Source organism: Curtobacterium sp. MCBD17_008, from assembly GCF_003234475.1.
In the GTDB taxonomy this organism is placed as follows: Bacteria; Actinomycetota; Actinomycetes; order Actinomycetales; family Microbacteriaceae; genus Curtobacterium.
In genome coordinates this window covers 1-57,671 of the sequence record NZ_QKTK01000014.1, presented here as the reverse complement: position 1 = coordinate 57,671, position 57,671 = coordinate 1, and the positions used below count along the sequence as shown (strand labels likewise).

At 70.5% G+C, this 57,671-nt stretch carries 50 protein-coding genes and 1 tRNA gene (1 of these 51 running past the window's edge); 34 read left to right on the top strand and 17 right to left on the bottom strand.

Features of this window, described 5'->3' with window-relative positions; translation table 11 throughout:
- The 12 genes from DEI95_RS13035 to DEI95_RS12980 all read left to right on the top strand — a co-directional run.
- On the top strand, window positions 1-298 hold the 3' portion of the coding sequence (locus tag DEI95_RS13035) for a hypothetical protein (protein WP_111060511.1). Its footprint begins 2 nt before the window's first position; only the last 298 of its 300 coding nucleotides appear in the window; its start codon straddles the left edge of the window (only 1 of its three bases is visible, at window position 1); the stop codon is at window positions 296-298.
- Window positions 241-666 (top strand): hypothetical protein, encoded by a 426-nt coding sequence (locus tag DEI95_RS16735; protein ID WP_111060510.1) that lies wholly within the window; start codon window positions 241-243, stop codon window positions 664-666. The genes DEI95_RS13035 and DEI95_RS16735 overlap by 58 nt, the downstream gene beginning before the upstream one ends.
- A 16-nt stretch (window positions 667-682) precedes the next feature.
- Window positions 683-3,145: a phage tail tape measure protein gene (locus DEI95_RS13025; protein ID WP_111060509.1), complete on the top strand. Its 2,463-nt coding sequence runs from the start codon at window positions 683-685 to the stop codon at window positions 3,143-3,145.
- A 1-nt stretch (window position 3,146) separates the two neighbouring features.
- Window positions 3,147-3,914 carry a hypothetical protein gene (locus tag DEI95_RS13020; protein WP_111060508.1) on the top strand — a complete coding sequence of 256 codons (768 nt, stop codon included), beginning with the start codon at window positions 3,147-3,149 and terminating at the stop codon, window positions 3,912-3,914.
- A gap of 11 nt (window positions 3,915-3,925) precedes the next feature.
- Window positions 3,926-5,011 carry a hypothetical protein gene (locus DEI95_RS13015; RefSeq protein ID WP_111060507.1) on the top strand — a complete coding sequence of 362 codons (1,086 nt, stop codon included), beginning with the start codon at window positions 3,926-3,928 and terminating at the stop codon, window positions 5,009-5,011.
- 10 nt (window positions 5,012-5,021) lie between these two features.
- Complete coding sequence (locus tag DEI95_RS13010; RefSeq protein ID WP_111060506.1) at window positions 5,022-5,837, top strand: hypothetical protein; 816 nt, start codon at window positions 5,022-5,024, stop codon at window positions 5,835-5,837.
- A gap of 1 nt (window position 5,838) precedes the next feature.
- The gene (locus DEI95_RS13005; RefSeq protein WP_111060505.1) at window positions 5,839-6,294 is read left to right on the top strand and encodes a hypothetical protein; all 456 of its coding nucleotides are present in this window, start codon (window positions 5,839-5,841) and stop codon (window positions 6,292-6,294) included.
- Window positions 6,295-6,359: 65 nt separating this feature from the next.
- Window positions 6,360-7,169 (top strand): hypothetical protein, encoded by an 810-nt coding sequence (locus tag DEI95_RS13000; RefSeq protein WP_111060504.1) that lies wholly within the window; start codon window positions 6,360-6,362, stop codon window positions 7,167-7,169.
- A gap of 2 nt (window positions 7,170-7,171) precedes the next feature.
- Window positions 7,172-7,666 carry a hypothetical protein gene (locus tag DEI95_RS12995; protein WP_111060503.1) on the top strand — a complete coding sequence of 165 codons (495 nt, stop codon included), beginning with the start codon at window positions 7,172-7,174 and terminating at the stop codon, window positions 7,664-7,666.
- On the top strand, window positions 7,653-8,141 hold the full coding sequence (locus DEI95_RS12990; RefSeq protein ID WP_111060502.1) for a hypothetical protein: 489 nt from the start codon (window positions 7,653-7,655) through the stop codon (window positions 8,139-8,141). The genes DEI95_RS12995 and DEI95_RS12990 overlap by 14 nt, the downstream gene beginning before the upstream one ends.
- Before the next feature lie 11 nt (window positions 8,142-8,152).
- Entirely contained in the window at window positions 8,153-8,587 is a 435-nt protein-coding gene (locus tag DEI95_RS12985) for a hypothetical protein (protein WP_111060501.1), read from the top strand.
- 32 nt (window positions 8,588-8,619) lie between these two features.
- The gene (locus DEI95_RS12980) at window positions 8,620-10,449 is read left to right on the top strand and encodes a sialate O-acetylesterase (protein WP_111060500.1); all 1,830 of its coding nucleotides are present in this window, start codon (window positions 8,620-8,622) and stop codon (window positions 10,447-10,449) included.
- Here the strand turns inward: DEI95_RS12980 and DEI95_RS12975 are convergent.
- The gene (locus DEI95_RS12975) at window positions 10,446-10,700 is read right to left on the bottom strand and encodes a hypothetical protein (protein WP_111060499.1); all 255 of its coding nucleotides are present in this window, start codon (window positions 10,698-10,700) and stop codon (window positions 10,446-10,448) included. The genes DEI95_RS12980 and DEI95_RS12975 overlap by 4 nt on opposite strands.
- A gap of 91 nt (window positions 10,701-10,791) precedes the next feature.
- Window positions 10,792-10,971, bottom strand: a complete 180-nt coding sequence (locus tag DEI95_RS12970) for a hypothetical protein (protein ID WP_111060498.1) — start codon at window positions 10,969-10,971, stop codon at window positions 10,792-10,794.
- A gap of 58 nt (window positions 10,972-11,029) precedes the next feature.
- Here DEI95_RS12970 and DEI95_RS12965 point away from each other — a divergent pair, with 58 nt between their 5' ends.
- The gene (locus DEI95_RS12965) at window positions 11,030-12,463 is read left to right on the top strand and encodes an O-antigen ligase (RefSeq protein WP_181436328.1); all 1,434 of its coding nucleotides are present in this window, start codon (window positions 11,030-11,032) and stop codon (window positions 12,461-12,463) included.
- Here DEI95_RS12965 and DEI95_RS12960 read toward each other — a convergent pair.
- Complete coding sequence (locus DEI95_RS12960) at window positions 12,432-12,707, bottom strand: hypothetical protein (protein ID WP_111060496.1); 276 nt, start codon at window positions 12,705-12,707, stop codon at window positions 12,432-12,434. The genes DEI95_RS12965 and DEI95_RS12960 overlap by 32 nt on opposite strands.
- Window positions 12,708-12,786: 79 nt before the next feature.
- Between DEI95_RS12960 and DEI95_RS12955 the strand changes: the two genes are divergently transcribed.
- Window positions 12,787-13,026, top strand: a complete 240-nt coding sequence (locus DEI95_RS12955; RefSeq protein ID WP_220036657.1) for a DUF3263 domain-containing protein — start codon at window positions 12,787-12,789, stop codon at window positions 13,024-13,026.
- 82 nt (window positions 13,027-13,108) lie between these two features.
- Here the strand turns inward: DEI95_RS12955 and DEI95_RS12950 are convergent.
- Window positions 13,109-13,181, bottom strand: a tRNA-Lys gene (locus DEI95_RS12950).
- Window positions 13,182-13,224: 43 nt separating this feature from the next.
- Between DEI95_RS12950 and DEI95_RS12945 the strand changes: the two genes are divergently transcribed.
- The 3 genes from DEI95_RS12945 (at window position 13,225) to DEI95_RS12935 (ending at window position 16,210) form a co-directional block, all read left to right on the top strand.
- The gene (locus DEI95_RS12945; protein WP_110824142.1) at window positions 13,225-13,854 is read left to right on the top strand and encodes a DNA-directed RNA polymerase subunit beta; all 630 of its coding nucleotides are present in this window, start codon (window positions 13,225-13,227) and stop codon (window positions 13,852-13,854) included.
- Between the two features lie 902 nt (window positions 13,855-14,756).
- Window positions 14,757-15,356: an ECF RNA polymerase sigma factor SigK gene (sigK, locus tag DEI95_RS12940; RefSeq protein ID WP_110824141.1), complete on the top strand. Its 600-nt coding sequence runs from the start codon at window positions 14,757-14,759 to the stop codon at window positions 15,354-15,356.
- Window positions 15,353-16,210 (top strand): anti-sigma factor domain-containing protein, encoded by an 858-nt coding sequence (locus tag DEI95_RS12935; protein ID WP_111060494.1) that lies wholly within the window; start codon window positions 15,353-15,355, stop codon window positions 16,208-16,210. The genes sigK and DEI95_RS12935 overlap by 4 nt, the downstream gene beginning before the upstream one ends.
- A gap of 603 nt (window positions 16,211-16,813) precedes the next feature.
- On the opposite strand, the gene pstB is transcribed toward DEI95_RS12935, so the two are convergent.
- The 6 genes from pstB to DEI95_RS12905 form a co-directional block, all read right to left on the bottom strand.
- Entirely contained in the window at window positions 16,814-17,593 is a 780-nt protein-coding gene (gene pstB / locus DEI95_RS12930) for a phosphate ABC transporter ATP-binding protein PstB (protein WP_110824139.1), read from the bottom strand.
- 75 nt (window positions 17,594-17,668) lie between these two features.
- Window positions 17,669-18,748, bottom strand: coding sequence for a phosphate ABC transporter permease PstA (gene pstA, locus DEI95_RS12925; RefSeq protein WP_110824138.1), 1,080 nt, complete (start codon window positions 18,746-18,748; stop codon window positions 17,669-17,671).
- Between the two features lie 19 nt (window positions 18,749-18,767).
- Window positions 18,768-19,718: a phosphate ABC transporter permease subunit PstC gene (pstC, locus tag DEI95_RS12920; protein WP_110824137.1), complete on the bottom strand. Its 951-nt coding sequence runs from the start codon at window positions 19,716-19,718 to the stop codon at window positions 18,768-18,770.
- A 160-nt stretch (window positions 19,719-19,878) separates the two neighbouring features.
- Complete coding sequence (locus DEI95_RS12915; RefSeq protein ID WP_111060493.1) at window positions 19,879-20,994, bottom strand: phosphate ABC transporter substrate-binding protein PstS; 1,116 nt, start codon at window positions 20,992-20,994, stop codon at window positions 19,879-19,881.
- Between the two features lie 499 nt (window positions 20,995-21,493).
- Window positions 21,494-22,441 (bottom strand): NUDIX domain-containing protein, encoded by a 948-nt coding sequence (locus DEI95_RS12910; protein ID WP_111060492.1) that lies wholly within the window; start codon window positions 22,439-22,441, stop codon window positions 21,494-21,496.
- Entirely contained in the window at window positions 22,438-24,603 is a 2,166-nt protein-coding gene (locus tag DEI95_RS12905; protein WP_111060491.1) for an RNA degradosome polyphosphate kinase, read from the bottom strand. The genes DEI95_RS12910 and DEI95_RS12905 overlap by 4 nt, the downstream gene beginning before the upstream one ends.
- 209 nt (window positions 24,604-24,812) lie before the next feature.
- Here DEI95_RS12905 and DEI95_RS12900 point away from each other — a divergent pair, with 209 nt between their 5' ends.
- From DEI95_RS12900 to DEI95_RS12865, 7 genes are all read left to right on the top strand, one after another.
- Window positions 24,813-25,094, top strand: coding sequence for a pyrophosphorylase (locus DEI95_RS12900; RefSeq protein ID WP_110824133.1), 282 nt, complete (start codon window positions 24,813-24,815; stop codon window positions 25,092-25,094).
- A 106-nt stretch (window positions 25,095-25,200) separates the two neighbouring features.
- On the top strand, window positions 25,201-30,645 hold the full coding sequence (locus DEI95_RS12895; protein WP_111060490.1) for a DUF6531 domain-containing protein: 5,445 nt from the start codon (window positions 25,201-25,203) through the stop codon (window positions 30,643-30,645).
- Between the two features lie 31 nt (window positions 30,646-30,676).
- On the top strand, window positions 30,677-31,432 hold the full coding sequence (locus DEI95_RS12890; protein WP_146243663.1) for a hypothetical protein: 756 nt from the start codon (window positions 30,677-30,679) through the stop codon (window positions 31,430-31,432).
- A gap of 763 nt (window positions 31,433-32,195) precedes the next feature.
- On the top strand, window positions 32,196-32,426 hold the full coding sequence (locus DEI95_RS12880; protein WP_111060487.1) for a hypothetical protein: 231 nt from the start codon (window positions 32,196-32,198) through the stop codon (window positions 32,424-32,426).
- 286 nt (window positions 32,427-32,712) lie between these two features.
- On the top strand, window positions 32,713-35,400 hold the full coding sequence (locus DEI95_RS12875; protein ID WP_146243662.1) for a hypothetical protein: 2,688 nt from the start codon (window positions 32,713-32,715) through the stop codon (window positions 35,398-35,400).
- Complete coding sequence (locus DEI95_RS12870) at window positions 35,397-36,749, top strand: amino acid ABC transporter substrate-binding protein (RefSeq protein WP_111060485.1); 1,353 nt, start codon at window positions 35,397-35,399, stop codon at window positions 36,747-36,749. Before DEI95_RS12875 ends, DEI95_RS12870 begins: the two co-directional genes overlap by 4 nt.
- Before the next feature lie 115 nt (window positions 36,750-36,864).
- Entirely contained in the window at window positions 36,865-41,154 is a 4,290-nt protein-coding gene (locus tag DEI95_RS12865; protein ID WP_111060484.1) for an FtsK/SpoIIIE domain-containing protein, read from the top strand.
- A gap of 252 nt (window positions 41,155-41,406) precedes the next feature.
- Here the strand turns inward: DEI95_RS12865 and DEI95_RS12860 are convergent, their stop codons facing one another.
- Genes DEI95_RS12860 through DEI95_RS12850 form a run of 3 tightly spaced genes read right to left on the bottom strand, consistent with a single transcriptional unit; the run spans window position 41,407 to window position 45,124 of the window.
- Window positions 41,407-43,572 carry a serine/threonine-protein kinase gene (locus DEI95_RS12860; RefSeq protein ID WP_111060483.1) on the bottom strand — a complete coding sequence of 722 codons (2,166 nt, stop codon included), beginning with the start codon at window positions 43,570-43,572 and terminating at the stop codon, window positions 41,407-41,409.
- A gap of 47 nt (window positions 43,573-43,619) precedes the next feature.
- Window positions 43,620-44,444, bottom strand: coding sequence for a mycothiol synthase (gene mshD / locus DEI95_RS12855; RefSeq protein WP_111060482.1), 825 nt, complete (start codon window positions 44,442-44,444; stop codon window positions 43,620-43,622).
- Window positions 44,444-45,124: a response regulator transcription factor gene (locus DEI95_RS12850; protein WP_110824120.1), complete on the bottom strand. Its 681-nt coding sequence runs from the start codon at window positions 45,122-45,124 to the stop codon at window positions 44,444-44,446. The genes mshD and DEI95_RS12850 overlap by 1 nt, the downstream gene beginning before the upstream one ends.
- Window positions 45,125-45,222: 98 nt before the next feature.
- Here DEI95_RS12850 and DEI95_RS12845 point away from each other — a divergent pair, with 98 nt between their 5' ends.
- The 3 genes from DEI95_RS12845 (at window position 45,223) to DEI95_RS12835 (ending at window position 47,360) form a co-directional block, all read left to right on the top strand.
- A complete protein-coding gene (locus tag DEI95_RS12845) occupies window positions 45,223-45,528 on the top strand; it encodes a hypothetical protein (RefSeq protein WP_111060481.1) in 306 nt (101 codons plus the stop codon).
- Window positions 45,529-45,681: 153 nt separating this feature from the next.
- Window positions 45,682-46,284 carry an FABP family protein gene (locus tag DEI95_RS12840; protein ID WP_111060480.1) on the top strand — a complete coding sequence of 201 codons (603 nt, stop codon included), beginning with the start codon at window positions 45,682-45,684 and terminating at the stop codon, window positions 46,282-46,284.
- The gene (locus DEI95_RS12835; RefSeq protein WP_111060479.1) at window positions 46,284-47,360 is read left to right on the top strand and encodes a folate-binding protein YgfZ; all 1,077 of its coding nucleotides are present in this window, start codon (window positions 46,284-46,286) and stop codon (window positions 47,358-47,360) included. The genes DEI95_RS12840 and DEI95_RS12835 overlap by 1 nt, the downstream gene beginning before the upstream one ends.
- Before the next feature lie 147 nt (window positions 47,361-47,507).
- On the opposite strand, the gene DEI95_RS12830 is transcribed toward DEI95_RS12835, so the two are convergent.
- Window positions 47,508-48,296, bottom strand: a complete 789-nt coding sequence (locus DEI95_RS12830) for a class I SAM-dependent methyltransferase (protein WP_110891078.1) — start codon at window positions 48,294-48,296, stop codon at window positions 47,508-47,510.
- A 43-nt stretch (window positions 48,297-48,339) separates the two neighbouring features.
- Between DEI95_RS12830 and DEI95_RS12825 the strand changes: the two genes are divergently transcribed.
- Window positions 48,340-49,086, top strand: a complete 747-nt coding sequence (locus tag DEI95_RS12825; protein ID WP_110824115.1) for a phosphoglyceromutase — start codon at window positions 48,340-48,342, stop codon at window positions 49,084-49,086.
- A gap of 71 nt (window positions 49,087-49,157) precedes the next feature.
- Here the strand turns inward: DEI95_RS12825 and DEI95_RS12820 are convergent, their stop codons facing one another.
- On the bottom strand, window positions 49,158-49,700 hold the full coding sequence (locus DEI95_RS12820; RefSeq protein WP_111060478.1) for an AAA family ATPase: 543 nt from the start codon (window positions 49,698-49,700) through the stop codon (window positions 49,158-49,160).
- Between the two features lie 135 nt (window positions 49,701-49,835).
- Window positions 49,836-50,507, bottom strand: coding sequence for a phosphate signaling complex protein PhoU (gene phoU, locus DEI95_RS12815; protein WP_110824113.1), 672 nt, complete (start codon window positions 50,505-50,507; stop codon window positions 49,836-49,838).
- A 146-nt stretch (window positions 50,508-50,653) separates the two neighbouring features.
- Between phoU and DEI95_RS12810 the strand changes: the two genes are divergently transcribed.
- Both DEI95_RS12810 and DEI95_RS12805 read left to right on the top strand, forming a co-directional pair.
- Window positions 50,654-51,820: a cell wall metabolism sensor histidine kinase WalK gene (locus DEI95_RS12810; RefSeq protein WP_111060477.1), complete on the top strand. Its 1,167-nt coding sequence runs from the start codon at window positions 50,654-50,656 to the stop codon at window positions 51,818-51,820.
- A complete protein-coding gene (locus tag DEI95_RS12805; RefSeq protein WP_111060476.1) occupies window positions 51,817-52,497 on the top strand; it encodes a response regulator transcription factor in 681 nt (226 codons plus the stop codon). Before DEI95_RS12810 ends, DEI95_RS12805 begins: the two co-directional genes overlap by 4 nt.
- Window positions 52,498-52,571: 74 nt before the next feature.
- Here the strand turns inward: DEI95_RS12805 and DEI95_RS12800 are convergent, their stop codons facing one another.
- On the bottom strand, window positions 52,572-53,159 hold the full coding sequence (locus DEI95_RS12800; protein ID WP_110911819.1) for a hypothetical protein: 588 nt from the start codon (window positions 53,157-53,159) through the stop codon (window positions 52,572-52,574).
- Between the two features lie 185 nt (window positions 53,160-53,344).
- Between DEI95_RS12800 and DEI95_RS12795 the strand changes: the two genes are divergently transcribed.
- From DEI95_RS12795 to rlmB, 4 genes are all read left to right on the top strand, one after another.
- A complete protein-coding gene (locus DEI95_RS12795) occupies window positions 53,345-53,827 on the top strand; it encodes a CarD family transcriptional regulator (protein ID WP_017888066.1) in 483 nt (160 codons plus the stop codon).
- A 51-nt stretch (window positions 53,828-53,878) separates the two neighbouring features.
- Entirely contained in the window at window positions 53,879-55,054 is a 1,176-nt protein-coding gene (gene ispD, locus DEI95_RS12790) for a 2-C-methyl-D-erythritol 4-phosphate cytidylyltransferase (RefSeq protein ID WP_111060475.1), read from the top strand.
- Between the two features lie 61 nt (window positions 55,055-55,115).
- The gene (cysS, locus tag DEI95_RS12785) at window positions 55,116-56,525 is read left to right on the top strand and encodes a cysteine--tRNA ligase (RefSeq protein ID WP_110891073.1); all 1,410 of its coding nucleotides are present in this window, start codon (window positions 55,116-55,118) and stop codon (window positions 56,523-56,525) included.
- Between the two features lie 28 nt (window positions 56,526-56,553).
- The gene (rlmB, locus tag DEI95_RS12780; protein ID WP_110824107.1) at window positions 56,554-57,573 is read left to right on the top strand and encodes a 23S rRNA (guanosine(2251)-2'-O)-methyltransferase RlmB; all 1,020 of its coding nucleotides are present in this window, start codon (window positions 56,554-56,556) and stop codon (window positions 57,571-57,573) included.
- The last annotated feature ends 98 nt before the right edge of the window (window positions 57,574-57,671 follow it).

Genomic DNA, 57,671 nt, shown 5'->3' with positions numbered 1-57,671 from the left:
GGTCTACGAAGTCCCCACCTCGAAGGCGTCCATCGACCAGAACCAGTGGTCGTTCAAGATGCCCGGCGACCGGAAGACGTACAAGGTCCCGAAGCTGCAGTTCATCAAGCCGTCGCTGATGCGCGAGATGGACGCGATGAACAACCGCATCGACCGCGTCTACGCGCTGCTCGAGCACTACCACCCCGGCATCGTCGACCGGTTCGAGGGCCTCGACCAGGTCGAGGCGTTCTACACCGCGTGGGCCGAAGGGTCCGGGATCACGACGGGGGAATCCTCGGCCTCCTCCGAGTCCTAGACGGGCACGGGGAGGCCATCCGCGCGGACCTGTTCCTGATCGGCCGGTCCCTCGACGACGTCGGCACGGACCGGTTCTCGTGGCTCGACCTGCGCGCGTTCCTCCGCTGGTCGCCGATGACGTCCGCGTTCGCCCGCTCGTTCCACGGGGACGAAGCGGTCGCGTGGGCGGACCCGTCGACGCACCTCCTCGCGACCGTCGCGGACCTCCTCGCGGGCGCGAACTGGCAGCGCGCCGGCAGCAAGGGGTCGAAGCCGAAGCCGATCCAGCGGCCGGGCGACCGGCAGAAGATCGGCGGCCGCGCACCGACCGCGATGGACATCGACGCTCTCGACGAGTTCCTGGGCTGGTCGCCTCGGACGAACTGATGGAAGGCGGTGGCCCGTGCCCGGACCTACCGAACTGGCCACCGCCTACATCAGCCTCGTCCCGTCGATGCGGGGTGCGCAGGGCGAGATCGCCCGGTCCCTCATCCCCGACGCGGAAGCCGCCGGCGACCAGGCCGGTGAGCGCACCGGGAACCGGTTCGCGTCGAAGCTGAAGGGCGCCATCGCGGGCGCTGCGATTGGCGCCGCGATCGTCGGTTCCTTCGCGGGCCTGTACCAGGTCGGGTCCGTCTTCGACGACGTCGCTGACACCATCCGTGTGCAGACCGGTGCGTCCGGTGAAGCGCTCGGGGAACTGTCGAGCATCGCCGAGCAGGTCGGCAACACCATCCCGACGTCGTTCGAGGACGCCGGCTCCACCGTCGCATCGGTGAACCAGCGCCTCGGGCTCACCGGTGACGCCCTCGAGAAGGTGTCGTCGCAGTACATCCAGGCCGGGAACATCCTCGGCGAGGACCTCGACATCCAGTCGACGACGGCAGCGTTCTCCGCGTTCGGCATCGAGGGCGACGCCGTGTCCGGTGCCCTCGACCAGCTGTTCCAGGTGTCGCAGGCCACCGGTGTCGGCATGAACGATCTCGCCGCGTCGGTGCAGAAGAACGCACCTGCGGTGCAGAACCTCGGTTTCTCGTTCCAGGACACCGCCGCTCTCGCGGGCTCCCTCGACAAGGCCGGTCTGAACACCGGCCAGGTCATGGGTGCCCTGTCGAAGTCCCTCGTCACCCTGTCGAAGGACGGCGAGAAGCCGGCCGACGCGTTCCACCGCACTGTCGACGAGCTGAAGGGCTTCATCGACGCCGGCGACACGGCGTCCGCGATCAACCTCGCCGGGAAGGTCTTCGGCGCGAAGGGCGCGTCGCAGCTCGTCGGCGCCATCCAGGGCGGCACCCTCGCCCTCGACGACCTCACCGGCGCGGCCGGGCTGAGCTCGGACACGATCCTCGGCCTCGGTGCTGAGACGGCGGACTTCGCCGAGTCGTGGACGATCGTCAAGAACAACTCCCTGTCCGCGCTGAAGCCGCTCGGCGACGCCGTGTTCAACTCGGCTGGCGGCGGCATGCAGAAGGTCGCGGCGCTGTCGCAGACCCTCGGCCCGAAGGTGTCGGAGGGGCTGACCGCCGGGCTCGCTGCGGTCGGGCCGCTGTTCTCGACGCTCGGGTCCACCCTCGGGCCGCTGATCGGGACGGTCCTGCAGCTGTGGCAGTCGTTCTCGCCGCTGTCGCTCATCTTCAAGGTCATCGAGCCGCTGCTCCCGACGCTGCTGTCCGCGTTCACCGGGCTGGCGACGACGCTCGGCGGCGCGCTGATGACGGTCCTGCAGTCGCTCCTCACGGCACTGTCGCCCGTGGTCACGATCCTCACGTCGACCCTGACCTCGGTGCTCGCCACCCTGCTCCCGGTCATCGTGCAGCTCGCGACCACGTTCGGCGGTGTCCTCGCGTCGACGCTCACCACCCTCGCGCCGATCATCGGCACGATCGCGGCGACCCTCGGGTCGGTGCTGTCGAGTGTCCTCGTGGCGCTCATGCCGCTCGTGACGCTGCTCGCGCAGCTGCTCGGCCAGGTCCTGAACGCGGTGCTGCCGCTGATCACCCCGATCCTCGGCCTCGTCGCGGCGCTCCTGCCGCTGCTGGTGCCGATCATCTCGCTGGTCGGTGCGCTGCTCACACCGCTGATCAACCTGCTGGTGGCGCTGCTCACGCCGATCCTCGCGCTCATCGCTCCGCTCGTCTCCGGGCTGGCGTGGGCGCTCGGGCTCGTGGTGAAGGTGCTGACGTTCATCGTCACCGGGATCACGACAGCGCTGACCTGGTTCGTGAACCTGCTCACCGGGTCCGGGAACGCACGCGACCAGATCGCGGCCATCTGGGGCGCAGTCCTCGGGTTCTTCTCCGGCCTGTGGGACAAGATCGCCGGGTTCTTCTCCAACGGCATCACGAAGGTCCTCGGGTTCGTCAACGGGCTGAACGGGATGATCCTCGACGCCCTCAAGGGCGCACCCACCCTGCTGCTCGACATCGGGAAGAAGATCATCGGCGGCCTCATCCAGGGCATCAAGAACGCCATCGGTGGGGTGAAGGACCTCCTCGGCAAGCTGACGTCGATGATCCCGGACTGGAAGGGTCCAGCCCGGGTGGACGCGAAGCTGCTCGTCGGCAACGGGTCGCTGATCATCCAGGGCCTCATGGACGGCATCTCGGGTGAACGCGGTGCGCTACAGGGCCTCCTCGGTGACATCACCGAGGAGATCCCGAGCGCGGTGTCGTTCGCCCCGTCGCTCGCGGCACGGACGCAGGCAGCCCGGGCCGCAGCTCGAGCGCAGACGCCGGCCACCGCTGGCGCTGGCGGGTCCGGGAAGGCGGCGGTCGAGCAGCACATCCACCCCGCACCGGGCATGTCCGAGGAGACCATCGGCCGTGTGGCCGCGGACTCGCTGAACTACGAACTGAGGCGAGGGTGACGTGTTCCTGATCGACGTGGCCGGCTTCACCATCTGGGGCCAACGCAACCGAGTCGCACCGTCGCCGGTGTTCATCACCGAGGACGGGTTCACCGGCTGGGACGACACCCCGGACATGCGGAGGTCGTCGATCGACCGGCCGAACGCGCACGGAGAGTTCGACGCCGTCGGGTACCTCACGGCCCGCACGGCGTCGTTCTCCGGGCACGTCGTCACCGGGTCCCCGCAGGAGACGGCGGCGCTCGGGCAGCGGATGCGCGGCCTCCTGTCGGACGGCAGCCTCGGCCGGGTCACGGTACAGCGTGACGACCACTCTGAGTGGGCGGACGGCCGGTTGGCGTCGTCGACGAAGTTCACCGTGCACGGCAGCGACCCGACCGTCGCGGACTGGCAAATGCAGTTCTGGTTCCCGGACCCCCGCAAGTACGGGGCCATGAACCACGAGACGTCGTCCAGCGGGTCGCTCGTGACACGGCACTTCGGGAACACGCGCGCCTCGACCCGGTTCGTCGTCTCCGGCGACGCGGAACGGTGGCGCATCACCGGCCCCGGCAGCCGGTCCGTGCTCGTCACGCAGCGGCTCTACCCCGGCCACCCGCACGTGTACGACATGGCGACCGGGCAGCTGGTCATCGAGGGCGTCGTGCAGTACGGCGGCGTCGAGGTCGCGGACTCGTGGACGGTCCCCGCCGGACGGCAGCTGAACCACACCCTCTCCGCGACCGGCTCCGCCACGGCGGAAGCGTTCACCTACGACACCTACGTCTGATCGGGGGCACCATGTGGACCTTCCACATCTGCGCCACCCGCACCGGCGAGAAGATCACGCAGGTCACTCCGACGTCGGGCTCCTTCACCCGCAGGATGAACGGCGTCGGCTCCGGCACGCACAGCTTCATCGCCGCCGATCTCGGCGCCGGCGAAACCGTCAACGCGCGCCGCAGCTCCCGGGTGGACCTGACTCGCACCTGGTCGCGGACGCTCGTGCAGTGCTGGGACGACAAGCCGATCTACGCCGGCCTCATCGTCGGGAAGACAACGAAGACGGACGGCACGGTCGACATCAGCACGGTCGAGTTCCGTGAGCTGTTGAAGTACCGGACCACGTTCGGGATCAGCGGCTACAACGGCAAGGCCGACGAGCAGCTGCTGCTGAAGAACCAGACCCTCGCGTCCATCGCTGGGTACCTGATCTGGGACGTGATGCAGGGGCCGACGTCGAACTGGCAGCTGCCGCTGATCCTCCCGCCTCGGAACATCACTGGCCCGCACGACCGGACGTACCACGAGTACAACCTGCCGGTGATCGAGACAGAGCTCGCCGCCATCCAGAGCACCCTCAGCGGTCCCGACGTGGACTTCGAGCCGTCGTGGGCGGACGACAACACGCTGCAGTGGACGGCCCGGGTCGGCGACCTAACGGGCAACACGCTCGAGTGGAATCTCGCCGTCGAAAAGCCGGCGCTCACGGACTTCACGTTCCAGGAGGACGGCAACAAGCAGGGCAACGTGTTCTACGCGGTCGGGAACGGGTCTGACCGGGACATGCTCCTCGCGACGTCGTCGACGGCGATCCCGTCGGACGAGCTCGCGCTCGAGCGGTTCGTTCGCTACTCGCAGGAGAAGCAGATCGACGTGCTGCAGCGGCGGGCGAACGAGAACCTCCGCGTTTACAAGACGCCGACCCGGCAGTACTCCTACGCCATGCAGGCGGACGGAACGCCGGGGCTGCAGCAGCTCCGCATCGGGCAGACGCTCAACACCTACCTCGCCGACAACGAGTGGATCACCGACGGCTGGGTGGAGAACCGCCTCATCGGCTTCTCCGGCGATCTCACGAACACGATCAAGCTGCAGCTGCAGTGAGGAGGCACTGATGGGGATGGTCGACGACCTGTCGGACAACAGCGAACTCAAGGACCTGAAGGAACGGGTCGCCGCCCTCGAGTCCCGCGACCCGCTGTCCAACTCCGCAGTGTCCGGCGGCCGCACCCGGTTCATCGGCGAGGACTCGTTCCTCATCGAGGGATCGGGTGGGGTGAGCGGAACCCTCACGATCACGGGGCTCGAGGTCGTCGACGGTGAGCTGCGCATCACTGGCGAGCTGAACGTATCCGGACCGACGAACCTCGGCGGCGACACCGACATCACCGGGTCCACGACAGTTACTGGCAGCTTCCGCGTCACGGGACCGGTAACGCTCGACGGCGACACCGCCATCAACGGGGAGACCGTCATCAACGGCGACACCACGGTGGAGGGGCCGTTCCGTGTCCGCGGACCGATGGGCGTTTACGGCGCCCTAGGCATTCACGGGAACACGACGATGGACGGCACCCTCGGCATCGAAGGGGACACGACGCTTTCCGGCGACCTCGAAGTCGACGACAACGGACGCATCACCGTGGGCGGCATGACGATCGGCAAGTTCGGCGGCCGCGGAAAGGTCGACTTTGGGACCGCGGAGCTCGCGTCCGATGGCACCCGTGCAGCGATCCAGGCGGGATCCGCGCTCGTCGGTGCCCGCGTTGGAGCCGCGATGCTGCTGTATGCCGGCAACGGCTTCGTAGCGGACAGCGCCGGCCTCTACATCGCGAACCTGCCGTCGACGTCGAAGCCGCCCAACCTCTACTGCGACCCCGACGGCGGCAAGCTCTACCGATCGACTGCGACAACCGGAACGGAGGTCTGACATGCCCATCGTGACCGGCACGCTCCGCGACTTCGCCATCACCACGCTCGCCGCGTACAACCCCCGCATCATCTTCACGGCTTCCGGGGTGGCGACGTCGTCGACGCGTCTGTACTCGACGAAGCCGATCGTCGCGACCCCGAACCTCGCCGGCGACTTCGAGGTGTTCCTGCAGGCGACCGAGGACCTGAACCCGCTGGTCTGGTACACGATCCGCATCGAGTGGCTCGACTCCGACGAGGGCTACGTCGGCGTCGACCTCGCCGACTGGAAGCTGTTCGTCCCGTCCGCCGGCGGGTCGATCGGTGACTTGATCGGCATCCCGCCGAATCCGGCGCTCGTGTGGGTTGGCGTCGACCCGCCGTCCACGCCGTCGACCACCGTCTGGTGGTTGCAGGTGAACCCGGACGACCCGGACGACCCGGACGCCACCGGGATCCTCTACGAGTGGGGCTGAGCCGCCACCGTCCGAACCAGTGAGCCGTCCCTTCGGGGGCGGCTCTCGTCGTTGAAGGAGGCCGCATGGTCGCCAGATTCAGCGTCGGGAAGTCCTCGTACGGGGACCTCCGCGGCGTCGAGCAGTTCGTCATGTCGGCCCGGATCGCACTGCAGGTGCTGTCCGTCATCGCCGACTTCAATGCCTGGCAGCGGGACCGCGGAGCCGTCGGGTTCCTCTCGGTCAACGAGGGCATGCGGTCCCGGGCCCGACAGTCGTGGCTGTGGGCCATGCGCTTCATCCTCGGGGTTGTCGTCGCCATCCCGTTCACGTCGCGGCACGACGAGGTCTTGCACGGCAACGCGATCGACTTCGGCATCACAATGCCGGGCGGGTCGAACCGGGCGCTCACCGCCGAGGAGTTCGCGAAGCTCCACGAGCTCGTCGAAGCGCGCGGTGGTACCTGGCCGGACTGGGCGAAGACCGCGCCTGAGCCGTGGCACCACGAGATGGCGACCCGCGCCGAACTCCTGCCGCCGTACCCGAACGCCGCAGAGATCGTCGCGAACGACCTCGACCCCACCGTGCCGACGCCCGCGCCGGCACCCACCCCGCCAGCTCCCATCCCGACGAAGGACAGCGACATGCGACACGGACTCTCCACGAAGACCCGCACCTACTACGACATCGGCGAACTCACCGTCTCCGGCACCGGCCGGAAGGCGCGTGCCACCGCGAACGCGAAGGCCACCCGCGGCATCGGCACTCTCTACCGGCGGATGACGCCGTCGCAGCTGATCGACCTCCTCGAGGAGGTGCAGGACAACCGCGTGGACCTCGGCTACCCGCGCAGCCGGCGCATCGACCAGCAGATCCAGAACGAGAAGGCGGCATAAGCATGGGTGACCACGAGAAGCAGCAGATCGACGTCCAGACGATCTGGTACCAGGGCAAGCGCGTCCTCCGCACCGTCGTGCAGGTCGTGCTCGCCGCCGCCGGCGTCCTGACGGTCGTCGTCGCCGTCGCCCCGGAGATCATCGCCGCGATCGCCGACGTCGTGCCGGGTCCGGTGCTCGTGTGGCTGACCGGCGCCGTCGCGTCGCTCGCTGCGGTGTCTGCCGCGCTGACGAAGATCATGGCGATCCCGAAGGTGAACGAGCTCCTCACGCTGATCGGTCTCGGCTCCGTGCCGAAGGCGGTCGCTAAGGAGACCGCGGCCGCGAAGACGCCGGACCTGCAGCCGGCGCTCTTCGACCCGTCCGCCATCGACCTGCGCAAGCAGCAGGGTTCCGTGATCTCGGGCTCACTCGAGGTCAGTCACCCCGTGATGATCACGGGTGACATGGCCGTGGAGGGTGACGCTGCGGCTGGGGGCGCTGATGGTCGCCACTGACCCGAGGCTGAACCAGCGGCGTCTCTGGTGGGAGCGGCTCCTCTGGATCATCGACATGGTCGCGTACGGCGTCATCGGGGTGTCCGGCGCACTCGCGCTCGTGCACGTCTCCGACTACGTCCTCGACACCCTCCTCGGGCAGCGGTGGATCATCACCCTGTTCGCATGGCTGATGGTGACCGCGTGGCTCGGCCTCGCCGGACGAGCGTCCCGGGTGTGGGCGGTCGAGTACGTCGGCAACGTTGCAGCGGGCTGGGGTGCGTTCGTCTACGCCGTCGTCCTGTCGTCTGGAGCGTTCGGGGGCAGCGCGTCATTCGCTGCGTTCGGCGTGGCCGTCGTCGCGACGCTCGGGATGGTCCGTCGGTACGCCGAGCTCCGCATCTTCACCTCCGAGCCGGGGATCCGGACCAAGGGGTGGCTGCGCGACGTGCTCGATCGCCGCACACGCAACGTCGTGCCGCGGAAGCACTACTGAGGGGGAACCGGATGAACATCGACGCTGTCACCCTCGTCGCGGCCCTGGGCGGCGGCGCCGGCATCAGCGCCGTGATCCAGGCCACCACGACTGTCATCCGTCTCGTCCGTCGAGGAGTGTCCGTGCGTGAAGGTAAGCGCCGAGTCGACATCGTGCAGCAGCGCGACGAGGCACTGCAGGCGGCGCACAAGGAACGTGAGCGCGCGGACGCACAGCAGGCTCGCGCCGACGCCGAGCAGCAGCGCGCGGACTGGGCGGACGCGAACCGGCAGATCGCTGTCGAGAACGAGCAGCGCGCTCGTGAGCACGCGGCCGACCTGCGGGTCCGGCTGATCGAGGCTGGGCAGTCGCGGGATCGGCTGCCGGAGTGGCCGGACATGGATCGCACGATCCCTCGAGCGGAGTTCGACCGGCTCCGCAAGAACACCCCGCCTGCGGCGGACTGAGCAGCCCCACCGGGGCGGAGTGGAGCACACGCATGGTGTGGAGGAAGAAGGCGGACCTGCGCGGGCCGCGTGGCGCCGCCGGTCAGAACGGCCGGGACGGAGGCCGTGGGTTCGACGGGAAGGACGGTGCGCGCGGACCCCAGGGCCTTCCCGGGCCCGACGCGATCCCCGCAGCCGAAGCCGTCGCCGCGTACGTGGCCAACGACAGCCCCGTGAGGACGCAGCTCGACAACCGGTACGGGGCTTCCCCGATCGGCTATGACATCGTGATCCTCGCGGGCCAGTCGAACATGTCCGGTCGTGGGACGCCGTTCTCGGCGATCACGGACCCGCCCCGTCCGCGCATCATGCAGTACGGCAACACGGGCACGGCGAAAAACACCATCTCGCCGGCGTCGGAACCGCTGCTGATGCACGACTACCCGTCCGGCATCGGCCCGGGCCTGCAGTTCGCCCGCTGGTACGCGTCGCGGCGGCTGGACCGGAACCGGAAGGTGCTCCTCGTCCCCGTCGCTCACGGTGGCACGCCGCTGTCGTCGACGGCGGCACTCGGATGGCGGCGCGGCGTGACCGGCAACCTCTACGACAACATGCTCACCCAGGTGCGAGGCGCACTCGCAGCTGGGGGCGAGACGTCGACCGTGGTCGCCGCCCTCTGGCTGCAGGGGGAGACCGATGGTGACAACAAGATCACCGGGCAGCAGTACCAGGCGGACCTCGACGAGCTGATTGTCGGCCTCCGCGGGGACCTGAACCTGCCCACCCTGCCGTTCATCATCGGCACGATGGTCCCGGAGTACCTCGGCACCGGGACCCGGTCGCAGATCAACGCGGTGCATCGTGACACCCCGAATCGGATCCCCGGTACGGACGTTGCGGTGTCTGCGAAGGACGCGAACCTCGGCGACGGCAACCACTTCAACGCCGCCGGCCAGCGATACAACGGCCGTGCGATGTGGGAGGCGTACGAGCGGGTCACGGCGGGGCTGCTGCCGTACTCGGAAGCCCCGTCGCCGATCCAGGTGCTCGGTCTGGCGAACGCCGCGTCCGCGTACTCCCTGCGGAAGGTGGCGGACGCGGGCTACCTCGGCAAGGCGGTCAACGTCCGCCGCTCGAGCGACAGCGCGACGATGGACATCGGTTTCTCCGGTGGCGCGCTCGACACCGCGGCACTGCTGAACTTCGCGGGTACCGGTGATGCGTTCGTGGTCACTTGGTACGACCAGTCGGGAAACGGCCGCGAGGTCACCCAAACCACGGCGGCCGCGCAGCCGAAGATCGTCTCCGCCGGTGCACTCGTGACCAACGGAGGCAAGCCGGCTGTCTCGTTCGACGGGGTCGACGACTGCCTCGTCAACTCCGTCCCGGTACTGTTCGCCGCTGGCGCGGCAACCGTCGCTCAGGTGCTTTCGGCGCCGACGGGTACCGCGCAGGCTCGGGTCTGGTCGGAGTCCGTCTCGACAGCATCGGGCGAGCAGTACGGCCTCCTGCAGCCGGACGGCACGACGACCGCGACGCGGGCCTACGCGTACCCGCTGATGACGAACGCCTTCGCGGCCGGCACGGCAGGACTCAGCCCGACCCGGTCGTTCTTCGACGGCACGGCGCACCAGGCGTCGGCAATCGACACGGGTACGTCGATGTCGAGTTGGGTGGACGGTGTCTCCGATGTGTCGGCGTTCACCTACACGCGGACGACGAGCTCGAAGAACCGGTTCACGATCGGCGGTGTGACCCGGTCGGGTTCGCTGGCGCCGCTCGGGATGAAGTTCTCCGAGTTCGTGTCGTTCGCCCGGGTGCTCTCGTCGGCCGACCGTCAGTCGGTGGATGCGAGCCAGAAGGCGTTCTACGGAACGCCCTAGGCGATCGCCTGCATGGTGCGGTCACGCTCGCCGCACTCGGTGGAGCAGTAGCCGTTCTCGACCGCGAGCTCGTTACGGCAGAACCCGCAGAACAGCTTCTCGGTCTCGATGCGGGAGTGCAGCCACCGGCGGAACGTCGCTACGACGCCGTGCTGATCTGCGCGCGGCGCGCTCGTGATCCAGGCGTACAGGCCACCAACTGCAGTCACCACGGCTGCGACCATGGCGAGGACGAGGAGGCCAGCAATCATGGCGTGAGCGTACCTCGGCCAGCGCGCCAACGACTAGACCCCCCTCGGGTTCCTTCGGGAGCTCGAGGGGGGTCTTTCGTCGTGTGCTGGGTCAGACGCCGCGGAACGCGAGGGCGTAGGCGCCGCAGTCGTCGGACTCGCAGACGAGCGTCATCCCGTCCCAACGTCCGCCCTCGGTCCCGACGAACTTGTTGCAGGACTCGCAGCGGGAGGCTCCGTTCCGGCCGCCCGAGGTGTCGAAGATCGACCGGAGAGCACGGAGCAGCGACATGCCGCAACGGTACCTCGCGGCCTACGGGCGGCACCAGCGCTCTGTTAGTCTCCGGTCCATGCGAAGGATCCTCGTGGTCGCCGCGGGGGTCGTGCTCACAACGGTCGCTGCTGCCCTCACCGTCCGTGAACCGCTGATCGCACCGCTGCTGATCGCGGTCATCGCGTCGATCCTGATCCTGGCGCTCCGTCCGGCGTGGACCATCTACCTGACGCTGATCCTCGCGTTCACCGCGCTGCCGACGTTCATCCCGACCGAGTTCAACGTGGGCGGGAACACGATCCGTGCGCACGAGCCGTTCCTGCTCCTCGCTGCCCTGTACTCGGTGGCGAAGTTCAAGGCGACCCGCCGGCTGAACCTGCTCACGCTGGCGTTCGCGGCGTTCGTCGCTCTCGGGTTCCTTGTCGGCTTCGCCGAGCAGAACGCGGGCACGAAGCTGCTGTACGACGCTCGCCCCGTCGCCGAGGGTGCTGTGATGATCTTCGTCGCCGTCCGCGTGTACGGCACCAACATCGCAGCGACCGCGTTCCGGGTCATCAAGTGGGTGCTGTGGGTCTCCGCCGCCGTCGTGCTCGCCGGCGCGACGCTCGGCATCGAGGTCGGCGGCCGGACGGAGGAGGCGAGCCTGGCGAACCCGGGTGCTGCATCCGGGGCGGCGACGCGGCTGCTCACGAGCGCGACGTTCCCAGCGCTGGCGGTCCTGTGCGCCGTCGTGGCGATCGTCATCGCGAAGCGGGCCACGCTCCGGAGTACGTGGGTGTTGTCCGTCCCCGCGGCGTTGATCGTCGTGCTCAGCTTCTCTCGCAACTCGATCCTCGCTCTCGCCGTCGCGATCCTCTTCGCGGTCATCGCGACTCGCACGGTGTCGTCGGCGCTCCGGGCGGGCGGCATCGTCCTCGTGACGATCGCAGCGTTCGCGCTCCTCATCGTGCTGAACCCGGTCCTCGCGACCCTGCCGGGCGGCGACTTCATCAACACGCAGGTGACGAGCTACTCGAGCCGGGTGCTCAGCGGCCTGACGTCGGACGTGCAGGCAACCGACGCGTCCGTACAGTTCCGCGCCAGCGAGGACGCCTGGCTGCTGCGGGGGATCGCGTCGGCACCGGTGTTCGGTCATGGGTTTGGGTTCGCGTACAAGCCGTCAGCCGGTACGTCGAGCTTCACGCTGGACTACGCGCCGTACTACGCGCACAACTTCTACCTCTGGGCGGGCGTGAAGACTGGCCTTCTCGGTGTGCTGCTGTTCGTGCTGTCGGTCGCCAGCCCCCTGCTCCGCTCTCTCAACCGGCCGACCGTGGCGACGTTGGGGATCGCGGCCGCGCTGGTGGGGATGCTCGCCGCGTCCTACGTCGCGCCTGTGCCGCTGAGCTCGACGTCGACGATCCTGTTCGGCGCCCTCGTCGGGGCGCTCGCCTGCGCCACCGAACGCGGCCGAGGCGACGTCGCGGCGAGCGAAGACGTCAGCGCCGCTCCTTCAACTGTCGCCGCGTGACGCGGTCTCGCTCGAGCCAGGCTCGGTGCGCGAAACCCATGTGGACGAACTGGACGTAGACCCGGTCGCCGGCGTCCGCGTCAACGAACCCGGGGACCCGCTGCCAGCCGGTGCGACTGAACTCGACGCGCACCCACACCGGCGTGTGGTCGACCCACTCCGATAGCGCGACTCCCTCGACCCCGAACGGCTGGTCCTCGGGTGGGTCCGGGTGGATCGGCGGGGACCACTGGTACTGCGGCATGCGGGCATGATGCCCGGCACCGCTGACAGCCGCTCTCCCGGCTCGGTGCGCTGTCGGTGGGCGGAGAGACCATGTGGCCATGAACGACAGCGAGAGGGCCATCCTGGGGTTCGAGGAGCAGCATCCGCGGAACGACCGAACGAAGGAAGCGGCGATCCGGACGGAGTTCTCGATGTCGTGGGTCCGGTACCGGCAGCGGCTCGGCCGACTGGTGCAGCGGCAGGACGTTCTCGAGGAGTACGCCGTGGTGGCGCACCGTGTGGAGCGGGCGACCACGGCGGCCGTCGCCGCCCGCGTTCGACGGTCGTTTCGACCCTGATGCCCCACGTCTGCCCCACGAGGGCAAGAACCGAAGAACCCCCGGCAGTCTGCTCGCGCAGGCTGACCGGGGGTTTCTGTCGTGGGCCCCGTGGGGCTCGAACCCACGACCCTCGGATTAAAAGTCCGGTGCTCTACCAACTGAGCTAGAGGCCCTCGCGACCAAGGGTATCGGGAGAGCAGCGCCTACACTGTCGCGGTGCCTCGTGAACACCACCGACCCGTCCAGTTCACCGACGCCGAGTTCGCCGCCATCCAGGGTGGCGAGGACCCGGCGCTGGTGAATCGCGTCGCGCACGACACGGCGAACGCGCTCCTCCACCGCGTGCGGGAGGACCCGGACCCCGCCGTCGTCGAGCGGCTGGTCACGTACACGGACGTGCACGGCATCGACGCGATCGCCGAACTGTGGGCCCGCGTTGGCGCACACACCCTGCCGGGAGCGCTCTGGCGCATCTACCTGGTGCGGACCGTCATCCGGCAGAACCCCGAGGAGATCGCCTACCTCTTCGAGCGCGGCACGCAGCTCATCGGCACGATCGACCAGGCCGTGGCGGGTGCCGAGGAACCGACCGGGCCGGCGGAGATCCTCACCCTGTCCGACCGGATCCTGCACGGGTTGTACACGGGCGACTTCGCGGTGGCGCTCGAGCGCGGGGCCGCGTTCGCGCGGCTGACCGCCGCGGGGGCGACCTCGGTCGCGGATGATTCGGACCGCACGGCCCAGGAGCGGGCATCGGCGCTGACGACGCGTGCGTACCGGCTCGCGGAACTGGCCGAGGACCTGTCCGCCGCTGCGGCGCTGTGGCGTCGCGACAGCCTGGACTGACCGCCCTCGTATCCTGCCGCTCGCCTGCACGGTGACGGACACGAGCACCGTTCGGCGGTCGAGACGTCCGTCAGGACGGCGCCGCGTCGGGCGGACGCGGGTCGCCCGGGTCCGAGTCCGGACATGAGAAGACCGGGCCGCAGAAGCGCCTCTCGGCGCGAGGCCGCTCGGAGCGGCGAATATTGGAGCCCGGGGCTTGCTGCGGCCCGGCGAGATCAAGTGTACGAGACACCTTCCCGTCCGTACCCAGGTGTTCACTCTGGGGGGACAGATCCGCCACCGCGCGCGCCGTGGACAGCACTCCGGGTCCGCTCGCGCTCCCAGCCCGCAACCGGTCGCGGTGCCGCGCTCGCACCCCGTAGCGGCGCTCAGTCCGCACCCTCGCGCGCTGCCCAGCCCGCACCCACGCGCGGTGCCCGGGCTGTTGTCGCATCCGGGCCTCCCGTCAGCACCCGCATCCGGGCCTCCCGTCAGCACCCGTGACCGGACCTTCCGTCAGCACCCGTATCCGGGCCTGCAACGGACGCGTCGGCGCGGTGCGGCCGACGCCCGTCCAGAGCACGCCGACCACCGCCGCGGCGCCCGCAAGACTGTCCGCCGACCGCAGCGGACATCCGAAGCGATCCTGACCCAAACCGACGGCGCGAGGGTGCCGAATCATCAGCGTGACCGTTGCACGACGATCACACGAGGTCCCCGTGCGACCCGGGCCCGCTCCCGGGTCAATTCCCTGTGGGTCGCACGGGGCCTCGGCACCTGAACCCGGCACCACCCGCGTAGCGACCGCTGCGTCACCCGATCCGAACGGGACCCGACTGATGACCACCGCGACCGCCGTCGCCGAGCGCTCTGTCCAGTGCGCGCGGAGGACGCCGTACACACGGGAAGGAGGAAAACCTGCAATGCTCACTCTCGTGGAAGGCGACATGGATGGTTGGACTCCCGCCGCCCCGGAACCGGTGTCGGCGGACGACCTGCTCATCCGGGTCGCGACCGGCGACCAGGCTGCGTTCTCCGACCTGTACGACGAGCTGTCCGGCCGGGTCCTCGGACTCGTGACGCGGCTCCTCAAGGACCGGGCGCAGTCGGAAGAGGTCACGCAGGAGGTCTTCCTCGAGGTCTGGCAGCAGGCCACGCGCTTCGACCAGGCCCGCGGCAGTGCCGCCAGCTGGGTGCTGACGATGGCGCACCGCCGAGCGGTCGACCGGGTGCGGGCATCGCAGTCCTCCCGCGACCGGGACACGAAGATCGGCATCCGCGACTTCGAGACGGACTTCGACTCCGTTTCCGAGTCGGTCGAGATCCGACTCGAGCACGAACGCGTCAGCCGGGCGCTCTCCCGACTTACCGAGTTCCAGCGGCAGGCGGTGCAACTCGCCTACTACGGCGGCTTCTCGCACAGCGAGATGGCCGAGCGACTCGGGGTGCCGATCGGCACCGTCAAGACCCGTCTCCGCGACGGGATGATCCGACTCCGTGACGAGATGGGGGTGAACTCATGACCGAACGACACGACGACCCGGAGCTGATGACCGGCTCCCACGCCCTCGACGCGCTCAGCGACGAGGAGCGCCACTCGGTCGAGCAGGCCCTCCGCACCGCTCCCGAACTCCGACTCGAGGCCGACTCGCTGCGCGAGACCGCCCTCGCCCTCGCCTACGCCGTGCCCCCGGTCACGCCCCGCGCCGACCTCAAGGCCTCGCTCATGGCGAAGATCGCCCAGACGCCGCAGCTGCCGGCGCTCGATCAGTCAGCTTCCGACGAGGAGCGCATCGTCGAGCCCGTCCAGGAGGCCCGGCCCGCGCCCGTCGCCGACCTCGCCTCCGACTCCGGTCGCGCCGCGACGAAGGCCCGCGCCCGCTGGTTCCAGCGTCCCGCGGCCGCCCTCAGCGCCGCCGCCGCCGTGGCCGTCGTCTTCCTCGGTGTCGGCCTCGGCGTCGGCCCGTCGCTCTTCTCGGACGACGGCGGCGCCCCCGCCACCACGCAGGCTGCCTCCGGCCTCGACCAGATCTACGCGGCGCCGGACTTCCAGCGCAGCTCGGCGAAGGTCAAGGGCGGCGGGACCGCCACGGTCGTGTGGTCCGGGCAGCTCGGACGCTCCGCGGTCATCCTCGACGGGGTCAAGGCCGCGCCGAAGGGCAAGACCTACGAGCTCTGGTACATCGGCTCGCAGGAGTCCGGCGGCACCATCGAGGCAGCCGGGCTCATGCACGACGTCGACGGCGGCGTCCGGTCCGCCGTGCTCCGCGGCACGATGGTCGCCGGTGACACGATCGGCATCACGGTCGAGCCGGCGGGCGGGTCGGACCAGCCGACCTCCGAGCCGGTCGTGGCCGTGCCGACGTCGGAGGCCTGAGCGCCGACGCGCCTGCGCCACGGACGGGAGGCTCCCACCAGCTGGTGAGGAGCCTCCCGTCCGTTCGTGGTGCGGCCGGTCCGCCGAGCGGCGAGACGCCGCCGGGCACGTGAGACGCCGCCGAGTGGGCCGGACGCCGCCGGGTGAGCCAGACGCCGCCGGGGGCTGGACGCCGCCGGGCGGCCCGGACGCCGGCGGGTGGGCCGGACGCCGCCGGGTGGGCCGGACGCCGCCGGGTGGGCCGCGCCGCCGGGTGGCTGGACGCCGCCGAGTGAGCGAGACGCTCCGGAGTGGGCCGGACGCCGCCGAGTGGGCCGGACGCCGCCGAAAACGGCGGCGCTTCGCTGCGCTCGGGGCGTCTCGTACGGACGGGGGCGTGCCGTGCAGACGCGGGCGTCCCGTGTGGACGGAGTGTCTCGTGCAGACGGGGCGTGCCGCGCAGACGGGGGCGTCCCGTGGGGACGGGGGCGTGCCGCTCAGACGGGTGTGTCTCGTGGGACGCAGGCCGTGCCTGTGGACGCAACGACAGGAGGCCCGGTGCCGTCCGTGGCGGACGTGCACCGGGCCTCCCGGCTGGTGGTCAGCGGACCGACCGGCGGCTGATCACCCGAAGCGACCCGAGACGTAGTCCTCGGTCGACTTGACCGACGGGTTCGAGAAGATCGTCGCGGTGTCGTCGAACTCGATGAGGTGACCGGGCTGGCCGGTGCCCGCGATGTTGAAGAACGCGGTCTTGTCGCTGACGCGCGAGGCCTGCTGCATGTTGTGGGTCACGATGACGATCGTGAAGTCCTTCTTCAGCTCCTCGATGAGGTCCTCGATGGCGAGGGTGGAGATCGGGTCGAGCGCTGAGCACGGCTCGTCCATGAGGAGCACGTCCGGCTGCACGGCGATCGCGCGGGCGATGCAGAGACGCTGCTGCTGACCACCGGACAGGCCCATGCCGGGCTTCTCGAGGCGGTCCTTGACCTCGTTCCACAGGTTGGCACCCTGCAGCGAGCGCTCGACGATGTCATCGGCCTCGGACCGCGAGATGCGCTTGTTGTTCAGCTTGACGCCGGCCAGCACGTTGTCCTTGATGGACATCGTCGGGAACGGGTTCGGGCGCTGGAAGACCATGCCGACCTGACGACGGACGATGACCGGGTCGACGCCGGGGGCGTACAGGTCGTCGCCGTCCACCTTGACCGAGCCCTCGACGTACGCACCGGGGATGACCTCGTGCATGCGGTTCAGGGTGCGGAGGAAGGTCGACTTGCCGCAGCCGGACGGGCCGATGAAGGCGGTGACGGTGCGGGGCTCGATCGTCATGTCGACGCCCTCGACGGCCTTGAACTTCGAGTAGTAGACGTTGAGGCCGTCGACCTCGATGCGCTTGGACACGTGGATCCTTCTGGGTTGGGTGGTCGAACCGCCGAGGCGGGAAGTCGGGTGGAGGGGGGAGTCCGGTGTCCCGCGCTAGCGCGGGAGCTTCGGGGCGAAGAGGCGGGTGATGAAGCGGGCGAGCAGGTTGAGCACCATCACGATGAGGATGAGGAGCAGCGCTGCCGTCCAGGCCCGGTCGACGAACGGCACCGGGTTGGCGCCCTGCTGCGAGTACTGCGTGTACGCGAACACCGGCAGCGTCATCATCGGGTCCCCGAACAGGTCGTAGTTCATGCTCGAGGTGAAGCCGGCCGTGACGAGCAGCGGCGCGGTCTCGCCGATGACGCGGGCGATCGAGAGCATGACACCGGTCGTGATGCCGGCGAGGCTCGTGGGGAGCACGACCTTCACGATCGTGAGCCACTTCGGGACACCGAGCGCGTAGGAGGCTTCGCGGAGTTCCATCGGCACGATCTTCAGGACCTCCTCGGTGGAGCGCACGACGATCGGGATCATCAGCACCGCGAGGGCGATCGAGCCCACCAGGCCGAAGCGCGAGCCCGGGCCGAGGATCAACGCGAAGAGCGAGTAGGCGAAGAGGCCGGCGACGATCGACGGGATGCCCGTCATGACGTCCACGAAGAACGTGATGCCCCGGGCGAGCGGACCCTTGCCGTACTCGACCAGGTAGATGGAGGTCAGGAGGCCGATCGGCACGCTGATGAGCGCTGCGAAGAGCGTGATCTCCAGGGTGCCGACGAGGGCGTGGACCGCGCCGCCGCCCTCGGAGATGACCCCCCGCATCGAGTACGAGAAGTACTGGGCGTCGAAGCGGGCCAGGCCCTTCGCGAGCACCGTGTAGAGGAGGGAGATCAGCGGCAGCACCGCGATCACGAAGGCGGTGACGACGAGCGAGGTGATGAGCCGGTCGACGGCCTTCCGCCCACCCTCGACGATCCGGGAGAGGACGACGATGAGGACGTCGAACAGGACCGTGCCGAGGAAGACCGCGGCCACGATGTTGAAGTCCTCCGTGGCGCCGCTGGCGGCGAGCAGGGCGAACACCAGGCCGAGGGCGACCCAGCTGCCGATGAGGAGCAGCCACGGGACGGACTTGTGGAGCTTCCCGTTGGCGAAGACGTTGCCGGCGGGCTGACGGAGTGCGAGGGACATCGGGGTGCGACCTTTCCCGTCAGGAGACTCGCTTGCGGACGATGTACCGCGCGAGCATGTTGATGACCAGGGTGATGACGAAGAGGATCAGGCCGGAGGCGACCAGGGCGTTGAGTGCCGTGCCGGAGGCCTCGGCGAACTGCAGCGCGATGTTCGCCGCGATGGTCGACGGGTTGAGCGACCCGATCAGGTTGAAGGTGATGTTCGTCGACACCGAGAGGACCAGCGCGATCGCCATCGTCTCGCCGAGTGCACGACCGAGCCCGAGCATGATCGCGGACACGATGCCGGACTTGGCGAACGGCAGGACCGACATCCGGATCATCTCCCAGCGCGTCGCGCCGAGGGCCAGGGCCGCTTCCTCGTTCAGGGTCGGCGCCTGCAGGAAGATCTCGCGCATGACGGCGGTCATGATCGGGATCGCCATGACCGCGAGGACGATCGACGCGGTGAGGATGGTGCGCCCGGTCCCGGAGACCTGACCGGAGAACAGCGGGATCCAGCCGAAGTGCTCGTTGAGGAACTCGTAGAACGGGCGGACGAACCGTGCCAGCACCACGATGCCCCACAGTCCGTAGACGACCGACGGGACCGCGGCCAGCAGGTCGATGACGTACCCGAGCACCGGTGCCAGGCGGCGCGGCGCGTAGTGCGAGATGAAGAGCGCGATGCCGAGCGACAGCGGCACGGCCATGACGAGCGCCAGGAACGCCGACCACACCGTGCCGAAGACGAGCGGGCCGACGTAGTCCCAGAAGTTCGCGGCGTCGTTCGGCAGGTCGCCGGCCTTTGCCGAGAACGCAGGGAGGCTCTGCCAGATGAGGAACGCCGCGACGAGCGCGAGGACGAAGAGGATGAGACTGCCCGCCACGACGGAGGCGGTGGAGAACACCCGATCGCCGATGCGGACGACGGCCTTGGGCTTCGACGGGGTGGCGGTGTCCTGGTCTCGGACCGGTGCGGTCGTCATGGGGCTCCTGTCGGAGGATCGCGTCGGGGTGAGCGCGAGGGTTCGGGGGAGAGGTGGTTCGTGGGGATCCCGACGGGCGCGGAGGCGGCTCGCGTCGGGACGGGCGAGAGCCCGGACGCCGGTCAGGTGGGTGGGACCGGCGTCCGGGCGCGAGCGGGACTTACTTGATGGAGGCGACCGCCGCTGCGGCCTTCTCCGCGAGGTCGGACGACAGGGCGGCCGACTTGGCCTCCGTCGCCGCGGCCTTCTGCGCGTCCTCGGACACGACGTAGCCGAGGTACGCCTTCACGAGGTCGGCCTTGTCCTTGTCCTCGTACTCCTGGCACGCGATGGCGTAGGAGACGAGCACGAGCGGCCAGGCACCCTCAGCGGTGTCCTTGCGGTCGATGTCGATCGCGAGGTCGTTCTCCTCGCGGCCCGTGGCGATGTCGGAGTCGGCGACGACCTGGGCAGCGCCCTCGGCCGAGAGCTCGGTGGCCGTGTCGCCGACCATCAGCTTCGCCTTGTCGAGGTCACCGGCGCCGGAGTCGTCGATGTAGGTGATGGCGTTCGAGGCGCCCTGCATGGCCGAGGCCACACCGGAGGTGCCCTTCGCGCTGTCGCCGACCTGGAACGGGAAGGTCTGGCTGGGCTCTTCGGTCCAGACGTCGGGGGCGTTCGCCGCGACGTACTCGGAGAAGTTCTGCGTGGTGCCCGAGTCGTCCGAACGGTGGACGACCGTGATGTTCGAGTCCGGCAGGTCGACACCGTCGTTCAGCGCGGCGATCTCGTCGTCGTTCCACTTGGTGATCTTGCCGGAGAAGATGCCCGCGATGCTCTTCGCGTCGAGGGTGAGGTCCGAGACGCCGTCGACCTTGTAGGCGATCGCGATCGGGGAGATGTAGACGGGGATGTCGATGCCCTTGGAGTCCGCGGCGCAGTTCTTGAACTCGCCGGAGAGCTCCTCTTCCTTCAGCGCGGCGTCGGAGCCGGCGAAGTCAGCGGCACCGGACATGAAGTTCTCGCGCCCGGCACCGGAGCCGTCGGGCGTGTAGTTCACCGTGACGCCGGAGGCCTGCTCCTGGAAGCCGGCGGCCCAGGTGGCCTCGGCGGTCTGCTGCGCGGAGGAGCCCGAGCCGGTGAGGGTGCCGGAGAGCTTCGAGTAGTCGACACCCGAGGAGGCGGAGGGCGACGACGATCCGCCGTTGCCCGCGTCCTCGTTCGCCGCGCAGGAGGAGAGCACGACGGCGCCGGCGATCGCGATTGCCGCGACCGAGCCGATTCGCTTGATGTTCACAGGGGTCCCTTCGGGAGGTGAGTGCAGTGGGACCGCTGTGTGGTCCCCGGGCCGGTGCTGACCCGGGAGCGACTGTAGGGACGAGAGGTGACCGGGATGACGCTCTCCGGTGAACGGGAGGTGAACGCGGGGTTCACCCGGTGCGGGTCGGCGGACGCGGGTCGGCGTGCACGGGCAGGATCAGGGGCACGCTGCCCTCCGGCCGGGAGGCTCGGGGGACACCGCGGGCCTGTCACCGGCTGAGGTGGGTCCCGATGGTCGGCGTCCGTGCCGGACGCGGGTCCTGCCATGCTGATCTCTTCGGCTTCCCGACGGCCCGGCCGGGTGGCAGCCCGTGCTGACGGACGGCTGGTTCCAGGCTGCCCGTCCTGTCGGACGGCCCGGTTCCGGGTCATCCGTCCTGACGGGCTGCACGTCCTGGCGGTGGCCGGGCCGCCGGACGGCCGGGCTCGCCGATCGGGCGGCGGACTCCTCGCTGACGGGCTGCTCGGGCCTTTCGTCAGGCGCTGACGGTGTTGCGGTGCGTCTCGACCGCGACGAGCTTGCGGCCGGCGATGTGCATGACGGCGAAGTCCCCGACCGAGAGCATGGCGGCCCGGCGGAGGTCGAACCGCGCCCGGTCGTCGGCGGTGTCGTTCGCGATCCGGGAGATGATGTCCGGCAGCACGGGGCCGTGCGAGCACAGCACCGCGGACTTGCCCTTGTCGAGGCGTTTCCGTACGACGCCCTTGACGTCGGCGGTGCCACGTTCGTGCGCGTCCTGACTGATGTCGGCGGTGTTCGAGACGCCGAGCTTCGTCCTGGAGGACAGCGGCTCGACGGTCGCGAGGCACCGCGCGGCAGTGCTGCTGACGATCTTCTTCGGACCGAACGCCGCGACCGGCGCCGCCACGGACTTCGCCTGTGCCCGTCCGACCGGCAGGAGGGGGCGGGTCGCATCGGGCCCGTCCCAGTCCGAACCGGGGACGGTCTTCGCGTGCCGCAGGGCGATCAGGGCGAAGGTGTCGTGCTCGCCTGCCGCCGCGCGCTCGGCGAAGCGCTCGAGGATCGCGACGTCCCGCTCGTAGGTGAGCCGCGCGCGGGCGTCGTCGATCGACACCCACTCGACGGCGGCCACCTCGTCGTTCGGGCGGAAGACCCCCGCCCGCTCGAACTCCTTCCGGCTCACCCGCGCCGACCAGTAGTGCACGACCTTGTCGCGTCCGCTGGGCAGGACGTACTCGGCGCGACCGAGGGGAGCGCCGAGGTACACGCGGTACCCGGTCTCCTCGTCGATCTCACGCACAGCTGCTTCCGGCACGCTCTCGCCCGGGTCGACCTTGCCCTTGGGGAAGGAGACGTCCTTGTGGTGCTCCCGGTGGATGAGGAGCACCATCGGGGCGCCGTCCTGCTCGCGCCACACCACGGCCCCGGCCGCGACGACCGGGCCTGACTGACCGCCACTCACCGCGTCGAGCGCTTCCGAGCCGAGATCGTCCGCATCTGCACGTTCTGGGCGTCGTCGAGCGGACGACCGTCCTCGTCCGTCGAGCGGCGGGTCCACTCGCCGTCCGACTCCAGGTGCCACGAACTGGTGGTCTCGGCCATCGCGAGGTCGAACATCCCCTGGACCTCGTCGATGTGCGCGGGGGTGGTGAGCCGCACCAGGGCCTCGACGCGACGGTCGAGGTTGCGGTGCATCATGTCGGCACTGCCGATGAAGACGGCCGGGTCGCCGTCGTTGTGGAACGCGAAGGCCCGGGAGTGCTCCAGGTACCGTCCGACGATGCTCCGGACGCGGATGGTCTCACTGACCCCTTCGAGTCCGGGCTTCAGCGAGCAGATCCCGCGGACCCACACGTCGACGGGGACGCCGGCCTGGCTCGCCAGGTACAGCGCGTCGATGATCTGCTCGTCGACCATCGAGTTGACCTTGATGCGGATGCCCGAGGGCTTCCCGTCGCGGGCGTTCTGCGCTTCCGTCTGGATGCGCTTGACCAGACCCTTCCGCAGGTGCAGCGGCGCGACCAGCAGGCGCTTGAACTTCTTCTCGATCGCGTAGCCGGACAACTCGTTGAACAGACGCGTCAGGTCCTTGCCCACCGTGTCGTCGGCGGTGAACAGCCCCATGTCCTCGTAGATCCGCGAGGTCTTGGGGTTGTAGTTGCCCGTGCCGATGTGGCTGTAGTGCTTGAGCGTGCCGCCCTCCTGCCGGATGACGAGCACCAGCTTGGAGTGTGTCTTGAGCCCGACCAGGCCGTAGACGACGTGCACGCCGGCCTTCTCGAGTTTGCGGGCCCACGTGATGTTGTTCTGCTCGTCGAAGCGTGCCTTGATCTCGACGAGGGCGAGGACCTGCTTGCCGGCAGCCGCGGCGTCGATGAGGGCCTCGACGATGGGGGAGTCGCCCGACGTGCGGTACAGCGTCTGCTTGATCGCGAGCACGTTCGGGTCGGCGGCGGCCTGCTCGAGGAACGCCTGCACGCTAGTCGCGAAGGACTCGTACGGGTGGTGGACGAGGACGTCACGGGCGGCGATCGCGCGGAACAGGTCGGGCTTGGTGTTCGGCTCGCCCGGCTGGAACTGCACCGGGGTCGTCGGGACGTGGCGCGGGTAGTGCAGGTCCGGGCGGGCGATCTTGGCGATCTCGAACAGCCCGCCGAGGTCGAGCGGCGCCGGCAGGCGGTAGACCTCCTGCTCGGTGATGTCGAGCTCGCGCACCAGGAGGTCGAGCGTCACCGGGTCCATGTCCTCGGTGATCTCGAGCCGGATCGGCGGGCCGAAGCGACGGCGGAGGAGCTCCCGCTCGAGTGCCTGGATGAGGTTCTCGGCCTCGTCCTCCTCGATCTCGACGTCCTCGTTGCGGGTGATCCGGAACACGTGGTGCTCGAGGACCTCCATGCCGGGGAACAGGTCCGGCAGGTGGTTCGCGATGAGGTCTTCGAGGGGGATGAAGCGCAGCCGCCCAGAGTTGTCGTCCGGGAGCTTGATGAAGCGCGGGTAGTTCTGCGGCACCTTGAGGCGCGCGAACTCCTGCCGCTGCGACTTCGGGTTGCGCACCCGCACCGCCAGGTTGAGCGACAGACCGGAGATGTAGGGGAACGGGTGCGCCGGGTCGACCGCGAGCGGCATGAGCACCGGGAAGATCTGCTCGCTGAAGTACTCGCGCATCCGCAGGCGGTCGTCCTCGCCCAGGTCGGACCAGTGCTCGACGTGGATCCCGGCGGCGTCGAGGTCGGGCTTGAGCGACCCGATGAAGGCCTTCGCGTGCCGCTCCTGCAGCTCGTGCGCCTTCATCGCGATGTCGCGCAGGACGTCGCTCGGCGCACGACCGACGTTGGTGGGGACCGCGATGCCGGTGTCGATGCGGCGCTTCAGGCCGGCGACTCGGACCATGAAGAACTCGTCGAGGTTCGACGCGAAGATCGCGAGGAAGTTCGCACGCTCGAGCAGCGGCTGCGTCCGGTCCTCGCCCAGCTCGAGCACGCGCTGGTTGAAGCGGAGCCAGCTGAGCTCACGGTCGAAGTACCGGTCCGAGGGAAGCGACTCGTGCTCGATCTCCACGACCTCGTCGAAGTCGTCGAGGTCGTTCGCGACGGAGTCGCCGTCCAGCTGCGGTTCGGTGTCCATGGCCACATCCTGCCACCAGCACCCTGCACCGGGAGCGGCCCGGGTTGCGCCTGTGGAGACAGCCGGTGAACGGGCCGTTGTCCGGAGCCCGGATCAGCTGTCCACAGGAGGGTACGAGCGGGTGGACGAATCGGTATGGTGGTGCGCGTCAGAGCCTCCGGGGGATCTTCTGCGCGGGGGTGCAGGTACGAAGAGAAGAGGGGTTCACCATGTCGCGTGTGCTTTCGACCGAGCAGGCGAAGACCGCCATCCGTCAGATCCAGTCCATCGTGAACGGTGGGTTCACGGACCAGATCTCGCAGCTCGATGCGCAGGGGCGCATCCTGTCCGACTCGAACGTGTGGGACGGGCCGTTGGCGTCGAACTTCCGTGGTTCGACGTGGCCGGAGACCAAGGCTGCGCTGGACAAGGCGAAGACGGAGCTGGAGCAGCTCCGGACGCAGCTCGACAAGATCTCGCAGGACATCTTCACCGCGGGTGGCGGCGCGTAACACCGCACGACAGCGCCCGGGCCGTCGACGAGTTCGGCGGCCCGGGTACCCGCGTTCGACGCGGACCATCACGACCAGCACCACTTCTTCCGGGGGGACGACAACCGTGTCAGGACAGCTGCACGCCAACACCGATCCGATCGAGTTCGACGACGCCACCGCTGACGCGCTCGCCAGTGCCATGCGCAGCGCGGCGAGTGCGATCGACGGGCAGATCGGGAGTCGTCAGTCGTACGTGTCGACGGCCTCGCAGGAGTTCCGCGGCCACTTCTCACAGCTGTTCACCGAGAACGCGACGATCGCGAAGAGCGACGGTACGACCCTCTCAGACCTGATGCGCACGGTCGCGGGGTGGGTCGACCAGATGAAGAAGCTCGCCGCGGAAGAACGCGAACGGCGTCGCCAGGCCCGTGAGTGGCAGGAGCAGCAGGCTGAACGCAACGGGTTCGAGAAGTGGTGGGACGACACGTTCGGCACCGGGAACCCGCCGGACATCGAGAACAAGCCCGCGCCTCCCTTCGGCCCCGCCGAGATGCAGCCGAAGCCGAGGCAGACGCCGTCCCCGGGTTCCGGCGGCGGCGGGGGCGGGACGTCGTCCGCGAAGCCGGAAGACCTCCGGTCCTTCGCAACGGGCTCGGCGTCGTTGAACTCCGAGCTGTCCGGGAAGCCCGGGCTGCTCCGTGGCAAGCTGTCCGACTTCGCGTCGCAGTGCTCGTGGGGAACGATCAACGCGGACGGGCTCGTCACCGGCTTCGGGCGGTGGCTCGCAGCCAACGACCAGGACGTCGTCTGGGCGAAGACCATCGCCGACGCCTTCGCCGCCGCCGGGGGCGAAGGCGCGGTCTCGACCGTGTCTGACGCCGCGCTCGGCGCAGCGCTGCAGGCCGCGGGCGTGTCGGCCAACCGGACTGACCTGCAGATCGACCCGCCCACCGCCTACGGCGCGCAGCCGACGACCGGCTACTCGATGGACCCGGTCAACACGACGACCGGCAACTTCCTCGAGCCGGAGCTCGACCTCTCCTTCGACGGCGCATCCGCGTCCCTCAGGGTCTCGCGCATGTACAACTCCCTCGACCAGCGGGTCGGGGTCTTCGGGCCGGGGTGGGCGTCCGTCCTCGAGACCCGGCTGCTCCTCGACGACGAGGGCGCGTCCTTCGTCGGTGCCGACGGCCGACTCGTCCGCTTCCCCCGCGCCGGCACCGGTTGGGCGCGCGGTGTCGGCGAGAACCGGTGGCTCACGACGGAGGCAGACCTCCTGGTCGTGCGGGACAACGAGGGTGGTCGCATCGACTTCACCCCGACTGGGCTCTGGGCCGGCGAGAGCGCCGGACCCGGAACCGCCGTGACGGTGGAACGGGACGCCTCCGATGCCGTCGTGCGTCTCCGCGACGAACGCGGTCGCTTCGTGGACGTCGAGTACGTCGACGGTCGTGTCGCCGTACTGCGGGCCTCCGACGGACGTCGGGTGGAGTACGGGTACGACGACCGAGGGCGCCTGGTCTCGGCCGCGACCCCGCTCGGGACCAGGACGTACGGCTGGGACGAGGACGACCTCATCGTGACGGTCACGAGTGCCGACGGCGTGCTCGAGGTCGACAACGTGTACGACGCGCAGCGTCGTGTCGTCGAGCAGACCAGCCCGCACGGCCGCCGGGTCCGGTTCGCCTACCTCCCCGGCCGTGTGACCGTTGTCTCCGATCAGGACGGGACGCGTTCGAACGCCTGGATCGCGGACCCGAAGGGTCGACTCGTCGGGATCATCGACTCGGATGACCGTCGACAGTCGATGAGCTACGACCCGCACGGCAACCTCGTGTCGGCGACGGAACGCGACGGTTCGGTCACCGTGCACGCCTACGACGCACGGGGCCGTCGCACGAGGACGGTCACGCCGACCGGTGGTGACCTCACGTACGGCTACGACGATGCTGACCGCGTCACGACCGTGGTCACGGAGAGCGGCAGCGTCGTCACGTACGAGTACGAGGGCGACGAGCGTGACCCGTCGGTCATCACCGACCCGATGGGCGGCCGCACCGAACTCACCTGGGAGCGCGGCCTGCTCGTGCGGGTCGTCGACCCCACCGGTGTCACGCTCAGCCTCGACCACGACGCGTCGGGTGAGCTCGTCGCCGTGACGAACGCTGCCGGGCACGTCGCACGGATCGAGCGGGACGCCGCCGGTCACGCCGTCGCGACCATCAGCCCCACCGGCGCCCGCACGGAGTACCGCTACGGTGCCGACGGTCAGGTCGTGGCTCGCCGAGACCCCGACGGCGCGACGTGGACGGTCGAGTACACCGTGGGTGGGCGCGTCAGCGCCCTGACTGACCCGATCGGCGCGCGGACCGTCCTCGCCTACGGCCCGGACGGCGAACTCGCCTCCACGACCGACGCGCTCGGACGGACCACTCGTCGGACGTACGACGACCAGGCCAACCCGCTGCAGGTCACCCTGCCGAGCGGTGCATCCTGGACCTTCGCGCACGACGCCTTGTCGCGCCTCAAGTCCGTCGTCGACCCCACCGGCGCAGTGTGGCGTCGGGAGTACGGGGTCAACGGTGACCTGCGCGCCGTGACCGACCCCACCGGCGTCCGCACGGAGTTCTCGGACGACCCGGCCACCGGCATCTCCACGTTGTCGGACGCGTTCGCGACGACCACCGTCCGGTCCGACGAGTTCGGACGCCCCGTCGAGGTGACGTCAGACGAGACCGGTTCCGAACTCGTCACGTACGACGCTTGTGGCCGACCGGTCGAGCTCGTGGACGGTGAGGGTGGCCTCACCCGCATCGAGCGCGACGTGAGTGGTCGTATCAGCGCCATCGTGTCGCCGAGCGGTGGGCGGACGACCTACGAGTACGACGCCTGCGGCCGGCCCTCGGCCGCCACCGACCAACTCGGCGCCCGGACGACGATCACTTACGACGCAGACTCGCGGGTCGTCGCGCGGACCCTGCCGACGGGTGACGTCGAGCGCATCGAGTACGACGTCGTCGGGCGCGTCGTCGCGCGGACCGCACCCGGAGAAGGAACGGCTCGCTACCGCTGGGACGCTGCCGGGAGGCTCGTCTCCGTCCACGACGCACGTCACGGTCGACGTCGGTTCCGCTACGACGCCGCGGGCCAGCTCGTCGAGGCCGAGAACGGCCTGGGCGGAGTGACCGCCTACACGTACGACGCCGACGGGCGCCTGACCAGCGCGACCGACCCGGTGGGTGGTGTCACCCGGTACGCCTACGACGCTGCCGGACGGCTGATCGGCATCACGGATCCGTTGGGCAGGACGACCACCGCACGACTCGACGACGCCGGTCGCCGCATCCAGCAGACGGACCCCGACGGCGGGGTCGTCGAGTGGGCGTACGACGCAGCAGGACGTGAACAGCGGATCTTTGTGGACGGCGCCCTCGTGGCGGAGACCGCGCACGACAGAGCTCGACGGACCGTCGTCGTCACCGACCACACGCGTGGCCCTGGTCGGGACATCGAGCACGAGCTGTGCTTCGACCGGCGGGGTCTGCTCGTCCGGCGGAGCCGGGGCGGGCAGGCGATGTCCTGGGAGTACGACGTCGACGGCCGTCGTGCTGCCCGTACGGACCCCGACGGCAACCGCACGACATGGCGCAGGGACGCCGCCGGCCGCGTCGTCGGCGTCGAACGGGAAGGACTCGCGCCCGCCGCGTTCACCCTGGACACCCTCGGGCGCATCGTCCAGGCCTCGACCGGTGACGTCGTCCAGTCGTGGTCGTACGAGCGCGGGTCGCTCGTCGAACACACCGTGACCACGCCGGAGGGTGGCACGACGACCCGCATCGACCACGACGAGGACGACCGCATCGCGGCGATCACCGGCGCGGACGGTCACCGGACCTACGTCCACGACGCCGCGGCGCAACTCGTCAGCGCACTCGACGACGGCGGCCGTGGTCGGACCTGGCGGTACGACGCAGCAGGACGCCTCGTCGCCGAGACCGTCGACGATGCGGAACTCCGGCACGAGTACGACGCTGCCGGGCAACTCGTCGCCACCACCGGTGCTGACGGTGCGCGGACCGAGTACGTGCACGACGGACTCGGACGGCGCGTCCGGCGGACTGCTCCGGACGGTTCGACCACCGAGTACGCCTGGTCGGACCTCGGGTTCCTGGCCGGAGTCTTCGAGCGGGACGCGACGTACGACGAGACCGGCCGGCTCGAGGTGTGGACCGACGCTCTGGGCGAGGTCGCGGAAGTCGGAGGAGTCGACACCTGGTGGGACACCGCAGCAGGTGTCCCGGTCCTGACCTCGGTCGGCGCGACGCCGGTGCTGGAAGCCCCGGGCGGGATCCTCGCCGTCGACGGGAGCTGGACAGCAGGGAACTGGCGCGGGGCGCGTGCGACCGACGCGACCGATCCCTGGGCGCTCCTCGCATCGACGAGCGGGATCGACGGCGGCGCTGCGCTGCCGTCCGGAGTCGGGCTGACCCCGGGCGGAAGCCTGAGCATCGGGGGGATGGAGTGGCTCGGGGCACGGGTGTACGACCCCGTGGCGAAGGGCTTCCTGTCGACGGACCCGCTCGCGCCGGTCGTCGGAGCTGGGTGGTCGGGGAACCCCTACTCGTACGCGGGGAACGACCCGCTGCACGCGGTCGACCCACTCGGGCTGCGACCGGCGACGGACAAGGACCTGCAGGCGTACCGGGATGCGCACCAGGGCGGTCTGAAGACGTTGATGAATGACAATGCATACCTGGTCGGTGGTGGCGCCGTTGCTCTCGGGGTGCTGGCAATGGCCACCGGATTCGGTGGACCGCTCGGCATGATGCTCATCAGCGGAGGCGCGGACGTCATATACCAGAAGGCAACCACTGGCACTGTCAATTGGGTTGAGGCTGGCGCTATGACAGTCATGGGCGGAGTAGGTGCGGGGATGGGCACGTTGCTCAAAGGCGCTCGTTTCGGCGGACCAGCCACGCAGTTCGTCGCTCAGCGAGTGGCGCCCACCAGTCAGGTCGTGAAGTCCCTCGCGACGAACATGGCGGTGAACGGGGGTATTTCATCGGGCATGTCCACGGCGGTCTATGCAGGGACATCGGTTGCCAAGGGTGAGCAGGTGACCGGTCGGGGTCTTGTGGCCTCCTCAGTCGGTGGATTCGTCAGCGGCTCGCTGGGCGGCCTGAGCGGTCCCGCTGGCGGTACCATCGCGGAAACCTTGGGGCGTCCTGTGGAGGGCTTCGTGGCGAAGGGAGCAAGTTCATTGATCGGCTCGGCGAGCTCGGTCGGCGGTGCCGGCATTTCGTCCATGATCGACGGGCATGACATGACTTGGCAGGACATGGCCTTCAGTACCATCTCGGGCGGCGGGTCGGTTCACCTGCCAGCGGTACGCCCACAATTCGAACAGACGAACATGGAAGTATTGAGGAAGATGCCCTACACACAGCCCCGAACCGCTGACGGGCTGTTCAGCTCCCAGCAGAACAGCGTTGCTCTCTGGGGTTCGACCGCGTCGGGTGCCACTGTCGGGGGCATCGGCGACGCTGTCTGGGAGATGTTCAGTGGCTAAGTCCGTACGGCGTCGGCAGAGAATGACGCCGATGTCCCAGACGACGGCAATATGGAACTCAGGGATCATGGTCATCTTCCTCGCCCTGGCCCTTGCCTCAGCGATGCGTGGCTTCACACCGACTCACCTGGTGTTGTCAAGCGTCGTGCTCCCGTTCGTCGTCGGCGCCGTGTTTGCAGCAATGGGACGCGGATGGCTCTTGGGAGTGCTCATGCTCGTGGCGGTTGGCATTCCTCTCCTCGACGTGGCCGGGCTGACGAACTTCCCTCTTGCGAGGGCAGCGTGGTTCTTGTCTGTCCTGGCGGGGTGGTTCGCCGGCGCCATGATCGGGCAACTCCGTGGCCAGCGGGGAACGGAACCAGAGGCCAAGCAGCACCACCTCGATTGGGACGTGAGGGGCAAGTCCTTCCGCGAATGGTCCCCGACTGTCCCTCAAGTTGAAGCCAAGATCCGCGCTCTTGACGGCCAGGAGCGCACATTGGTCTCGTTGGTTAAGGGCCACGGGCGCCTGGATGTTTGTCATGGAGCTGCCGGGCGTTTCGTGCTCTTCGAAGCGGGAGACGTGCGTGACGATGCGTCCTGGCGAATGCCAGCGAAACCAACTGACGTCGGAGAAGTTGAAGTGCGGCTGGGAAACGTCGTCGCGCCCGTGAATCGGGGCTTGCTCATCGATGTCGAGAAAGCCGTCACGATTGCGACGGCATTCGAGCTCGGCAAATCCGTACGGCCGGAGCCTGACTGGTGGGAGGGCGCGCAGGTGCTGACAGTGCGTCCGTCGTTTGATTGAGCGGTTGCGGCGTCACCAGGACTAGGGCGGTCATCCGCCGAGGTTGAGGTCACGACTTCCGACTGCGGTCGGATTCCCGTCAGTCCGGCCGAGCCGGAGGGAGGTGAGCCGGGGATGGCGTGTGATTTCGATGTCGGCGCGGGCTCGTACTGTCTGCACCCGTTTCTCAACAGCAACCGCCAAGCTTTGTACGTCAAGGACTCTCATCGCATCTGAGCGCTGACGCCCGTGCCGATCAGGGCTCAACTCGCCGCCAGTGATCGTGTCCGCTTCGTCAGCGTGAAGTCACCGAAGGCAACAGCAACCGGGTCCCTACCGAAGATGTCGAAGGCCAAGGCGTGGGTGTTGTTCCTCGTGTGGGCCTTCGCGATCGTCTTCGCGAGTGCGTTCCTCCTCGCAGGCTCTGCGGTATTCCAGTCGTGCGACGTTGCACATCGCGTCCGTTTGTCGTGTTTCATCTCCTCAGCGGAGGCGGTTAGGGGGTCCACGCGCTCGGCTAGCGGCGTCGGAGCATCGGTTCCTCAAGAGCTCATCGAACAGGGCGGTTGCGGGCGGTTCGTGCTGCGCGAGGGCGTCACGGTGGACAACCGAGGTGACATCGCATCAGCTTCGAGACCGGAGAGGAGTGCATTCTTGATGCCGGTGGCGGCTCCCTCGAGGTGAGGGCTTTGTCGCGGGTGTTCGGTGCCGCGCCGGAACTCCTCGGATACCGTCGTTCTCGAGTTCGGCGCATGGTCGGCGCAGGCGCGACTGGAGGGACGACATGAGCTTGCTCGACCTGATCGACGCCCTGGACGATCGCGGCGCTGAAGACGCGGCCTCTGACGAACAGATCCACGCGGTGCGGTCCGTCCTCACCCGGGCTCTGGTGCAGGAACACGGGAGTCCCGTGTCCCGGTCGTTGGTGCGGGAGGCTGGACGGCTGGTCGCGGATTCTTGGCCCGTCCGAAGCGAACTCGGCGCGCTGGTGCTGACCTTCTCGCAATCGGCGTAGCTCGGGTCTCGGTGATCAGTGCACTGAAGGCCGAACGGCCCGCGAGTCATCGCCGTTGGCCTGTCGCCCGAACGGGGGACCCGGGCGCCTGTGGACAGTCGTCCCTGCGCGGCGCAGCCCCGTTAGGATCGAGTCGCTTGTCGGTTCTTGAGGGGGACGGTCGCCAATGTCGTTGCGCACGCTGCATCCAGGGGTACGAACGAGGAACAGCCGCGCGCTCGCCGTGGTCGCGATTGCCGGTGTCGCGGCGGTGGTCCTGGCGGGGTGCACGTCGACGGACCGGGCGGTGGAGAACCCGTCCCGTGTCCTGCAGACCGTGGACACGCGCCTCGCGGCGGACGGATCGATCACCACGATCTCCGACACCGCCATCTCGGTCGGCAAGGACGATTCGTCGTCCTCCGTCACGGAGCACGAGGCGGCGAAGGCCGCGGGTGACCTGCCGCTGCGTGTGACCACCCAGTACACGACGGCGAAGAAGAGCGGGACCGACCTCGCAGACCTGGCGGGCTACTCCGGTCGGGTCGAGATCGACCTGACCGTCGAGAACCTGACCGTCCGGTCGCGGAACCTGACCTATGACGTGGCCGGGGCCTCCCGGACGACGCCTGCGCTCGTCGGTGCTCCCTTCAGCATCGCCGCGTCGACGGTGCTGCCGGGTACCCGACCGAACAGTGTCGTCACCGAGACCGCTGACGACCGGACCGCGACCGACGGCGTCGTCAGCGCGAACGGTGACGGCGATGCCGTCGTGCAGTGGGGACGCCTGCTCGCGCCGCCCACGTCGGGTGCGAGCACGACCCTGCACCTGGTGGCGAACGTGGACGACTTCGCCGCGCCCTCCTTCGACCTGGCCGCGCAGCCGGGCATCTCGACCGACCTGTCCTCCACCGGGGTGGTGAACGCGGCCTTCGGGTCCGACACGGACTCTGAACTCGCGCTCCAGCGGCGCACCATCGACCTCATCTCGCAGGTGAACGAGGTCCTCGCGCGCGCCGGGAGCACGATCACCGAGGTCCGGTCGAACCTCGAGACGACGTCGTCCACACTCGGTGTCCAAACGGCTGACCGGCTCAAGGAGAGCAGCACGTCGCTCGCCAGCACGATGAAGTCGTTGTCCGGCCAGCTCGGTTCGCTCAAGTCCGACCTCGGTTCGACGGTCAGTGCGACGCAGTCCACGGTGTTGCAGCAGCTGCAGGAGACGACCACGAGCCTCGACGCGTTGCTCGGCGACACCTCCGCCACCGCTCCCAGTCCGGCGATCGACGGCGAGGGCTGTGCGGCAGCTCCGCAGCAGGCGGATGGTGGCGCGAGCGTCTACGGCAACCTCCTGCGTGTGTCGTCGCAGTTGGAGGGGTACGCGACCGCCAGTGAGGAGTGCAAGCAGCAGGTCAGCGACCAGCTCGCGTCCTCGATCGGCCCCCGCGAGCCGACGGCGGAGAAGTGTGCTGCCGAGATTGCCCGCTTCTCCCTGACGTGCGCACTGTTCTCGTCGTCGACCACCATCACGGCGGCGCTCGCCGGACTCGTCAAGACAGGTGACGACCTCGCAGACAGCCTGCAGCCCGAGCTCGCTCAGGCTGCCATCGAGGACTACGGAACGGTGGACGCGCGGTTGAACGACGTGCAGACGACGCTCGACGCCCTCGCGACTCGTTCGGATGACGGGACGGAATCGGTCAACCAGCAGTTGGATGCGCTCGAAGAGGCGGTGCGGGTAGCCGGTGTCGGCGTCGCGGACCTCGGCGACAAGATCGTTGCGATCCACGGTCGGGCCGTCGCCGCGCGATCGGTCATCGGGAACATCGGTGATTCCCGCTTCTCCGGCACCATGCAGGCGCAGAACGCGGCGCTCGCAGAGCGGATCTGCCAGCTGGTCGTGCCCAGCGACGACGGAGGGATCCTCCCTCCGCTGCCGATCGGACCGGGGCTGACCGAGCAGCAGGCCGACGAACTCCGCTCGTACCTGACGGCGACGCCGTGCGTCGACGAGGGTGACGGTGCAGAGCTGGACACGCCGATCCCGTTCGAGAAGCCGATGGACGCCCGTCTCGCCGACCAGTCCGTCGCCTGGGACGAGCTGATCAAGGCCACGGACCTCGATGACGAGACGGCCGGTCTCGGTGCCGCGACCCGCGAGCTGCGAAACCGTTTCGGCGTCATCGAAGAGGCTCGTCGCGCGGTGGACCGGAGCATCAACACGAGCGGCGGCGACGTGACGTCGTCGGTCGAGCAGATGCAGACCGCGGTCGACGACGCGAACAGAGCCGGAGACGACTTGGCGACGGCCCTGACCGCGCTCCGTGACGACCAAGACGCATTGGGCCAGAAGGTGAAGGAGGCCTTCGCCAAGGCGAACGACGAGACCGCGAAGAAGATCGACGCCCTCATCGACGAGCAGGTCCGCGACGTGTCGGAGCAGGCAGGGACCAGCAACGCAGCCGTGCTCAAGGCGTTCGACCAGTCGATCGCCGGCCTCCGCTCGACGTCGAAGCAGGTGACGTCCGGAGCCAAGGGCACGATCGACGAGCAGCGCGGCAAGCTCGAGCGGGAGAACTCGGCCCTCGCGAGCGCAGTGGACGAGCAGACGAAGCAGAGCCTGGCGCGGATCGACGCGAGCACCACGGCGTCGACCCGCGACGTCGAGGGCGCGAGCACGCTGCTGACCGGAGACCTCAACCGCGTGATGCTCGACCTGGGTGACCGCAAGGTCAACGGCTCCGGCATCCTCGGCGCGATGGCGACGAGCGCGGCGAAGTCCGACTCCGCCGACTACCAGCTCGCCCTGGCCTCGCAGAACGCAGCTGGGTACGCCAACGTGCGCGCCGAGGACGTGGCGGGCATCCTCCTCCAGCAGGAGCAGTTCCGCGCATCGCTCGACGCGGCGACCGCTCTGCCGGCGTTCCGGATGGACGTGCCGGAGAGCGCGACCTCGACGACGCTGTACACCTTCACCATCGGGGGCACACGATGACGCACGCCGTCGACGACATGCAGCACGACCGGCGGCCGCGCCAGCCGCTCGTGATCGTCGCGATCGCGGTGCTCGTCATCGCAGTGGTCCTCGCGGTCGTGGTGTTCGTGGTGGACCGGAACACGCCCGCGGCCGAGGCCGTCCCGGCGACCGTGCCGGTCCCGATCCGGGTCGCCCATGTGCCCGAGGGCACGAAGATCGGTGTGGTCGTCACGCTCGGCGACGGCGAGGGGGCCGACTGGGACGAAGCGGCGCAAGGTACCCTCGTCGCGGAACGTCGTCTCACGCTGGGCGGGACGGACGTCGAACTCGTGACGCGGAACGACGGCGGCAGCGCCGGCGGTGGGGAGCGTGCCGTCGAGGCACTCGTCGACAGCGGCGTCTCGGGCATCGTGGTCGCCTCGTCCGGTGCACACGTCTCCGGCGCGCTCGAGGCCGCCGCCGACGCCGGGGTGCCGGTCGTCCTCCCGTACGCATCCAGTGGCAGCGACTCGTGGTCGACGGCGCCGTCGCCGGCCTCCACGAGCGCCGCCATGGAACGCGCGCTCCGAGGCGCCGACTCCCCGCTGCTGGTCGACCTCGGCGGCGGTGCGCCCTCCGGGCTGGAGGTCGCCCACGTGCTCACCGCGGATGCCGCCGCCGACGACACCGCGCTCGCGACGACCGTCGCCGAGCGGACCGGTGCCGTGACGGCGGACGCCACGCCCGCGGTTGGTGACGACCAGGCCGATGCCCCCGCTCCGGCGGACTCGGACGCGGTCGTCGTCAGCGGCTCGGCGGCTCGACAGGGGGCGTTCGTCGCCGCCCTGCAGTCCGCGGACGTGACGGTGCCCGTCGTCCTCACCCCGCAGGCGACCAGTCCGGCGTTCGGCACCGCGCTCGCCGACGCGAACGGCAGCCTGTCGGGCACGTTCGTCTCCGCGGGCGTCGCGACCGACGACGCGCGTGCGCTCACCTCCGACGAGCAGGGCCGTGCGATGTCGGCGTTCCTCGGCGGCGTCCGGGTGCTCGCTGACGATCCGGATGCGCAGAACCTCACCGCGGACCAGCCGTTCTCCGCGGTGGCCTGGGCTGCTGACTCGCGGAGCCATGACGCGGTCGTGGCCTTGGTGCGAGCCGTCGGCTCGGCTCGCAGCGACGACCCGTCCGAGGTGACCGACGCGCTCGCCACTCTGCGTCTGGACGCCGGCGACGGGATCGCAGGACCTGCGCTCGACTTCCGCCAGCAGCAGGCACTCCGGACGGATGCGACGGTCCTCGCAGCCTCGTCGCAGACCCTCGGGCTCCGACCGGCGACCGCGGCACCGACCGCGTCGCTCGTGTGGTTCCAGGACTCCACCGCTCGCTGACCACGCACCGGCGCACCGGCGCGCGACGCACCGGCGCACGAGTCGCCGACACCCCAGACGACGGGCAACCGGACCGCCGGTACCCGCCCCACCGCACGGACCAGGAGGAGCGAGCATGCGACTGTTGATCGAGCTCGACGACCGACGTGAAGCGGTCGAGGTCGACGGGTGGGCAGCTACGTCGTGCCTCGGGGAACTCGTCCAGTCCGCCGTGGGCATCAGCCTCGAGCCCGGCACGACCCTGGCGGTCGACGGACACCGGACGAGCGTGGACACCCCGATCCGCGACCTCGTCCTGCTCGAGGGCTCCCGCATCGCCCGGACACCCGAGGAACGCCCCCAGCTGGTCGACGGCTGGACCGTCACCTTGGCCGGCGGTCTCGACACCGGGTCAGTCGTCCCGATCCCCCGGTCCAGGAGGCTCGTGGTCGGTCGGGCGCCGCAGGCCGACCTGGTCCTGCCCACCGAGAGCGCCTCGTGGGAGCACTGCACGCTCGAGCTCGAGGACGACGGGGTCCGGATCCGCGACGCCGGGTCGACGAACGGCACCGTCGTGGCGGGGGAGCGACTCGACGAGGAGGGCGTCCTCGTCGAGGTCGGCACGAGCGTCATCGTGGGTGGCGCCGTGTTGCTCGTGCGCCCGGACCTGCACGAGACACCGGTCCCAGCGCCGGGTTCACTCCCGAACCTCACCCCCGCGGCCACGGCGCCGTTCAACCGTCCTCCGCGGCCGGGGCGCAACCGGGACGTGGAGCCCGTGTCGCCGCCGAGCAAGCGGGACGTGCCGCCGGCGTCGAAGTTCAGCTGGATCACGGTCGCCGCACCGCTGGTCCTCGCCGGTGCGATGGTCGCACTGCTCGGTGACGCCCGGTTCGCGCTCTTCGCCCTGCTCAGCCCCGTCACGGCGATCGGCATGTGGTTCGAGCAGAAGCACCGGCGCGCGAAGAACCTGAAGGAGGAGGACGAGCGCTTCGCGGAGGCGGTCCGCGACTTCAGCGGGGAGATCACCGCTGCCGCCGCGATCGAGGCCGCCCGTCGCCAGGAACTGGTCCCCGATCCGGCGACCGTGGTCCGGCGCGCCCTGTTGCCCGCGACGACCCTCTGGCAGCGCCGGGCCGATGACGTCGACTTCCTCAGCCTGCACGCCGGCACGGGCGACGCGCCCTGGCGTCCCCAGCTCGACTCCCGCGCGACGCAGATGAAGCTCGAGGAGGCGGCGAAGACCGCCATCGAGGAGAGCAAGCTGACGGCGGCCCCGGTCGTCGCCGACCTCAGCGACGCCGGTGTCGTCGGCATCGTCGGCGACCGCGAGGGTGCCCTCGCACTTGCCCGGAGCCTCCTGGTCCAGGCGACGGTGCACTGCGGACCCGCCGACCTGACCGTCGGTGTGTTCTGCGACCGGGGCCGCGAGGACGACTGGTCCTGGGCCTCCTGGCTGCCGCACACCCGCGTCGCGGGGAGCAGCACCGGCCAGCGGTGGATGTCCGCGCAGCGTGACCAGGGCGCCGCGGTGCTCCGCGGCCTGCGCGAGTCCATCGACGAGCTACCGACCCCGGAGCTCCTCGTGCTCATCGACTCCGAGGTCCTCACCGAGGGGCGCGACGCCCCGGCCCGGAGCCTGCTCGGCCACGGTCGGGCAGCGCTCGGCCAGGTGCGTCGTCCGGGCGAGCGGCCCCGCCGGGTGAGCGGGATCGTCATCGCGACGAACGAGCAGCAGCTCCCCGCCGCGTGCACGACGATCATCACCGTGGGGGCCGACGCGGCCGCGACGGTGTACCGCCCGGAGGACCGCACGCGCGTCGACGACGTCGTGCTCGCCGGTCTCAGCCCGGCGGACGCCGAGCAGTGCGCCCGGCACGTCTCGCACTTCGACGACCCGGAACTCCTGGTACCGGGTGCCTCGCTGCCGTCGCTCGTGCGGTTGCCCGACCTGCTCGCGAGCGCCGCCCCCGACTCTGCTTCCGAGCCGAGCGGTCCCGCGGCCATCCGTGCCGCCTGGGAGGCCCGGACCGGCTTCTCGACGCCGATCGGGTCGTCGGAGAGCGGCGTCCTCGAGATCGACCTGGTCCGCGACGGCCCACACGGCCTGGTCGGTGGGACGACGGGTTCCGGAAAGAGCGAGTTCCTGCGCTCCTTCGTCGCCGGGCTCGCCGCGCGCAACGACCCGACGCGCCTGAACTTCCTGCTCGTGGACTTCAAGGGCGGTGCCGCCTTCGCCGCGTGTGAGCGTCTGCCGCACACGATCGGCACGATCTCGAACCTCGACGAGCAGCTGGCTGACCGCGCGATCCGTGCGCTCGAGGCCGAGCTCGGGCGACGCCAGCGGGTGTTCGCCGCCGCCGGTGCCGACATCGACAACCTCGACGCCTACCTGGCGACCAAGCCGTCCGAGCCGATGCCCCGACTGCTCTTCGTGGTCGACGAGTTCGCGATGCTGGCGAAGGACTTCCCGGACGTCCTGACGTCCCTCGTGGCGATCGCCGCGGTGGGTCGTACCCTCGGCGTGCACATGGTCCTCGCCACGCAGCGGCCGGCGGGTGTCGTCAGCGAGGACATCCTCGCGAACACGAACATGCGCGTGGCCCTGCGCGTGCAGAGTCGCGAGGACTCGACGAACGTCATCGGCGTGCCGTCGGCCGCCGGCATCGGACGGCAGCAGACCGGTCGTGCCTACGTGAAGCTCGGCCAGGACGACATCACGCCGGTGCAGACCGCGCTCGTCACCGGTCGCGCCCGCGACGCCCGCGCCGAGCAGCCCGTCACGGTCCGCCCCACCGACGTCTTCGGCGTCCCCGCGCCCGTGGCGTTCTCCGCACCGGCGTCGAACGACCTCACCGACCTCGACGTCCTCATCGACGCGATCCGCACGGCCAACGACGAGGCCGGCTACGCACCGCCACGGCCGATCTGGCCGGAAGCGCTCGGCACGTCCGTCCCGCTCGACGCGCTCCTGCCGGCACCCGACACGACACAGCAGACGTCCGCACCGACCCGCGTCCCGGTGGCCCTGGCCGACGACCCCGACAACCAGCGCCAGGTCCGAACCGGGTGGGACCTCGCCGAGGGCAACCTCATGCTCATGGGCATCCCCGGCAGCGGGACGAGCACGGCCCTCGCGTCGATCGCGCTGCAGCTGGCCCGCACGACGAGCCCCGACGACCTCGACCTGCTCGTCCTCGACATAGGTGCCGGCAACCTCGCGCCCCTGGCGGACCTGCCGCACACGAGCGCCTACGTCGGGTCCGGTGCCGGTGCTGCCGAGCTGCAGACCCGCATGCTCCGACACCTCCGCACCGAGCTCGACCGCCGCCGTGCTGCGCCGGGTGGTCGTCGTGCCGTCGTGCTCCTCGACGGTCTGGCGGCGCTCCGCGACGAGTACCAGGACTTCGAGGGACAGCAGCTGCTCGACGCGCTCTACCGCGTCTACGCCGAGGGGCCGGCGCTCGGCATCTCGTTCGCCGTGTCCACCACCCGGGCGAAGGCCGTCCCCTCGGCGATGGACGAGGTGACGACGCAGAAGTGGCTCTTCCGCCTCGCGGACCCGTACGACTACGCGACCATCGGCGTCCGACCGAAGGACGTGCCGCCGCCCGTCCCCGGCCGGTTCATCGACTCGACGGCGAAGCTGCAGTCGCACGTGGGCACGCCGACGGGCTCCCTCGCCGAGGCTGTCCGCGCGGTCCGCGAGCAGTGGGGCGACGTCACGCCGAAGGCCAGCGCGGTCGGTCGGCTCCCGGGCTCGGTCGCGGTCACCGACCTCGCCGTCCCCGCCCGCTTCGACACCGAGCCGTGGCAGCTCCCGGTCGGCATCGCGGAGGACGACCTCGACACCGCCGTGCTCGAGGTGTACGACGGCGAGCACGTCCTCGTCGCCGGACCCGCGCGCTCCGGCAAGTCCTCGGTGCTCCTCGCCCTGGCCGCAGCCGCACGGAGCGCTGAGGGGACCCGACCCGCAGTGTGGGCCGTCTGCGACCGACGCTCACCGCTCGCGAGCGCGCTCGACACCGGTGCGGTCGACCGTCTCGCCGTCGGTGCCGACGAGGTCCCGGCGCTGCTCGCCGGCCTCCGGCTCGAGCGTGGACCGGTGCTGCTGCTCATCGACGACGCCGAACGGTTCGACGACGGCGACCAGGGCATCGCGTCGCTCCTGACGTCCGAGCGCCCCGGGCTCTGCGTGGTCGCCGCCGGGCGGTCGGCGGACCTCCGTTCGATGTACAGCCACTGGACCCGAGCGGTCCGGAAGGCCCGGTGCGGGGTCCTCCTGCAGCCCGACGTCGACTACGACGGCGAGCTCCTCGGCGTCACGCTGCCTCGACGCTCTCCGGTCGCGCTGACGACCGGGCGCGGGTACGCGGCCTCGGGAGGCGCGGTGCGGCTCGTGCAGACGGCGTCCGCCGCGAGCTGACCCGCTCCGCCCTCGAGCTGCTCTCCGGCTCAGCTCGGTCAGGCCAGCACGGCCCGGCCCGGCCCGGCGGGCAGCCGCGGCCGAGGCCAGAGCCGGACTCAGGCATCGAACCGACAGATCGCCGCGGAAGTCCCGCGCTGATCTGTCGCTTCCGCGCCCAGAGCGACCGCCCGGGCGGCTCCCGCCGAGACCGCCGACTGCCCAGGCCGCTCGCCGCCGCCGATCCGAGCCGCCGAGACCGCGGCCCGCCGGTCAGTCGCGCGTGGTGATCCCGAACGGCTGGCTCTCGAGGTTCGTGAAGTTCCCCACGGTCGCCCGCACCGTGCACGACGGCGCGACCGACAGCGCGGTCACGACGAGCCCGTCCGACGACACCGCGAGCGCGCCCGAGCAGCCGTCGGCGAACCGCACGCCGGACTCACCACCCGCGACGTCGGTCAGCATCTCCGAGGGCTTCCCGGCGCTCGGGCTGCGGTACAGCGGGTTCAGCTCGTCCGCACCGCTCGGCCACACGGGCACGAGCGTCACGGGCAGCGTGGTCTGGCTGACGGTGCGGTCGGGAGTGCGGACGTCGACACCCTGGAGGCGCTGCACCGGGTACGCGGTACCGGTCACCTCCTGGTCGGTCACCGCTGCGGTGGTCGCCTCGCCGACGGCGTCGAGCCACTCCTGCAGCCCGGAACCGCCAGACCCGGAACCGCCAGACCCGGAACCGCCCGTTCCGGAGCCGCCAGCCCCCGTGCCGCCCGACCCCGCGTCACCGGACCCGCTGGCGGCGACGACGTCCTGCGGCACGGATGCCTGCACGGTGACGGACCCACCCGCCTCGATCTCGACCCCCGTCAAGCTCCACGCGCAGGCGGTGTCCACGCCGGTCAACGACGGCTGGTTCCGTTTGGCGGTCACACCCTCACCGCTCCACGTCACGGCGGGGCAGTCGGCGTCCTCGTCCGCGCCGGGGAGGACCTCGAGCAGGGGGCCGCTCAGCGGTGCGGTCTGGGCGCTGTACGTGATCGAGACCTCGACGCTGCCGGCCTGGGGGTCGACGACGGCCTTGCGCGTGGTCGTCAGCCCCGTGGGGAGCGGTCGGTCCTGCTGGTACGCGCTCGCTGCCTGCGCGGTGCCGGCACCGGTGGGGGGTCCCTTCCGGCCGGCGCCGGGCAGCCACACGACCGCGGCGACGACGAGCACCACGACGAGGACGACCCCGACGACGCCGAGGGCGAGCATCCGGTTCGTCAGCCAGTCCGGCCGACGGAAGCGACGACGGGGCGGCTCGGGTTCGGGGCCGGCGTCGACGGCGACCGGCGGGCGGGCGAGGGGTCGGATGACGGTCTGCGAACCAGCCTGCCCGAGCTCGGGTTCGGGGCCGGCGTCGACGGCTGCGAGCGCGCTGCCCGCGTCCCCGTCACCCGCACCGGCCGGGGACGCACCCGCCGAGAGAGCGCCGCCGCCGACACCACCGGCGCCACCCGCGGCGCCGGACCCACCGCGCACCACCGTCGCCGGCCGCTCGACCTCGTCGAACGAGTCGGGGTCGTCCGCCCGCGGCAGGGCCGGCGCGTCCCGGAGCGAGCGTGCCAGCCGGCGGAGGGTGGCCGCGGCGTCGACCGCGGAGGGTCGCGCTGCCGGGTCCTTGGCCAGGAGCGACGACAGCGTCGACCACAGCGCGTCGGGCACGTCGAGCCGCGGCGGGGTCGAGGTCACGTGCCGGTAGGCGACGGCGAAGTCGGTGCCCGGTCCGGCGAACGGTGTCCGCCCGGACAGGAGTTCGTAGAGCATGACGCCGGCGCCGTACACGTCCGAAGCCGGACCGGACCGGCCCTGGCTGATCGACTCCGGCGCCATGTACTGCGGCGTGCCGAGGAGCCCGGTCGTCTTGCGGTCCCGTTCGGCCACGACCGAGGCGATGCCGAAGTCCGACACCCGCACGTCGCCGGTCCTGCCCGCGGTCCACGCGGAGTCGAGGAGCACGTTGTCCGGCTTGACGTCGCGGTGGCTGACGTTCTGCTCATGTGCGGCGGCGAGGGCGTCGAGTGTCTCCGCGGTGATCGTCAGCGCGTCGGCCGGCGGGAGCGTGCCGACGGCGAGCAGCAGGTCCCGGGCCGAACCCCCACGGACCAGGTCCATGACGATCGCGAGCCGGTCACCCTCGACGACGAGGTCACGGACCCGGACGATCGAGGGGTGTCGGAGGGCGAGGAGCACCGAACGCTCGCGGACGAACCGCTCGACGACGTCGGGCTCGGCGGCGAGTTCTGCGCGCAGGAGCTTCGCGGCGAACTGCTCGCCGGTCGCGGTGTGCTCGGTCCGCCAGACCTCGCCGGACGCTCCGGTCCCGAGCAGCTCGACCAGGCGGTAGGACGCACCGAGCGGCTCACCACGGCCGTACTGCGCGTGCTGTCCGTCCTCCGCCACAGATCCCCCAGACCCACGATCACCGGCGCGTCACCGGCCGCCCCATGTTACCGGCCGGACCCCGGCGCCGCGTACTGGACGTCGATCGTGTGGGCGACGAACCCCTGCCGTCGGTAGAGCGCCAGCGCGGGGGTGTTGTCGCCCTCGACGTACAGGGCGACGGCGTCGAGCCCGCGGCCGACGAGCCGGGCGGACCCCGCACGCATGAGCACGCCGCCGAGGCCCTGCCCCTGCAGGTCGGGGCGGACGGCGACCGCGTAGAACTCGCCGACGCCGTCCTCCACCTTGAGCCAGCACGAGCCGGCCAGGCGTCCGTCGGCGTCGCGCAGCAGCACGAGGTCGTCGCCGGAGAACCAGGCGTCGGACTCGCGGGCCCGCAGGTCCTCGAGCGTCATCCGGCCCTGCTCCGGGTGCGTGGCGAAGGCGGCCGCGTTGAGCGCGAGCCAGTCGGTCTCGTCCTCCGTGGAGCCCGCGCGGAAGGCGTCGAGTCGGTAGCCGTCCGGGAGGCCCGTCTCCGGTGCCGCGGTCGGCACCGGTGCGCGCAACTGCAGCAGCGACCGCTCCGCGGACCAGCCGTACCGGGCCGCGAGGGCGCGTGCGGCCGGGTGGTCGCCGTGCGCCCACGCGCGGACCGGTGCGTCGTCGCCGAGGGCGAGCACCTGCTCGACGAGGCCGGTCCCGATGCCGCGCCCCCGGGCCTCCCGGCGGACGACGACCTCGACCTCGTCGTCCCGGACGACCGCGACGCCGGAGTCGTCACCGAGCACGCGCGCCCGACCGGCCCGCAGGTCCACGAGCGTCTGGTCGGAGAACGGGGGAGCCTCGCCGTCCGCGACCGCGGCGTCGGCGAGCTGCTCGACGACGGCGAGCATCACTGCCCCTGCAGCCGTTCGTCGTCGTCGTGGACGTTGAAGCGGTAGCCGACGTTGCGGACGGTGCCGATGAGCGACTCGAGGTCGCCGAGCTTGGCGCGCAGGCGTCGGACGTGCACGTCGACCGTCCGGGTGCCGCCGAAGTAGTCGTACCCCCAGACCTCGCTGAGCAGCTGCTCGCGGGTGAAGACCCGGGCGGGGTGCGACGCGAAGAACCGGAGGAGCTCGAACTCCTTGAACGTCAGGTCGAGCGGCCGGCCGCGCACCTTGGCGGAGTAGCTCGCCTCGTCGATGACGACGCCGGAGGCCTGGATCTTCGACCCGGTCGGGTTCTTCGACGCGCGACCGGCGTTCAGGCGGATGCGGGCGTCGACCTCCGCGGGGCCGGCGGACTCGAGCACGACGTCGTCGATGTTCCACTCGGTCGTCACCGCGGTGAGGCCGCCCTCGGTGACCACGAGGACGACGGGGGTGGTCGAGCCGCTCGTGGCGAGGATCTTGCACAGGGCCTTGGCACTGACCAGGTCGGTGCGGGCGTCGACGAACATGAGGTCGCTCTGCGGTGCGTTCACCAGCTGCGCCGCCTCGGCCGGCACGTGGCGGATCCGGTGGCTCAGCAGGCCGAGGCTCGGGAGGACGTCGCCGGGCGCGGCCGAGGTGAGTACCAGGAGCTGTGCCACAGGACCTCCAGAGGGAGAAGACGTCGTTGCGCCATCCTAGTGAGCCCGCAGAACCCACCCGGACGGACGGTCCAGCGCAGGACTGTCATGATGGGGACGTGAGCGAGACGAGCGACCCCACGACGGCCGAGCCGCCCGTCGGGCCGAGCCAGCGCCGACTGCGGCTGGCGTCCGTCGTGCCGGTCTGGTTGCTCGCGGTGGTCGGGGCGGTGCTCGTGCTCACCCTGACGGCGAAGGACTCGTTCGCCTGGCTCCTGCTCGTGTTCGTCGCGGCGGTGTTCGTCAGCTTCGTGCTCCAGCTCGCGACGCAGACGAAGGACGGTCTGGTCGAGCGGATCAGCATCGCCTCGTCCGGGTCGTTCGTGGTCGTGCTCGTCACCGCGCTCGTCCTGCTGGCTCGCTGAGCGTCCTGCGCTGTCGGTGCCGGCCGCGTAGAGTTGCGGCATGGATTCGCTGCTAGCGCTCGAGCTCTTCTACGTGGGCCTGCTCGGCCTGGCGTCGCTCGCCATCGCGTTCATCTCGGTGACGGTCATCGTCAAGCTCTTCAAGGGCCAGCGGTGATCGAACTGCCGGAGGGCCTCTCGGCCGAACTCGTCCCGCTGTCGTGGCTGGTCGGCGTGTGGGAGGGCACCGGGGTGGTCGAGTACCCCGTGGGCGATGACGACACCGTCCGCACGTACGAGTTCGGCCAGCGCGTGAGCTTCAGCCACGACGGTCTGCCGTACCTCAACTACTCGTCCACGACGTGGCTGCTCGACGAGGACCGGACCCCGCTCGCCGCCGAGATGGGCTACTGGCGACTCGACCGTCCGTCCGAGCCCGGTGACCGCGGTCCGGCGATGCTGCTCGGCGACGGACCGGTGCCGTTCTCGACCACGCAGAGCGTCGAGACGCTGCGCAACCAGACCGACGGGTTCGACGTCGAAGCGGCGATCATCCACCCCACGGGGGTCAACGAGCTCTACGTGGGCCGGGTGAAGCAGGGCCGCATCGACCTCGCCACCGACGCCGTGATGCGCTCCGCCAACGCCAAGGAGTACTCTGCGGCGACGCGCATGTACGGCCTCGTCGAGGGCAAGCTGTTCTGGGCGTGGGACATCGCCGCGCTCGGCCGTGAGCTCACCTCGCACGCCTCGGGGCAGCTCGCGAAGGTCGACTGATGCCGTCCCCGTTCGCCGGACACGACGGCTTCGTGGCGTCCGAGGCCGGTCCGGCGGCGCACCTCGGCAACCCGCTCGGCGAGCAGCGCCTGCTCGCCCGGGGCCGCGCGGTCGTGGAACTCGGGCTCGGGGTCGTCACGGTGTCGGGCCCGGACCGGCTGTCCTGGCTGAACTCGATCACGTCGCAGCTGCTGCTCGGCCTGGCGCCGGGCGTCAGCACCGAGACGCTCGTGCTCGACGCGTCCGGTCGGGTCGAGCACGCCGCCCGTGTCGTCGACGACGGCGAGACGACCTGGCTCCTCACCGAGCCGGACGACGCCGCGCCGCTCGCCGCGTGGCTGTCGTCGATGCGGTTCATGCTCCGCGTCGAGGTGACCGACCGCTCGGCCGACCTCGCCACGCTCGGCTGGTTCGCGGGTGCGGACCCGCTCGGTGGCGCCGCGCCGCTCGCGACCTGGGTCGACCCGTGGTCGTCCGTCGCGCCGGGCGGCTGGGGCTACGCCGACCTGGAGGCCCACCCCGGCTCCGACTGGACCCTCCGCATCGCCGTCGTCACCCCCGACACCGCCGCTGCCGTCGCGGCCTCGGACGTGCCGGTCGCCGGCCTCCTCGCGCTCGAGGCCCTGCGGATCGCCGCCTGGCGCCCGGCGCTCACCGACGTCGACGAGCGGACGATCCCGCACGAGCTCGACTGGCTCCGCTCCGCCGTGCACCTGTCGAAGGGCTGCTACCGCGGGCAGGAGACCGTCGCGAAGGTGCACAACCTCGGGCGTCCGCCGCGGCGGCTCGTGATGCTGCACCTCGACGGATCCGACGGCGTGGTCCCCGCGCCGGGCACCCCCGTCACGCTCGACGGCACCGAGGTCGGGCGGCTCGTCGCCTCGGCCACGCACCACGAGCTCGGGCCGGTGGGGCTCGCCGTGGTCAAGCGTTCGCTGGACCCGTCGGCGGTGCTGACCCTTCCGGCCGACGACGTCGTGGTGACCGCCGCGCAGGAGGTCATCGTGCCTCCCGGGGCCGGTGCGACCGCCGACGTGCCGCGCCTCCCGCGGCTCGGGGCCGTCCGCCGCGGCTGACCGGCCGAGCGCGGCCGCGCCCCACACCCCCGTCCGCGCCCGACACCCCGTCCGCACCCCGCACCGAGCCCCGTCCCGCTCATCGCGCCCGGTCCTGACGAGGTGCGATGTCCGTCGGCGGGTGCGACGCGCGCCCACCGACGTCGCTCACGCCGGGGCGACCGCCGACCAGGGGACGCTGAGTTCGCCGAGGCGCCAGCGCGTCACCCCGTGCAGCACCGGCCACCCGCGGTCCCGCACCCCGCGGACGGTCGCGATCCAGCGCTGCCGCGGGCCGTACGTGCCGAGCGGGGCCGCGACCGCCCAGGCCAGGTCGAGGTCGCGGAGGAACGCGTGCACCCGCTCCCCGGGGACGTTCCGGTGGATGAGCGCCTTCGGCAAGCGTTCCGCCACGATGCTCGGGACGTCGAGCCCGGCCAACCGCAGGGCGACCGTGAAGGTGTGCGGGGCCTCCCGGTCGAGCGTGACCCACGAGGCGACGCGACCGACCTCGTTGCAGGTGCCCTCGACGAGCTGGCCGCCGGGCTGGAGCCGGTCCTGCATGATCCGCCACGAGCCGACGACCGCCGACTCGTCGTACTGCCGCAGCACGTTGAACGCGCGGATCACGGCCGGCCGCCGTCCGCCCGGTGTCGGGGTCTCGAAGCCGCCGAGCCGGAAGGTGACGCCGTCACGGGTGCCGGCGTTCGCGAGGGCCACGCGCGAGGGCTCGATCTCGATGCCGGTGACCTCGACGTCCGGTCGGACGCGGGCCAGCCGGTCGCGGAGCTCGAGCGTCGTCGTCGGGCTCGCGCCGTAGCCGACGTCGGCGACGAGCGGGTCGTCCGTCCGGCGGAGCACCGGGAGCGTGGCGATCCACCGGTCGACGCGGCGGAGGCGGTTGTGCCCGGTCGTCCCGCGTGTGACGGTGCCGATCGGCGAGGCGTTCCCGGGCATGCGACCAGGGTACGGGTGGAGCGCCGCTCGGTAGACTCGGCGCATGACCTCCACGCTCGTCCTGCTGCGTCACGGCAACAGTGACTGGAACCAGAAGAACCTGTTCACCGGTTGGGTCGACGTCCGGCTCTCCGAGCTCGGCGAGAAGGAGGCGAAGCGCGCCGGCGAGCTCATCGCCGAGTCGGGCATCGTGCCCGACGTCCTGTACACGTCGCTCCTGACCCGTGCGATCCAGACGGCCGACATCGCCCTGCTCGAGGCGGACCTCGCCTGGCTGCCGGTGAAGCGCGACTGGCGCCTCAACGAGCGCCACTACGGCGACCTGCAGGGCAAGGACAAGGCGCAGACCCTCGAGCAGTACGGCGAGGAGCAGTTCATGGAGTGGCGCCGCTCGTTCGACGTGCCGCCGCCCCCCATCGCCGACGACGCCGAGTGGTCGCAGGCCGGTGACCGCCGCTACGCCGGACTCGGCGACCAGCTGCCCCGCACCGAGTCGCTCAAGCTCGTCATCGAGCGCCTGCTGCCGTACTGGGAGTCCGACATCACGCAGGACCTCGCCGCGGGGAAGACCGTCCTCGTCACCGCGCACGGCAACTCGCTGCGCGCGCTCGTGAAGCACCTCGACGGCATCTCCGACGACGACATCGCGGGGCTGAACATCCCGACGGGCATCCCGCTCGTGTACGAGCTCGACGACGACCACCGTCCGACGAAGCCCGCGGTGTACCTCGACCCCGAGGCCGCCGCTGCCGGCGCCGCGGCCGTCGCCGCGCAGGGCGCGAAGAAGTAGGACCACCCGGGGCGACGTGCGTCGCGTCCGGACAGGAGGCCCGTCCCCGGCCGGGGCGGGCCTTGTGTCCGTCAGGCGAAGTGCGCGGCGATCTCCTGCACGAGCATGCCCACGTCGTAGGGACGGGCGGTGTCGACCCGGACGACGGGCGTCACCCCGACCGGACCGGCCGCGTCGCCGTGCTCGTCCCAGAAGGCGAGCACCGACGCGAGGTCGCCGTGCACGTCGTGGCGCACCGGCAGCGTGCCCGGGTCGTACCGGTCGCGGAGACGCTCCTCCGCCGTGGCGCGGTCGACGTCACACCACACCTCGACCGCGCGCGGCGACCCGGCGGTGGTGAGCCCGGCCTCCAGGAAGGCGCGGTCGCGGGACGGCAGCCAGACGGCGTCGAGGACGACCCCGTTCTCGACCGCACCGGCCATCGACCACATCGTGTCCAGGGCGACACCGCCGAGCGTGCGCGGGGCGATCATCGGACCGGCGATGTCGGCCAGGGGCTCCTTGATCCGGTCCTTCGACAGGAAGGGGCAGCCGAGCACCTCGGCGAGGGCTGCCCCCACCGTGCTCTTGCCGGAACCGGGCATGCCGTTGACGATGATCGCGACCTGGGCCATGCCCTGATCCTCCCAGGTCTCCGACCGCAGCACACCGCCGGGACAGGCGTGAGCGGCAGCCGGAGCTGACGGGCAGCCGGAGCTGACGGGCCGCCGGAGTCGTCCGGCAGCCGGATCGTCCGGCAGCCGGGGTCGTCAGGCCGGCGAGGTCGTGACCGCCGCGGCGCCGGCCCAGTCGCCGGTCGCCAGGTACTCGACCTTCTTCGCGATGGAGACCGCGTGGTCGGCGAAGCGCTCGTGGTAGCGGGAGGCCAGGGTGGCGTCGACCGTGTCGACCGGCCCGCCCTTCCAGGCCTCGCCGAGCACGAAGTCGAAGACGCTGGCGTGCAGCTCGTCGACGGCGTCGTCCTCGTCGCGGATCTCGGCAGCGAGGGCGATGTCCTCGGTCGCGAGCAGGCGCGTGAGCTTCTGCGACATCGCGACGTCGTGTGCGCCCATCTGCTTGAAGGTGCCGCGCAGGCCCTTCGGGACGACCTTCTCGGGGAAGCGCTGGCGCGTGAGCTGCGCGATGTGCTCGGCCATGTCGCCCATGCGCTCGAGCGAGGAGCTCACGCGGAGGGCGGTCACGACGACGCGGAGGTCGCGCGCGACCGGGGCCTGGCGGGCGAGGATGTCGATCGCGACCTCGTCGAGGTTCGAGGCGGCCTCGTCGATCTTCTGGTCGTCGGCGATCACCTCCTCGGCGAGTGCGACGTCGGAGTCGCTGAACGCCTGGGTCGCTCGGGTGATCGCGGACTCGACGAGTCCGGCGATCTCGGTCAGACGCTCTTGGACGTCCTGCAGCTCCTGCTGGAACACTTCGCGCATGGGGGAGAACCTCTCTCTGCGTACCGGACGAGTGTCGTCAGCCCAGGTGAACGATCGGTGACCTGCGGCTGAACGGTTCGCGTTCCGGCCCGGAGAGGGCGGTGAACGGGATCCGAACCGCGTGTGACCACTCCTACACTGACGGCATGGACAACGCGTGGCTCGTGCCACTGTCGATGCTCCTCGGCGGTGTGTTCGGAGCGGGCGTCGTGGTGCTGATCATCACCGCCGAGCGCACGGCACGGGCTGCCGACGTGGCGGAACGGAGCCTCCCCGACGGCGTCGCCGCAGTGATCGCGACCATGCACAACCCCGCCGTCGTCGTCGATCCGTCGAACACCGTCGTCGCCGCCTCCCCGCAGGCGCTCGCGGTCGGACTGGTGGTCCGGCGCAAGCTCGTGCACGCCGAGCTCGCCGAACTCGTGGACCAGGTGCGGCGCAGCGGGGAGATGGGGTCGGAGGACCTCGAACTCCCGCGCGGGGGACGGGGCGACGTCATCGGCTACCTCAGCTTCCGCGCGGCACAGCTCGGCAACCGGTACGTGCTCGTCACGGCCGACGACCTCACCGAGAGCCGGCGGATCGACGAGGTCCGACGGGACTTCCTCGCCAACATCTCGCACGAGCTGAAGACCCCGATCGGCGCGATCGGCCTGCTCTCCGAGACCCTGGTGCTCGCCGCCGACGACCCCGCGCACGTGCGGAAGTTCGCCGCGCAGCTCGTCTCCGAGTCGGAGCGGCTCGGCGCCCTGACCAAGGACATCATCGAGCTGTCCCGACTGCAGTCCGTCGACGCGCTCGAGGCCAGCGAGGAGACCGCGATCGACGAGGTCGTGCAGGCCGCGATCGACGGCAACGAGGTCGTCGCCCGGGCCCGCGACATCGAGCTCGTCCGTGCGAAGCGGTCGAAGCTGCGGGTGATCGGCGACCCCGGCCTGCTGCAGGTGGCGGTGTCGAACCTCATCGCGAACGCGGTCAAGTACTCCCCGGACCACACCCGCGTCGGCGTCGGCGTCCGGCGGGTGAAGGGCTTCGTGGAGATCGCGGTCACCGACCAGGGCGTCGGCATCCCGCAGTCCGACCTCGACCGCGTGTTCGAGCGGTTCTACCGCGTCGACCCCGCACGGTCCCGTGCGACCGGCGGGACCGGCCTCGGCCTCGCGATCGTGAAGCACATCGTGAGCAACCACGGCGGTGACGTCCGCGTGTGGTCGCAGCCCGGCAAGGGCTCGACGTTCACCATCCGGCTCCCCGAAGCAGACCCCGAACTGACCACAGCACTCGAAGAGCAACTGGAAGAGCAGCCATCGTGACCAAGATCCTCATCGTCGATGACGAGCCGGCCCTGAGCGAACCCCTGGAGTTCCTGCTGCAGCGCGAGGGGTACGACACCTCCGTCGCTGCCGACGGCGTCACCGCGCTGTCGAAGTTCGACACGGACGACCCCGACCTCGTCCTGCTCGACCTCATGCTCCCCGGCCTGAGCGGCACCGAGGTGTGCCGGCAGATCCGCACGCGGTCGAACGTCCCCATCATCATGCTCACCGCGAAGGACTCCGAGGTGGACATCGTCGTCGGGCTGGAGCTCGGCGCCGACGACTACGTGACGAAGCCGTACTCGACGCGGGAGCTCCTGGCCCGGATCCGTGCCGTCCTCCGCCGTCGCACCGAGGACGACCCGGGCGACGTCGGCATCCTGCAGGTGGGCGGCATCCGGATGGACGTCGAGCGCCACACGGTGTCGGTCGACGGCTCGGAGACGCCGATGCCGCTCAAGGAGTTCGAGCTCCTCGAGCTGCTGCTGCGCAACGCCGGCCGCGTGCTCACCCGCGGGCAGCTCATCGACCGGGTGTGGGGGTCGGACTACTTCGGCGACACGAAGACGCTCGACGTGCACATCAAGCGCATCCGCTCGAAGATCGAGCGCGTGCCGAGCACCCCGGAGGTCCTCGTGACGGTCCGCGGGCTCGGGTACCGCATCGAGGCGTAGCCGCGTCCGGACAGACAGGAGGCCCGGAGCCGGTCCTGCGGGACCAGCCCCGGGCCTCCCGGGTGTCTGCTGCGTCAGTTCGTGCCGTTGTCGCCCTCGGACGAGTCGGTCTGCGGACCCTCCTGCGTGCCGGGGGCGTCGGCGCCACCGGTCGGCTGCGTGCCGCTGACGGAGGGGGAGGTCTCGGTCGGCGTCGGCGTGGGGGTCGGCGCGAGGGTCTGGTACTCCTCCTGCGCGCTCGTGAGGACCGGCACGGTGGCCGACGCGCCCTCGGCGCCCTGGTAGGAGAAGTACATCTTCACGAGCGAGCCCGGCTTCGCGGTGACGTCGTCGAAGTCGACCGTGTCGTGCTGCTCGTCGTCGGCGAGCACGACGGTCGAGTTGCTCGGGACCTCGACGGTCTGGTCGGTGCCGTCGAGCTCGAGCGTGACGGTGCGGTCGCGCTCCCCGGTGTTGACCAGGGTGCCGACGAAGCGGGCGTCCTCGCCGGTGTCCGTGATGAGCAGGGCGTTGCGCACGTCGATGCTGCCCGTCGACACGTCCACGCCGTCGGTGATCTGGCGGATCTCCTTGGTGCGCGCCGGCGACAAGAACTCGCAGCCGGTGGCGCCGAGGGCGATGGACGCGGCGACGGCGACGGAAACGAGTACCCGAGCTCGCAAGAGGTTCCTCCGGAAGTCAACGATGGCGGACCGTGCGGCCCTGGCGATCATCCTACCCAGGCCCCGGGACGGCCGGAGGTCAGGGTCGGCGGTGCCCCGCGCGCCCCGGCCCGTCGCCGCCGGCCCGGCCCATTACCCGAACGGGCCTTGTGGTAAACTGAAGGTCTGGGAACGGAGCCTGATACATGCAATTCGAGGTCGGCGAGACCGTCGTCTACCCCCATCACGGGGCGGCAACCATCTCTGAAGTCAAGACTCGCGTCATCAAGGGCGAGGAGAAGGTCTACCTGAAGCTGCGCGTCACGCAGGGTGACCTCACGATCGAGGTCCCGGCGGACAACGTCGACCTGGTCGGCGTCCGCGACGTGATCGGCAAGGAAGGCCTCGACAAGGTCTTCGAGGTCCTGCGGGCACCGTTCACCGAGGAGCCGACCAACTGGTCGCGCCGCTACAAGGCGAACCTCGAGAAGCTCGCTTCGGGGGACGTCATCAAGGTGTCCGAGGTCGTGCGTGACCTCTGGCGCCGCGACCAGGACCGCGGACTCTCCGCGGGCGAGAAGCGGATGCTGGCCAAGGCTCGGCAGATCCTCATCTCCGAGCTGGCCCTGGCCGAGAAGACCGACGAGGACAAGGCATCGACCGTCCTCGACGAGGTCCTCGCCTCCTAGCGCGAACCGCAGCTGGACCACACGACGACGACCGTCCTGCTCCCCGATCGGGTGAGCAGGGCGGTCGTCGTCGTCGCGGCGGGTTCCGGCACCCGCCTCGGGCTCGGGACGGCCAAGGCGTTCGTCCCCGTCGCCGGTGAACGCATGCTCGTCCGCGTACTGCGGACGGTGCTCGCGCTGACCGAGCCGACGTTCGTCGCGGTCGTGGCACCGGCGGACCGGCTCGACGAGTGCCGGGAACTCGTCGCCTCCGTCGCGGGCGGCGCGGTCGCGTACACGGCGGTCGTGCCGGGAGGCGCGGATCGCCACGCGTCGGTCGAGGCCGGCCTGGCAGCCCTGCCGGACTCCGTCGTCACGGTCCTCGTGCACGACGCCGCGCGGTGCCTCACCCCGGCGAGCCAGTTCGAGCGGGTCTTCGCCGCGGTGCTGGCGTCGGGCGCCGGTGTCGTCCCGGGCCTGCCGGTCACCGACACCGTGAAGCGTGTCGACGGGGACACCGTGGTCGAGACCGTCGACCGTTCGGCGCTGGTCGGGGTGCAGACGCCGCAGGGCTTCCCGCTCGCGGACCTCCGCCGCGCGTACGCCGGGGCAGCCCGCGCCGAGACCGACGACGCCGGGGTGTTCCAGGCGGCCGGCGGGACGGTCCGGACCGTGCCCGGTGACGCCGACGCGTTCAAGATCACCACGCGGTGGGACCTCGGTCGTGCCGAGGCCGTCGTCGCCGAGCGTGCGGCGGCCGCGTCGACGCCTCCGTCGCTCGACCTCAGGGTCGGGCTCGGTGTCGACGTGCACGCCTTCGACGCCGCGAGCCCGTGCCGCGTCGGTCTGCTCGACTTCCCGGGTGAAGCGGGCCTCTCCGGACACAGTGACGGGGACGCCGTCGCGCACGCGGTGTGCGACGCGCTCCTCTCCGCAGGCGGCCTCGGGGACATCGGCGGGCGGTTCGGCACGTCCGACCCGCGGTACGCCGGAGCGACCGGGGACGTCTTCGTCCGCGGGGCCGTCGAGCTGCTCCGCGCGGAGGGCCTCGTCCCCGTCCGTGTCACGGTCCAGGTCGTCGGGAACCGCCCGCGCATCGGGGCTCGTCGCGAGGAGATGCAGGACGCCCTCGCCGCGGTCGTCGGCGCTCCCGTCGCGGTCTCCGGCACGACGACCGACGGGCTCGGCTTCACCGGGCGGGGCGAGGGGCTCACCGCGATCGCCACGGCCGTCGTCCGGGCCGTCTGAACACTCCACAGGCCCTGCCCTGTTCCGTCGCGGTGGGGGCGTCCCCCTCTAGGCTTGTCCTGTGACCGTTCGCCTGTACGACTCCCGCGCCGCCGACGTCGTCGACCTCGTGCCCCTGGTCGACGGACAGGTCAGCATGTACGTGTGTGGGCCGACCGTGCAGTCCTCCCCGCACATCGGACACCTCCGGTCCGCGCTCGTCTACGACATCTGGCGTCGCTGGTTGAGTCACCGCGGGTACCGGGTCACCCTCGTGCGGAACGTCACCGACATCGACGACAAGGTGCTCGACCTCGCCGCGGGCACCGACGAGGCGTGGTGGGCGCGGGCCTACCGCGTCGAACTCGAGTTCACCGCCGCCTACGCCGCGCTCGGCATCCTGCCGCCGACGTACGAGCCCCGCGCGACGGCGAGCATCCCGCAGATGCAGGACATCATCACGAGCCTCATCGAGCGCGGGCACGCCTACCCGGCAGCGGACGGCAGCGGTGACGTGTACTTCGACACCGCGAGCTGGCCGGAGTACGGCGCCCTGACCCGTCAGCGACGCGACGACATGGTCGACGCCACCGACGCCGATCCCCGGGGCAAGCGGGACGCCCGCGACTTCGCCCTGTGGAAGGGCAGCAAGCCGGGGGAGCCGTCCACCGCCAGCTGGGACTCGCCGTGGGGTGCCGGCCGCCCGGGGTGGCACATCGAGTGCTCGGCGATGTCCCGGCGCTACCTCGGCCCGGCGTTCGACATCCACGGCGGCGGCCTCGACCTGCGGTTCCCGCACCACGAGAACGAACTCGCACAGTCCAGCGCGGCGGGGGACGCCTTCGCCTCGTACTGGCTGCACAACGGGCTCGTGACCGTCGGTGGGCAGAAGATGTCCAAGTCCCTCGGCAACTCGATCTTCGCCGCGGACTTCCTGGCGGCCGCACGCCCCGTCGTCGTCCGCTACTTCCTCGGCGCCGCCCACTACCGGTCCACGATCGACCACCACGAGGGCTCCCTCGCCGAGGCCGAGGCCGCACTCGACCGCATCGAAGGCTTCCTCGAGCGCGGTGCCGCACGGCTCGAAGGGGTCCGGCTCGCCGACGCCCCGACGGTGCCGCAGGCGTTCGCCGACGCCATGGACGACGACCTCGCGGTGCCCCAGGCGCTGGCCGTCCTGCACGAGACCGTCCGGTCCGGGAACGCAGCGCTCGACGCCGACGATGCGGAAGCGCTCGGTGTCGCGTACCATCAGGTGGCCGCGATGGTGGAGGTGCTCGGCATCGACCCGCGGGCGCCGCACTGGTCGGGTGGTGCGCACGACACCGCCGCAGCACCGCTCGCCGCCCTCGTCGAACGCCTCGTGCAGGAACGCGCCGACGCCAGGGCCGCACGGGACTTCGCCACGGCCGACCGCGTCCGGGACGACCTCGCAGGCGCGGGCATCACGATCGAGGACACACCGTCCGGAACACGCTGGAGCATCGCCTGAACACGGCAGTGCCGAACAGGAGAACTGCATGAAGAACGTCTCGGGGAGCAAGAAGGGCCGTCCGGGCGCCGTCCGGACCGGCCGCAAGGGCAACAAGCAGGTCGGTTCCGGCGGGCAGGGCGCGCAGGCGCTCGAGGGCCGCAAGCCGACGCCGAAGGCCGAGGACCGCCCGTACCACCCGGCCGGCAAGCGCAAGGCCGCCAAGGAGCGCTTCGAGGCCGCGCGTGCCCGTCGTGGCGGCAGCAGCGCCTCGGCGCCGCAGACCCGCTCGGGTGGTCGACCGCCCGCCCGCAAGACCGACGACAGCGAGCTGGTGACCGGCCGCAACTCGGTGCTCGAGGCGCTCCGGACGAAGACGCCGTCGACGACGCTCTACATCGCCGCCCGGATCGAGGTCGACGACCGCGTCAAGGAGATCCTGGCGCTCGCCAACCACCGCGGCGTGCCGATCATGGAGATCATGCGTCCGGAGCTCGACCGCATCACGGGGCACGACAGCGTGCACCAGGGTGTCGCGCTCAAGGTGCCGGCGTACGAGTACGCGGTCGCCGAGGACCTCGTCGAGCGGGCGTTCTCGCGCGACCAGGTCCCGCTCATCGTCGCGCTCGACGGCATCACCGACCCGCGCAACCTCGGTGCGATCATCCGGTCGACGGCCGCGTTCGGTGGGCACGGGGTCATCGTGCCGCAGCGTCGCTCCGTCGGCGTGACCGCGTCGGCGTGGAAGACGTCCGCGGGTGCCGCTGCCCGGACCCCCGTCGCGATGGCACCGAACCTGACGCAGACCCTCAAGTCGCTGAAGTCGATGGGGCTGTTCGTCCTCGGTCTCGACGGTGGTGGGGACGTCGAGCTGGACGCCCTCGAGCTCGCCGACCGGCCGATCGTCATCGTCGTCGGCTCGGAGGGCAAGGGGCTCTCCCGCCTCGTCACCGAGACGTGCGACGCGATCGTCTCCATCCCGATCTCGAGCGCGACCGAGTCCCTCAACGCGGGCATCGCCGCGAGCGTGACCCTCTGGGAGGTCGCCCGGCGCCGACGCGCCGAGTAGCGCCGCACCAGCGACATCCGGGAGGCCCGGTGCCGGTCCACGCGACCGGCGCCGGGCCTCCCGTCCGTCTGCCTGGAGGGCGCCGCCCCGCCCAGCCC

What these genes read in the sequence shown, in the direction of transcription:
- DEI95_RS13015 (WP_111060507.1), top strand. Translation starts at nt 3,926, where the DNA reads ATGTGGACCTTCCACATCTGCGCCACCCGCACCGGCGAGAAGATCACG.
- DEI95_RS13010 (WP_111060506.1), top strand. Translation starts at nt 5,022, where the DNA reads ATGGGGATGGTCGACGACCTGTCGGACAACAGCGAACTCAAGGACCTG.
- DEI95_RS13005 (WP_111060505.1), top strand. Translation starts at nt 5,839, where the DNA reads ATGCCCATCGTGACCGGCACGCTCCGCGACTTCGCCATCACCACGCTC.
- DEI95_RS13000 (WP_111060504.1), top strand. Translation starts at nt 6,360, where the DNA reads ATGGTCGCCAGATTCAGCGTCGGGAAGTCCTCGTACGGGGACCTCCGC.
- DEI95_RS12995 (WP_111060503.1), top strand. Translation starts at nt 7,172, where the DNA reads ATGGGTGACCACGAGAAGCAGCAGATCGACGTCCAGACGATCTGGTAC.
- DEI95_RS12990 (WP_111060502.1), top strand. Translation starts at nt 7,653, where the DNA reads ATGGTCGCCACTGACCCGAGGCTGAACCAGCGGCGTCTCTGGTGGGAG.
- DEI95_RS12985 (WP_111060501.1), top strand. Translation starts at nt 8,153, where the DNA reads ATGAACATCGACGCTGTCACCCTCGTCGCGGCCCTGGGCGGCGGCGCC.
- DEI95_RS12980 (WP_111060500.1), top strand. Translation starts at nt 8,620, where the DNA reads ATGGTGTGGAGGAAGAAGGCGGACCTGCGCGGGCCGCGTGGCGCCGCC.
- DEI95_RS12975 (WP_111060499.1), bottom strand. Translation starts at nt 10,700, where the DNA reads ATGATTGCTGGCCTCCTCGTCCTCGCCATGGTCGCAGCCGTGGTGACT.
- DEI95_RS12970 (WP_111060498.1), bottom strand. Translation starts at nt 10,971, where the DNA reads ATGTCGCTGCTCCGTGCTCTCCGGTCGATCTTCGACACCTCGGGCGGC.
- DEI95_RS12965 (WP_181436328.1), top strand. Translation starts at nt 11,030, where the DNA reads ATGCGAAGGATCCTCGTGGTCGCCGCGGGGGTCGTGCTCACAACGGTC.
- DEI95_RS12960 (WP_111060496.1), bottom strand. Translation starts at nt 12,707, where the DNA reads ATGCCGCAGTACCAGTGGTCCCCGCCGATCCACCCGGACCCACCCGAG.
- DEI95_RS12955 (WP_220036657.1), top strand. Translation starts at nt 12,787, where the DNA reads ATGAACGACAGCGAGAGGGCCATCCTGGGGTTCGAGGAGCAGCATCCG.
- sigK (WP_110824141.1), top strand. Translation starts at nt 14,757, where the DNA reads ATGCTCACTCTCGTGGAAGGCGACATGGATGGTTGGACTCCCGCCGCC.
- DEI95_RS12935 (WP_111060494.1), top strand. Translation starts at nt 15,353, where the DNA reads ATGACCGAACGACACGACGACCCGGAGCTGATGACCGGCTCCCACGCC.
- pstA (WP_110824138.1), bottom strand. Translation starts at nt 18,748, where the DNA reads ATGTCCCTCGCACTCCGTCAGCCCGCCGGCAACGTCTTCGCCAACGGG.
- pstC (WP_110824137.1), bottom strand. Translation starts at nt 19,718, where the DNA reads ATGACGACCGCACCGGTCCGAGACCAGGACACCGCCACCCCGTCGAAG.
- DEI95_RS12905 (WP_111060491.1), bottom strand. Translation starts at nt 24,603, where the DNA reads ATGGACACCGAACCGCAGCTGGACGGCGACTCCGTCGCGAACGACCTC.
- DEI95_RS12900 (WP_110824133.1), top strand. Translation starts at nt 24,813, where the DNA reads ATGTCGCGTGTGCTTTCGACCGAGCAGGCGAAGACCGCCATCCGTCAG.
- DEI95_RS12890 (WP_146243663.1), top strand. Translation starts at nt 30,677, where the DNA reads ATGTCCCAGACGACGGCAATATGGAACTCAGGGATCATGGTCATCTTC.
- DEI95_RS12880 (WP_111060487.1), top strand. Translation starts at nt 32,196, where the DNA reads ATGAGCTTGCTCGACCTGATCGACGCCCTGGACGATCGCGGCGCTGAA.
- DEI95_RS12870 (WP_111060485.1), top strand. Translation starts at nt 35,397, where the DNA reads ATGACGCACGCCGTCGACGACATGCAGCACGACCGGCGGCCGCGCCAG.
- DEI95_RS12865 (WP_111060484.1), top strand. Translation starts at nt 36,865, where the DNA reads ATGCGACTGTTGATCGAGCTCGACGACCGACGTGAAGCGGTCGAGGTC.
- mshD (WP_111060482.1), bottom strand. Translation starts at nt 44,444, where the DNA reads ATGCTCGCCGTCGTCGAGCAGCTCGCCGACGCCGCGGTCGCGGACGGC.
- DEI95_RS12835 (WP_111060479.1), top strand. Translation starts at nt 46,284, where the DNA reads ATGCCGTCCCCGTTCGCCGGACACGACGGCTTCGTGGCGTCCGAGGCC.
- DEI95_RS12830 (WP_110891078.1), bottom strand. Translation starts at nt 48,296, where the DNA reads ATGCCCGGGAACGCCTCGCCGATCGGCACCGTCACACGCGGGACGACC.
- DEI95_RS12825 (WP_110824115.1), top strand. Translation starts at nt 48,340, where the DNA reads ATGACCTCCACGCTCGTCCTGCTGCGTCACGGCAACAGTGACTGGAAC.
- DEI95_RS12820 (WP_111060478.1), bottom strand. Translation starts at nt 49,700, where the DNA reads ATGGCCCAGGTCGCGATCATCGTCAACGGCATGCCCGGTTCCGGCAAG.
- phoU (WP_110824113.1), bottom strand. Translation starts at nt 50,507, where the DNA reads ATGCGCGAAGTGTTCCAGCAGGAGCTGCAGGACGTCCAAGAGCGTCTG.
- DEI95_RS12810 (WP_111060477.1), top strand. Translation starts at nt 50,654, where the DNA reads ATGGACAACGCGTGGCTCGTGCCACTGTCGATGCTCCTCGGCGGTGTG.
- DEI95_RS12795 (WP_017888066.1), top strand. Translation starts at nt 53,345, where the DNA reads ATGCAATTCGAGGTCGGCGAGACCGTCGTCTACCCCCATCACGGGGCG.
- rlmB (WP_110824107.1), top strand. Translation starts at nt 56,554, where the DNA reads ATGAAGAACGTCTCGGGGAGCAAGAAGGGCCGTCCGGGCGCCGTCCGG.